At 74.2% G+C, this 56,766-nt stretch carries 18 protein-coding genes (1 of these 18 only partly in view); 4 read left to right on the top strand and 14 right to left on the bottom strand.

The annotated features are described in order from the left end of the window. Together HFV08_RS32395 and HFV08_RS22005 are read right to left on the bottom strand one after the other, a co-directional pair. Window positions 1–273: the 5' end (the start) of a helix-turn-helix transcriptional regulator gene (locus tag HFV08_RS32395; RefSeq protein ID WP_168541666.1), read on the bottom strand. The gene continues 2,451 nt to the left of window position 1, outside the view; only the first 273 of its 2,724 coding nucleotides appear in the window; the start codon lies at window positions 271–273; its stop codon lies off the left edge, out of view. 531 nt (window positions 274–804) lie between these two features. Next, on the bottom strand, window positions 805–2,226 hold the full coding sequence (locus tag HFV08_RS22005) for an NAD(P)/FAD-dependent oxidoreductase (protein ID WP_168541668.1): 1,422 nt from the start codon (window positions 2,224–2,226) through the stop codon (window positions 805–807). Window positions 2,227–2,438: 212 nt separating this feature from the next. Here HFV08_RS22005 and HFV08_RS22010 point away from each other — a divergent pair, with 212 nt between their 5' ends. Together HFV08_RS22010 and HFV08_RS22015 are read left to right on the top strand one after the other, a co-directional pair. Then, a complete protein-coding gene (locus HFV08_RS22010; protein WP_040246039.1) occupies window positions 2,439–2,900 on the top strand; it encodes a nuclear transport factor 2 family protein in 462 nt (153 codons plus the stop codon). After that, on the top strand, window positions 2,893–3,342 hold the full coding sequence (locus HFV08_RS22015) for a nuclear transport factor 2 family protein (protein WP_040246040.1): 450 nt from the start codon (window positions 2,893–2,895) through the stop codon (window positions 3,340–3,342). The genes HFV08_RS22010 and HFV08_RS22015 overlap by 8 nt, the downstream gene beginning before the upstream one ends. 181 nt (window positions 3,343–3,523) lie before the next feature. Here HFV08_RS22015 and HFV08_RS22020 read toward each other — a convergent pair whose 3' ends face one another. Beyond that, window positions 3,524–5,164, bottom strand: a complete 1,641-nt coding sequence (locus HFV08_RS22020; RefSeq protein WP_168541670.1) for an ABC transporter permease — start codon at window positions 5,162–5,164, stop codon at window positions 3,524–3,526. Next, the gene (locus HFV08_RS22025) at window positions 5,161–6,129 is read right to left on the bottom strand and encodes an ABC transporter ATP-binding protein (protein ID WP_168541672.1); all 969 of its coding nucleotides are present in this window, start codon (window positions 6,127–6,129) and stop codon (window positions 5,161–5,163) included. Before HFV08_RS22025 ends, HFV08_RS22020 begins: the two co-directional genes overlap by 4 nt. Window positions 6,130–6,305: 176 nt before the next feature. Here HFV08_RS22025 and HFV08_RS22030 point away from each other — a divergent pair, with 176 nt between their 5' ends. Then, window positions 6,306–7,529 carry a cytochrome P450 gene (locus tag HFV08_RS22030; RefSeq protein ID WP_168541674.1) on the top strand — a complete coding sequence of 408 codons (1,224 nt, stop codon included), beginning with the start codon at window positions 6,306–6,308 and terminating at the stop codon, window positions 7,527–7,529. Continuing rightward, window positions 7,526–7,807 (top strand): ferredoxin, encoded by a 282-nt coding sequence (locus HFV08_RS22035; RefSeq protein ID WP_312885779.1) that lies wholly within the window; start codon window positions 7,526–7,528, stop codon window positions 7,805–7,807. Before HFV08_RS22030 ends, HFV08_RS22035 begins: the two co-directional genes overlap by 4 nt. A gap of 192 nt (window positions 7,808–7,999) precedes the next feature. Here the strand turns inward: HFV08_RS22035 and HFV08_RS22040 are convergent, their stop codons facing one another. The 10 genes from HFV08_RS22040 to HFV08_RS32150 form a co-directional block, all read right to left on the bottom strand. Then, on the bottom strand, window positions 8,000–8,815 hold the full coding sequence (locus HFV08_RS22040) for a class I SAM-dependent methyltransferase (RefSeq protein WP_168541676.1): 816 nt from the start codon (window positions 8,813–8,815) through the stop codon (window positions 8,000–8,002). A gap of 40 nt (window positions 8,816–8,855) precedes the next feature. Beyond that, the gene (locus HFV08_RS22045; RefSeq protein WP_281373523.1) at window positions 8,856–9,653 is read right to left on the bottom strand and encodes a thioesterase II family protein; all 798 of its coding nucleotides are present in this window, start codon (window positions 9,651–9,653) and stop codon (window positions 8,856–8,858) included. Window positions 9,654–9,694: 41 nt separating this feature from the next. Further along, the gene (locus HFV08_RS22050) at window positions 9,695–10,081 is read right to left on the bottom strand and encodes a nuclear transport factor 2 family protein (RefSeq protein ID WP_168541677.1); all 387 of its coding nucleotides are present in this window, start codon (window positions 10,079–10,081) and stop codon (window positions 9,695–9,697) included. 88 nt (window positions 10,082–10,169) lie between these two features. Further along, window positions 10,170–17,063: a type I polyketide synthase gene (locus tag HFV08_RS22055; RefSeq protein WP_446696845.1), complete on the bottom strand. Its 6,894-nt coding sequence runs from the start codon at window positions 17,061–17,063 to the stop codon at window positions 10,170–10,172. A 69-nt stretch (window positions 17,064–17,132) separates the two neighbouring features. Continuing rightward, on the bottom strand, window positions 17,133–28,307 hold the full coding sequence (locus HFV08_RS22060) for a type I polyketide synthase (RefSeq protein WP_168541679.1): 11,175 nt from the start codon (window positions 28,305–28,307) through the stop codon (window positions 17,133–17,135). A gap of 67 nt (window positions 28,308–28,374) precedes the next feature. Next, entirely contained in the window at window positions 28,375–33,312 is a 4,938-nt protein-coding gene (locus HFV08_RS22065) for a type I polyketide synthase (protein ID WP_168541680.1), read from the bottom strand. 42 nt (window positions 33,313–33,354) lie between these two features. Further along, the gene (locus HFV08_RS22070; protein ID WP_312885781.1) at window positions 33,355–37,707 is read right to left on the bottom strand and encodes an acyltransferase domain-containing protein; all 4,353 of its coding nucleotides are present in this window, start codon (window positions 37,705–37,707) and stop codon (window positions 33,355–33,357) included. 104 nt (window positions 37,708–37,811) lie between these two features. Continuing rightward, the gene (locus HFV08_RS31200) at window positions 37,812–49,064 is read right to left on the bottom strand and encodes a type I polyketide synthase (RefSeq protein WP_210430636.1); all 11,253 of its coding nucleotides are present in this window, start codon (window positions 49,062–49,064) and stop codon (window positions 37,812–37,814) included. Between the two features lie 52 nt (window positions 49,065–49,116). Further along, on the bottom strand, window positions 49,117–54,042 hold the full coding sequence (locus tag HFV08_RS22100) for a type I polyketide synthase (RefSeq protein ID WP_168541682.1): 4,926 nt from the start codon (window positions 54,040–54,042) through the stop codon (window positions 49,117–49,119). A 127-nt stretch (window positions 54,043–54,169) separates the two neighbouring features. Continuing rightward, a partial coding sequence (locus HFV08_RS32150; RefSeq protein ID WP_210430637.1) for an SDR family NAD(P)-dependent oxidoreductase occupies window positions 54,170–56,766 on the bottom strand: 2,597 nt, incomplete at its 5' end.

The following is a 56,766-nucleotide window of genomic DNA, read 5'->3' on the forward strand; positions in this document are numbered from 1 at the left end:
GGTCGGGATGCTCCGCTGCTGTCCGTCGCGCGGGGCCAGCGGGGCGAGCAGCCGCCGCAGCAGTCCGTGCGGGAGTGCCTCACCCTCGGCGCCGCCGCCGTACAGGACGCGGGCCCCGCGCTCCTGGGCGAGGTCGGCGCACTCCTTGAGGAACTCGGTGCGGCCGCAGCCGACCGCCCCCTCCAGAAGGACGATTCCGGCCGTCCCGGAAAAAGTTGAGTCGAGCGCCTTTTCGACGCGTGTGAATTCCTTGTCACGGTCGTAAAGAGTCACGGACCGCCTCCCCCGAAGCCAAAGTTTTCCTACCGGTCAGCCGCGCTCTCATCCTACGAACCGGTGAAGGGGCCCCCGGTGGCCACAAGTTGCGGGACATCTTCTGACGCCGGGCACACAGAGTTCCCACACAGCGGGCATTCCGGGGCCGGGGCCTCGTGATAGTGGCCTGATAATTCTGGTTACGCCTGGCCGAAAAACCGGGGACGGTACACCCGTTGGGCCAGGTAGCGGCACCGCGGCGGCATGAGCGGCCACCGAGGACGACCTGAACGCGAGGTTCCATTCGCGGGTACGGCGTGTGCACCGGGCGCCGGGGGAGGGTCCCGGCCGGATGTCCGACGGCCGGGATAGTGACGAGGCACACATCACCGCTGACTTCTTACTGCCAGCCCCGGCGCGCCGCCTGGCAGTAAGTCCCGCCGACACATACCCCGTTGGCGCCCCGCACACACCGAGGGGCCGCCGGGAACAGTGCGTTCGCTGTTCCCGGCGGCCCCTCGTGCGATGTCCGGTGCGGCCGGCGGACCCTCAGGCGGAGGCCGCCGCGCCCGCGGCGTCCCCGTCCAGTACGGCCAGTTCGGCGTCCTTGAACGGCGGTGCGGTCAGCGGCTCGTGGGACTTGCCCTTGCGCAGGGCGGCCACCAGGTGCGGGGACTCCAGGCTGCTGACGGGGGCGGCGAGCGCGGTCACCTGCATCGCGGCGGCGCTGACCACCGGGTCGTGCAGGGCGGCGGTGCTGAGCAGGTCGGCGAACTGCTGCTCCTGGTCGCCGCGCGGGGCGATCCGCGGGTCCTGGGCGGTGACCTTGGTGCCCGGATAGCAGATGTCCTGGGTGGTGGCGAGCAGCCAGGGATCGTCGACGACCTTGGCGACCTTCTGCAGCACGGCCTGGACCATGCCGGGGGCCAGTCCGCTCCGGCCGAGTTCGGCGTTCAGGGCCTTGGCGCTCAGCGCGGAGCAGCTCATGCCGTGCCCGTAGACCGGGTTGAAGGCCGCGAGGGCGTCGCCGAGGACGAGCAGCCCGTCGGGCCAGTTCGCCACCCGGTCGTAGTAGAGGCGGCGGTTGACCGTGGAGCGGGAGCCCTTGACCGGGCCGAGCGGCTCGGCGCGCTCCAGGAGGTCAGCGAGGACGGGGTGCCTGAGGCCGCGGGCGAAGTCCAGGAAGGAGTCGTCGTCCGTGGGCGGCTCGCCGCCGCGGGTACCGGCGAGGGTGACCAGCCACTTGCCGTCCTCGATCGGCACCAGGGCGCCGTTCTGGCCGGGCTTGCCGAGTCCGGGTGCGGCGGCGATGTTGACCATCGGGAAGCCCTGGGCGACCGGCGCCGGGGCCTTGAACACCCGGGTGGCATAGGCGATCCCGGAGTCGACGACGTCCTCCTCCACCTGGTCCAGGCCCAGTTCGGGCAGCCAGCGGCGCAGCGCGGAGGCGCGGCCGCCCGCGTCGACCACCAGGTCGGCGGCGAGCTCGGTGCTCTCCCCGGACCTGTCCCGCAGCCGGACACCGGTGACCTGCCCGGCGCCGCCGAGCAGGCCGAGCACCTCGGTCTCCTGCCGCACGGTGATCTTCGGCTCGGCGAGGGCCTGGCGGCGCACCACCCAGTCGAGCAGGGCGCGGCTGCAGGTGACCATGAACTGGCTGCCGGAGAAGCGGTGCTGCCAGCCGTGCGGGGTCAGCCAGACCACGTCCCGCGGCAGGTAGAGGCGGTGCGCGCCCTCGGCGATGAGCTGCTTGACGGTGCCGGGCAGTACGGAGTCGATGGCGCGGGCGCCGCCGGACCACAGGAGGTGGGCGTGCCGGGCCTGGGGTACGCCCTTGCGCAGTTCGGGGCCTTCGGGCAGCACATCGCGCTCGATGACGGTGACCTTGTCCAGGTGCCGTGCGAGGACGGCGGATGTCAGCATTCCGGTCAGACCGCCGCCGAGAACGACGGCGTGCGTTTCTCCGGTCATGAGATGGGTGACCCTTCCGTCGGCCGCGGGCACGGGGAATTTCTCCCGGACATCACGTGCGGCAATTCCGATCCCGGCGACGCTAGCACCGGCGCCGAAGAGCGCTGAACCCCTAGCCGGAGCGGTCGACCCCTAACACATACCGGTCATCCTGGCGCCCCGTCCGCGCCGTTGCCAGGATGTGGGCACGCCTGCCGGAAGGAGAGAAATTCATGCTGGATGAGGCGGCACTGAAAGAGCTGATCCTCGAACACACCAGGCGGGTCAATGCCGGTGATGTCGAGGGCCTGCTCAAGCTGTACTCCCCCGAGGTCCGTTTCGAGGATCCGGTCGGAGCCGGCGCCCAGCAGGGCCATGAGGCGCTGCGTGCCCATGCCACCGGCGCGGTGACCAGCAACGCCGTGGAGATCGCGGGCAGGCCGGTGGCCGCGCAGGACGGGCTGCACGCCGCGGTCCCGGTCACCGCGACGATGGACTATCTGCCGCTGGGGCCGGTCCTGACCCGGTACGGGGTGCTGCCCACGCCGGCCGATCCCACCGGCCAGCGCATGCAATTCCAATTCCTGATGGTGATCCGGGCGGGCGCCGACGGACTCATCGAGGACATGCGGGCCTATTGGGGTACGAGTGACGTCGCTCTCGTCGACGCGGCACAAGGAGGAGCACATGCTTGACGAGGCGACGCGGAAAGAACTCGCGCTCGAACACTGCCGCCGTATGACGAGTGGCGACGTGGACCACATGCTCGGCCTCTATACGAAGGACGTGCGTTTCGAGGACCCGGTCGGCTCGGTTCCGATGATCGGGCACGACGAATTGCGGCCGCATTTCCAGCGGGCCGCGGAGGCGAAGACGGTCGATGTCGCCGGAATTCCCGTCGCCGCTCAGGACGGAATCCATGTGGCCATCCCGGTCGCCGTCTACATGAATTATCTCCCGCTCGGCCCCACGCTGACGAAACACGGCTATCTGGACAAGCCAACCAACCCGTTTCAGAAGCGCATCAAGTTCGATCTCACGAGCATTTTCCGCACCGGCTCGCACGGCCTCATCGAGGCGGTGTGGGTCTATTGGGGAAAATCGGACCTGAGCCTGCTCGACCCCGGCGAGGAATGAGTCCGCCGGGTTGCCCCCGGAAGAACACTGCGCCGCCCGCTCCGGAACACCCCGGCACGGGCGGCCTCTTCGTTCCTCCCGGCCTTCCCGCCGCGTGGGCATGTCCCGGCTTTCCCGGACACAGCGGTACGGCCCGGACTCCGCGGGAGTCCGGGCCGTACCGCTGTGTTCCCGGCCGAGATCAGGGGGCGAGGTCGCGCCTGCGGAAGAGGGCGGCACCGGCCGCCGCGAGCACTACGGCCACCGCGAGCAGGACGATGAAGGGCAGCGCCTCCGCCTCGGCCGCGGGCAGCGCGGGCAGGTGCGTGAACGGCGAGAGGTCGCGCACCGCCTGCGGCAGCTTCAGCAGTCCGCCGAGCTGTCCGACGACCAGGCACAGGGCGAGTCCGCCCCAGGCGGCGCCCGAGGTGAGGCCCGGCACCGCGCCGAAGACGACGACCACGAACCCGGCGAGGACGAGCGCGGCGGGGGCCTGGGCGAGCGCGGCGCCGGTCAGGTCGCCGAGGGCCTGACCGACATCCGAGGTGGCGGCGCCGTAGGTGAGGCCCGCGGCGAGTCCGGAGACGAGCAGCAGCGCCACCACGCCGAGCACGGCGACCAGGACATGGCCGGCGACCCAGCGGCCCCGGCTCACCGAGGTGGCGAGCACGGCCTCCAGGCGCCCCGAGGTCTCCTCGGCCCGCAGCCTCAGGAGCGCCTGCACGGTGAACCCGGCGGCGACGGCGCCCACCATCACCATCATGGAGGCGAAGAAGACGCCCGCGGGGTCGTCCGTACCCCCGCCGCCGATCTTGCCGAGGGTGTCGGTGAGGTCGGCGTTGTCCTTGAGGGCGTCGGCGGCCGACTTGCCGATCGCGCCGATGGTGGCGCCCAGGACGGCGATGCCGACGAGCCAGCCGAGCAGGGCGCCGCGCTGGAGGCGCCAGGCGAGGCCGAGCGGGCTGAGCAGGGCCCGCGGCGCCTCGGCCGGTCCCGGCCGGTCCGCGAGGAGGCCCGCACCGAGGTCGCGCCCGGCCGAGAGCCGCAGTGCCAGCCCCATGGTGAGCAGCGCGAAGGCGAGCGGCAGGGCGAGCACCCACCAGCGCTCGTCGCCGAAGGGGTGCACCAGGGTGCCCCAGCCGATCGGCGAGAGCCAGGACGGCCAGGCGCTGTGGACGACCGTGCCGTTCTCGGTGACGTCGCCGAGCGCGTCGCCGACGCCGCGGATCAGGAAGGCCGCGCCGATCACCGCCCCGGCAAGGGAGTTGGCGCCGCGCGCGGTACCGGCGAGCTGGGCGGTGACGGCGGCGACACCGGCGAAGGCGAGGCCGACACTGGCGACGGCGGCCGCCGCGGCGAGCGAGCCGCCGATCGGCAGACCGGCCAGCGGCAGCACGATGCCGAGGAAGATGAACAGGCCGATATTGGCCTGGAGGGCGAGCAGCAGGGCGGCCATCAGACCGGCCTGGCGGCCCACCGGCTGGGCGCCGATGAGTTCGGCGCGGCCGGTCTCCTCGTTCTGCCGGGTGTGGCGCACCACGGCCATCGTGCTCATCAGGGCGGCGAGCACGCACAGGTAGGAGAAGACCTGCACCATCGAGACGGCGCCCTGGCTGCTGCCGACGGGCGCGCCGCGGGTCAGCAGGAGCGCCGGGTTGTCCGAAAGCAGCTGGACGGCGTCGACACGCGCCTTCTCGTTCTCATACGTGCTCTTGACGCTGTTGGCCGCGCTGTAGGCGAGGGCGGCCGTGCCGTACATCCACACCGCGAGCTGGATCCGGTCGCGCCGCGTGGCGAGCTTCAGCAGCGCCTGCGTACCGGTGTAGGGGGACTTCTCGCTCATCGGGTGGCCGCCTCCGCCTTCGCGCGGTCCGCGCCGCCCTTGCCGCCGTCGCCGTCGGCGCCGTCCTCGGCGGGGGCGTCGCCGTAGTGGCGCATGAACAGCTCCTCCAGGGTGGGCGGGGCGCTGTTCAGGGAGACCACGCCGAAGCCGAGGACCTTGGCGAGTACGGGCTCCAACTGGGCGTTGTCCACGTCGAGTTTCAGGTGGTTGCCCTCGGCCACCGCGTTGTGGACGCCGGGCAGCTCCGCGAGCCCGGTGGCCGGGCGCTGCGTCTCGACGCTGAGCGAGGTGCGGGTGAGGTGGCGCAGCTCCTGCAGGGAGCCCGATTCCACGGTGCGGCCGCGGCGCACGATGCTGACGCGGTCGCAGAGCGCCTCGACCTCGGCGAGGATGTGGCTGGAGAGCAGGACGGTGCGGCCCTGCGCCTTGACCTCCTTGACGCAGCTCTGGAAGACGGCCTCCATCAGGGGGTCGAGTCCGGAGGTGGGCTCGTCGAGGATGAGCAGCTCGCTGTCGCTGGCGAAGGCGGAGACCAGGGCGACCTTCTGCCGGTTGCCCTTGGAGTAGGCGCGGCACTTCTTGGTCGGGTCGAGCTGGAAGCGCTCGATCAGCTCCGCCTTGCGGGACTTGTCGATGCCGCCGCGCAGCGTCCCGAACAGGTCGATGGCCTCGCCGCCGCTGAGGTTGCGCCACAGGCTGACGTCGCCGGGGACGTAGGCGAGCTTGTGGTGCACCTCGACGGCGTCGGCCCAGGGGTCCTTGCCGAGCAGGGTGGCCTTGCCCGCGGTGGGCTTGAGCAGGCCGAGCAGGGCACGGATGGTGGTGGACTTACCCGCACCGTTGGGGCCGAGGAAGCCGTGGACTTCTCCCGTCCGCACGGACAGGTCCAGGCCGTCCAGCGCACGGAACTTGCCGAAGTCCTTGGTGAGGCCTTCCGCGGTGATTGCGTACTCGTCGGGCGCCAACGCGCACCCCTTTCACGGTGTGGTGTGGTCGAGCATCGGGGCCAGGTTGCCGCGTCGGCAATCGAGCACCATCCGGAACCGGACAGTCAGGGGTGTTTACGGGTGCAAGCTAGGGGTTGACCCGGCGAGAGCCCCCTCGGGAACGTTGCACTAGTCACGAATCTTCGAGGAGTGTCATGCCTGCCTCAAAGTCTTCCTGCCCCGTCGCGCACGGGCCCGTGCGTGATTTCCCCTTCACCCCCGTCGACGGCCTGGTCATCGAGCCGGTCCTGGCCGAGCTGCGCCGCGAGGAGCCGATCAGCCGGATCCGCCTGCCCTACGGCGGCGAGGCCTGGCTCGCCACCCGCTACCAGGACGTACGCAACGCGCTCGCGGACCCGCGGCTCAGCCGCGCGGCGGTGGTGAACGCGGACGTCCCGCGGCGCCAGGAGATGCAAGTGGGTCCCGAGGGGATCATGTACATGGACCCGCCCGACCACTCCCGGCTGCGGCGCCTGCTCACCAAGGCCTTCACCCGGCGGCGAGTGGAGACGCTGCGGCCCCGGGTGGCCGAGATCGCCGCCGAACTCGCCGGGGACCTGGCCGCCCAGGGCAGCGGCGGGGACCTGGTGTCCACCTTCTCCTGGCCGCTGCCCACCCGGGTGATCTGCGAACTGCTCGGGGTGCCCTACGAGGACCGCGAGATCTTCAGCCGCGGCGCGGACGCGCTGATGCAGGGCGACACCCTGCCGCACGCCGAGTTCACCTCCCGTATCAACGAACTCTGCCTGTATCTCGCCAAGTTGATCGCCCAGCGCCGGGCGCAGCCGACCGAGGACATGCTCACCGCGCTGATCCAGGCACGGGACGAGGACGACCGGCTCAGCGAGCAGGAGCTGATCTCGATCTCCGTGGTGCTCCTCGCCGGCGGCCACGAGACCACCGCGAACCAGATCACCAACTTCCTCTACACGCTGCTGCGCCACCCCGGCCAACTCGCCCTGTTACGCGAGAAACCCGAGCTGATGCCGCAGGCCGTGGACGAGCTGATGCGCTACATCCCGCTCGGCACCGGCCACCACGCCGCCATGATCGCGACGGAGGACCTGGAGATCGGCGGGCAGCGGATCGCCGAGGGTGAGTCCGTGTATGTACACATACACTCGGCCAACCGGGACGGCGAGTTCTTCGAGAACCCGGACGAGCTCGACCTCGGCCGCGAGGACAACCACCACATGGGCTTCGGCCACGGGGTCCACTTCTGCGTCGGCGCCCAACTCGCCCGGATGGAACTGTCGGTGGCCGTCGAATCCGTACTGGACCGCTTCCCCACCCTGGAGCTGGACATCGAGGACGAGGCGATCCGCTGGCGCTCCAGCCTGCTGGTCCGCGGGCCGCTCGCGCTGCCGGTGCGCTGGTGAGCGGCGCGGGGACGCCGACCGCGCGGGAGGACACCGGCGGCGGGACGCGGGACGGTGACTGGGAGGTCAGCGTCGACCGGCTGTCCTGCACCGGCACCGGCATGTGCGTCCACGCGGCGCCCGCCTTCTTCGGCCTGGTGGGCGGCCGTTCGCAGGCGCTCGGCTCCCCCGTGGAGCCCGACGAGACGGTGCTGGACGCCGCCGAGAACTGTCCCCTGGAGGCCATCCGCGTCACCGAACGGGCCACCGGACGGGTGCTGGCGCCCGAGGAGTTCTGACCGGGACAGGACGAAACGCCCACCGGAACCGGTTGCACCGCGATTCACGCCAGAGAACACCGGGCCCCCTCGGAGCACTCCGAGGGGGCCGTTCCGCGTTCGGTACGGCCCCCGGCGCACCCGGTACGCGAGCCGCCCGCCCCGCGGTGTGCGCGGGGCGGGCGGCCAGGAGCGGGCTCGGTGGGAGCGGGCTCAGAAGGAGTAGCGCATCACGCGGTTGTAGTGCCGCAGCGCCGGTATCGCGTTCATGATCTTGCAGACCACGCGGGAGGTCCACGGCATGTGCGCGATATAGGGCGAGCCGAAGAAGGTCCAGGCGTCGTGGTGCTTGACGCCCGGGTGCCACTGCTCCAGGGAGGCGGGCTCGGCCAGGCCCCAGACGAAGCGCTTGCCGGAGGCCTTGACCGTCCAGTGCTTGTTCATCGCCTTCACCGAGAAGGGCGTGTACGCGTCGAAGATCAGCTGACCGCTCGGGAACACCGAGAAGAGCTTGCGGATCAGCCCCTTGACCTCCTCCTCGGTGAAGTACACGAGCAGGCCCTCGGCCACGATGACGGTGGGCCGGTCGGTGGGCACCTGCTCCAGCCACTTGAGGTCCATCACCGAGGAGCCGATGACGTGGTGGTGCTCCCGCTCGGGGAAGAGCTGCGCGTACAGCGCGGCGATCTCCGGCAGGTCCAGGTCGTACCACTCCACGGAGGCGGGCGGGTCCATCCGGTGGACGCGGCCGTCGAGACCGGTGCCCAGGTGGAGCACGACCGCGTCCGGGTGGGTGTCCAGGAAGCTCCGGATCCAGCCGTCGATCAGCTCACCGCGGATGGCGAGGCTGATGGCGTCGTCGTCGCGGATCTTCAGCTTGGCGTAGTCGTACTCGATCGACTCGCTGACCGTGATCGCCATCCGGTCGTTGAGGATGGGCTTGGCCGACTTGGCGTCGTGGGCGCGGGAGTAGAGCGCGATGAGGAGGTTCTCGGTCTCGGCGGTGAACTGCGCCGGCTTCGTCTCCATGGATTACCGTTTTCCGTTTCGTGAGGTCGGTACGGCGCCGTCAGTTCGCCGGGACCCGGGCGAAGGCGGCCAGGTCCTCGGCCACCGCGCGGGTCACCTCCGCCTGGCGCGGCGTCAGATAGAAGTGGCCGCCGGGGAAGCTGCGGAAGGTGAACTTCCCGCTGCTGAGCTCCTGCCAGGCCTGCGCCTCGGGGATGCTGACCCGCGGGTCGGACTCCCCGGTGAGCACGCTGACCGGCGAGGTCAGCGGCGGCTGGGTCCCGTCCGGCCGGTAGCGGTAGGTCTCGATGGCCTTGTAGTCGCTGCGGATCGCGGGCAGCACCATCCGCAGCAGCTCCTCGTCGGCGAGCAGACCGGTGTCCGTGCCGCTCAGCGCGCGGATCTCCGCGATCAGCGCGTCGTCGCCGCGCTGGTGCACGTTCTCCTCGCGGTGCACCGTGGGCGCCCGGCGCCCGGAGGCGATGAGCCCCTGCACGGGGGCGCCCTCGCGCTCGAAGCGGCGGGCCAGCTCGAAGGAGAGCACCGCGCCCATGCTGTGGCCGAAGAACACCAGCGGCCGGTCGTGCCAGGGCCGCAGCGCCTCGAACACGGCGTCGGTCAGCTCCTGGACGGTGCCGAGCAGCGGCTCGCCCCGCCGGTCCTGGCGGCCCGGGTACTGGATCGCCAGGACGTCGGCGTGAGGGGCGAGCGCTGCCGAGAACGGGAAGAAGAAGGACGCGGAGCCACCGGCGTGCGGCAGGCACACCAGGCGTACCGGCTTCTCGGGTGCGGGGTGGAAGCGCCGTACCCACAGCTCGTCGTCGGCGTCCTGACTGCCCTGTGTGCGCTGCGTGCTCATCGGGGAGCGTTCTCCTTCGTCCGGTTTGTCGTGCGGTGTGCTCAGACGCCGATGTCGGTCATGCCCCAGAACACGCGCATGCTGTCGATCTTGCCCTCGGGGGTGAGGGTGAAGACGTCGACGGCGTTGATCTTCACACGGGTGCGGTTGGGGTCGAGGATGTTGGTCATCTCCGCGGCCAGGGCGACGGCGACGGACTTGCCGTCCTGACCCGCCGACAGGTGTCCCGGCTCGATGGTGACCTCGGCGGTGACATTGCTGTTGAAGTACTCGCGCTGCGCCGCGCGGCCCTCGCGGACATCCTTGCCGACCGGGTCCTCGATGGTGGCGTCCTCGGTGAACATCTCGACGATGGCGTCGACATCGCCCTCGTTCACCTTGCGGAAGTATTCCGCGACGATCTCCTTGCGCTTCTGCTCGTCCTGCATGAAGTCCTCCTGTGGTGAAGGTGGTTGACGTACGGCCCGGGCGGACCGCACGCGTCGTACGGGTGCCGGGACACCGGCTGACGTGCTGTCAGATCCGGTGCGGCTCCCGCTGGAACGGGTAGGTCGGCAGGTCCACCCGGCGCGCTCCCGAGCCGGTGAACACCGCGGTCCAGTCGATACGGGCACCGCCCGCGTAGCGCTCCCCCGCGAGGCCGAGGACCTCGCGGGCGCCGGCGGCTCCCGCCTCGAACGCGGCCGGGTCCGCGGGCGCCGCGTCGGGCTCGGCCCAGGCCGCCGCCCAGAACTCCGGGTCGCCGAGCCGCTCCGCGGTGAGCGCCTCGCCCCCGGCGGTCAGCAGCCGGTGCGCGGGCTCGGCGATCTCCGCGGCCCGCAGCACCCGTGGTACGGACTGCTCCCCCACCGCGAGGGCGGCGAGCAGGGCCACGGCAGCGTCGAGCCCGAGGGCCCCGGCGGCGTGCGCGGCGGCGAGGGTGCCCCGGCCGTGGCCGCGCAGCACCGAGGGCGCGATGCCCCAGGCGTCCAGGAGCCGGTGCAGCGCGACCTCCGCGGCGAAGGCCTCGGCCGCCTCGGGCAGCGGGGCGGGCAGGGTCACGTCCAGGTGGGCGTGCACCTCCTCCCAGGCCTCCGCGAACACCGGGAAGGCCGCCCGCAGTTCGGCGCTCTCCGCCGCCCGGCCGGTGAACAGCAGCGCGGTACGCGGCACTTCGGCCGGGGCCGCGACCAGGCCGGGACGCTCCTCGCCCGCGGCCAGGGCCCCGAGTCCGTCGAGGAGTTCGGCGCGGTCGGCGGCGACGACCACCGCGCGGTGCCGGAACAGGGCGCGGCCGGTCGCCATCGAGTACGCGTAGTCGGCGGGGTCCCGCTCGGGGTTGCTCCGCACCTGCTCGTCCAGCTGCCGGGCCTGGGCCCGCAGCGCCTCGGGGGTGTGGCCGGAGAGCGGCAGCGCCACGGCGCGGGCCCCGGTGCTCGCCGGGTGCTCCGGGGCCGCGGGTGCCTCCTCGATGATCAGGTGCACCTCGGTGCCGCTGGCGCCGAGGGAGGAGACGCCCGCCCGGCGCGGTCCGCCGGTCTCGGGCCACGGGGTGGCCTCGGTGACGAGTTCGACGGCGCCCGCCGACCAGTCCACACGGCTCGCGGGCTCCTTGATGTTGAGGGTGCCCGGCAGCAGCCGGTGGCGCATCGACAGGACGGCCTTGATGACCCCGGTGACGCCCGAAGCGGCCTGCGGATGGCCGATGTTGGACTTCACGGTGCCGAGCTTCAGCGGACGGTCCGCGGGCCGCTCCCGCCCGTACGTGGCGAGCAGCGCCTCCGCCTCGACCGCGTCGCCGAGCGGGGTGCCGGTGCCGTGCGCCTCGACCGCGTCGATCTCGGCCGCGCCGAGCCCGGCGTCGGCCAGCGCCTCGCGGATCAGTCGCTGCTGGGAAGCGCCGTTGGGCGCGGACAGGCCGTTGCTCGCGCCGTGGTGGCCGACCGCGGAACCGCGCACCACGGCCAGCACCTCGTGGCCCAACTCCTGTGCCCGGGAGAGGCGTTCGACGAGGATCATCGCCGCGCCCTCGCCCCAGCCGGTGCCGTCCGCGTCCTCCGAGAAGGGCTTGCAGCGGCCGTCGGCGGCAGCGCCGCCCATGTGGTGCCAGGCCACCGGGCTGGACAGTACGGTGACGCCGCCCGCCAGGGCCATCGCGCTCTCGCCCCGGCGCACCGACTGCACCGCCAGGTGCAGGGCCACCGCGGAGGAGGAGCAGCCGGTGTCCACGGTGAGGGCGGGGCCGTTGAGGTTGAGGGCGTAGGCCAGCCGCCCGGAGGCGAAGGCGGGGCCGATGCCGCTGCCCAGGTGCGGTTCGCTCTCGGCGGGGATACGCGCGCCGGGCATGAAGCCCTGGTAGCCGAGCCCCGCGAAGACGCCGACCTTCTCCTCGGCCAGCTCCCCGGGGTCGACGCCCGCGCGTTCGAAGGCCTCCCAGGCGATCTCCAGGAGGATCCGCTGCTGCGGGTCCATGACCAGGGCCTCCTCGGGCGAGATGCCGAAGAAGGCGGGGTCGAAGTCGTGGATGCCGCTGAGCAGTCCGGCCTGGTCGAGAAGGCGTACGGCCTGCGGGTCGCCGTCCGCGGAGAGGGCCGCCGCGGCGGTGTTCCAGCCGCGGTCCGCCGGCAGGTCGCCGACCAGGTCCTCGCCCGCGGCGACGGCGCGCCACAGCTCCTCGGGGCTGGTGACGCCGCCGGGCAGCCGGCAGCTCATGCCGACGATGACGACCGGGTCCTCGTGGTGCGCGCCCGCGGCGACCGGGGCGGCACCCGCGGGCGCCGACTCCTCCTCGGTGCCGAGGAGTTCGCCGCCGAGGAAGCGGGCGAGCGCCAGCGGGCTCGGGTGGTCGAAGACGAGGGTGGTGGGCAGCTTCAGGCCGGTGGCGGCGCTGAGCCGGTTGCGCAGTTCGACGACGGTGAGCGAGTCGAAGCCGATCTCGCGGAAGGCGCGGCCGGGTTCGACGTCCTCGGCGCCCGCGTGCCCGAGCACCGAGGCGGCCTCGGTGCGCACCAGGCCGAGCAGCTGTGCCTCGCGTTCGGCGGGCGTGCCCGCGCGCAGGCTGCGTACCAGGTCGGATGCGGACTCCTCGGCCTGCTCGGGGGCGGCGACCGCGGCCGGGGCGAGGGCCCTGCGGACCTCGGGCAGCCCGGTGAGCAGGGCGCTCGGCCGCTCCGAGGTGAAGCCGGGCGCGAACTTCTCCCAGTCGACGTCGGCGACCGCGACGAAGGTCTCGTCGTGCTCGACGGCCTGCCGCAGCGCGGCCAGCGCCCGCTCGGGCGCCATCTCGCCGACTCCGCGCCGGCGCATGTACTCGCCCGCGCCCTCCAGCGCCATCATGCCGCCGCTCCAGCCGCCCCAGGCCACCGAGGTCGCGGTGAGCCCGCGGGCCCGGCGCTGCTCGGCGAGCGCGTCGAGCCAGGCGTTGGCCGCCCCGTAGGCGGTGTGCCGACCGGCGCCCCAGACGCCGGAGCTGGAGGAGAAGAGCACGAAGGCGTCGAGCTCGCGGTCCCCGAGCAGGGCGTCGAGGTGGCGTGCGCCCTCCACCTTGCCCGCGGTGAGCTGCACGAAGTCCTCGTACGAGGTGTCCGTGGCGAGGGTGGACTGCGGCAGCCCCGCCGCGTGCACCACCGCGGTCAGCGGCGCGGACTCCGGGACGGCGGCCAGCACCGCGGCGAGTGCTTCGCGGTCCGCGGCGTCGCAGGCGGCGAGGGTGACCTCGGTGCCCGACTCCCGTATTTCGGCAGCGAGTTCGGTGGCGCCGGGGGCGTCGGCCCCGCGGCGGCCGGTGAGGACGAGGTGGGCGACGCCGTTGTCCGCGAGCCAGCGGGCCAGGTGGGCGCCCACTCCCCCGGTGCCGCCGGTGACGAGCACCGTGCCGCGCGGCTGCCAGACCCGCTCGGGCACGGCGTCGTGCAGCGGGCGGCGGGCGAGGCGGCGGCCGAAGGTGCCGGTGGCGCGGATCGCGACCTGGTCCTCCTGCTCGATTCCGGCGAGCACCCGGGCGACCCGGCCGAGCGCGCGCTCGTCGAGGGTCTCCGGCAGGTCGATCAACCCGCCCCAGACGGCGGGCTGTTCGAGGGCGACGGCCCGGCCGAGGCCCCAGAGCGCGGCCTGATCGGGCTCCGCCGGGGCGTCGCCCTGACCGACGGAGACGGCACCGCGGGTGGCGCACCACAGCGGGAGGTCCACCGAGGCGTCGGCGAGTGCCTGCACCAGAAGGAGAGTCGAGGCGGCGCCGTTCGCGGCCCCGGTGCCCACCAGCGAGAGGATGCCGCGCAGTTCGGGCAGGGTGGCGACGGCCTCGGCGAGCTGCCCGGAGAGCGCGGTGCGGCCGAGGGCGAGCGGATCGGTCTCCAGGACCACGGTCTCGGCACCGTGCGCGGCGAGGCCCGCGGCGAGCAGCGCGGCCCGGCCGTCGCTCTCCTCCTGCCCGGTGACCAGGAGCCAACTGCCCTCAAGGCGGGCGGCGGGCGCGGTGAGCGGCTTCCAGGTGATGCCGTAGCGCCAGGAGTCCAGGGTGGAGCGCTCCCGGTGCCCGCGGCGCCAGGAGGCGAGGGCGGGCAGCAGTTCGCCCAGGGCGGTACGGGCTTCCTCGGTGGCCAGGCTCGGCACGGTCCCGGTGAGCGCGGCGAGATCCTCGCTCTCGACGGCCGCCCAGAAGGCCTCCTCCACCTCGTCGGCGGCGCTGGCGGCCGGGGCCTCCGCCGCCGCCGGGCTCCCGGACTCCAGCCAGTAGCTCTGCCGCTGGAAGGCGTACGTCGGCAGGTCCACCGCCTTGGCCCCACGCCCCGCGAAGACCGCGGTCCAGTCGAGGGCCACACCACGGGTCCAGGCCTCCGCGAAGGAGGTCAACACCCGGCGTGCGCCGCCCTCTTGACGCCGCAGCGTCCCCTGCGCGAGGACCTCCACACCCACATCGTCAGAGGTCTCACTGATGCCGTACGTCAGCACCGGATGCGCACTCGACTCCACGAACACATCGAAACCGTCGGCGATCAGGGCACGTACGACCGGCTCGAAGCTCACCGGGCGACGGCAGTTCTCGAACCAGTACGAAGCATCCAACTCGGCACCGGACAGCACCTCGCCGTTGACCGTCGAGTAGAGCGGGACGGAGCCCTCGCGCGGCTCGACGAACGACAGCAGCTCCAGGATCCGCTCGCGCAGCGGGTCCACCTGCGCACAGTGCGAGGCGACCGTCGAACCGATCACCTTCGCCCGGACACCCTCCGCCTCCAACTCCGCCACCAGCTCTTCCAGAGCGGCGACTTGACCCGCGACCGTCACCGAACGCGGACCGTTGTTCCCCGCGATCGAGAGCGCCTCACCCTCACCGTTGAACCGCGCGATACGCGACTCGACCTCGGCGGCGGGAAGAGACACAGAGGCCACCGCGCCCTTGCCCACCAGCTCGTCCGCGAACAACTGCGAACGCAGCACGACCACTTGGGCCGCATCTTCAAGCGACAGAGCGCCGGAGACGGCAGCAGCGGCGATCTCGCCCTGGGAGTGGCCGACCACCGCGTCCGGGGTGACCCCGACCGACTGCCAGACGGCGGCCAGCGACACCATCACGGTGAACAGCACCGGCTGAAGGATCTCGATCCGGTCGAGCGACGGGGCCTCGTCCGCACCCCGGACCACCGACTCCACCGACCAGTCCACGAACGCCTCGACAGCGCCCGCCACTTCGGCAAACCGGGCCGCGAACACCGGCGAGGAATCGAGGAGTTCGACCGCCATCCCCGCCCACTGCGAACCCTGCCCCGGGAAGACGAACACCGTCTTGCCGGAGACGGAGGAGACGCCCGCCACGTCCGGTGCCTCAAGTCCCGTACGCAGGTGCTCGGTTGTGGTGCCGAGGACGACCGCGCGGTGTTCGAAGGCGGCGCGGGTGGCGGCGAGGGAGTAGCCGAGGTCGGTCGCGCCGAGCGCGTCGCGGCCGCTCACGTAGCGGCCGAGGCGGGCGCGCTGGGCCTCCAGCCCACCGGCGCTCTTGGCCGAGACGATCCAGGGCACCAGCGGGTCGCCGGAGAAGAGGGCGGGCCGCGGCTCGTCGGTGTCCTCGGCGGCCGGGTCGGGGGCCTCGGGGGCCTGTTCGAGGATGGCGTGGGCGTTGGTGCCGCTGAGTCCGAAGGAGGAGACGGCGGCGCGGCGGGGCCGGTCGCTGCGGGGCCAGTCCCGGGGTTCGAGGAGGAGTTCGACGGCCCCGGCGGACCAGTCGATGTGCGGGGACTTCTCCTCGATGTGCAGGGACTTGGGCAGCTTGGCGTGCTGGAGGGCCAGCACGGTCTTGATGACACCGCCGACGCCCGCGGCGGCCTGCGCGTGGCCGATGTTGGACTTGATGGAGCCGAGCAGCAGCGGCGGGTTCTCGCCGCGCTCCTTGCCGTACGTGGCCATCAGGGCGTGCGCCTCGATCGGGTCGCCGAGGCGGGTGCCGGTGCCGTGCGCCTCGACGGCGTCCACGTCCTGGGGGCTGAGCCGGGCGTTGGCGAGCGCCTGGCGGATCACGCGCTGCTGGGCGCGGCCGCTGGGGGCGGTGAGGCCGTTGCTGGCGCCGTCCTGGTTGACGGCGGTGCCGCGGATGACGGCGAGCACGGGGTGGTTCCTGCGCCGGGCCTCGGAGAGGCGCTCCAGGAGGAGCAGGCCGACGCCCTCGGACCAGCCGGTGCCGTCGGCTCCGGCGGCGAAGGCCTTGCAGCGGCCGTTGAAGGCCATGACCTGCTGCTCGCTGAAGCCGACGAAGAGGCCGGGGGTCGCCATCACGGTGACGCCGCCGGTGAGCGCCATGGAGCACTCGCCCTGGCGCAGCGCCTGCACCGCCTGGTGGAGGGCGACCAGGGAGGAGGAGCAGGCGGTGTCGAGGGTGACCGCCGGGCCTTCGAGGCCGAAGGTGTAGGAGAGGCGTCCGGCGATGACGCTGGCGACGCCGCCGGTGACCAGGTGCCCGGCGACGCCCTCGGGGACGTCGGTGAGGTTCTGGCCGTAGGCGGGCTGGGTGGCGCCGACGAAGACGCCGGTCGGGCTGCCCTTGAGGGTGCCCGGGTCGATGCCGGCCCGTTCGAAGGTCTCCCAGGCCGATTCGAGCAGCAGCCGCTGCTGCGGGTCCATGGCGAGGGCCTCGCGCGGGGAGATCCCGAAGAAGGCGGGGTCGAACTCGTCGGCGTTGTGCACGAAGCAGGCCTCGGTGGCGACGCTGCCGCCCGCCTCGGGGCCGTGCAGCTCGTCGAGGTCCCAGCCCCGGTTGACCGGGAACTCGGTGACGGCGTCGCCGCCGCCGAGGACGAACTCCCAGAGTTCTTCCGGGGATTCGAGGCCGCCGGGGTAGCGGCAGCTCATGGCGACGACCGCGATGGGCTCATGCGGCGCGTCGGCGAGACGGCGGTTCTGCTCGCGCAGGTTCGCGGTCTCGGTCAGGGATGCCCGCAGCGCTTCGACGAGCTTGTCCGAAGAGGTACTTGGGGTACTCATGGCTTGGTTCTCCGCTCCACGGGCGCGTCAGGAGTTGCTGTTGTCGAGGGCCAGCGAGACGAGGGCGTCGACGTCCATCTCGGCGATCGCCGCGGCCTGCTGCGGTTGCTGCGCGGCGCTCTCGCCGTCCGGGGCGGCGCCCAGCTTGAGGAGCGCGTCGAGGAGTCCGGCCTCCCGCAGCCGCCGCACCGGGACGCTCGACAGGACGCGCCGGATCTGCTGCTCGTCGGCCTCCTCGGAGCCGGTGCCCGTGTCCTGGGCGCCGGCGGCCTCGGGGGCCAGTTCGGTGCGCAGGTGGTCGACGAGTTCGCCCGGGGAGGGGAAGTCGAAGATCAGGGTGGCCGGCAGCCGGAGCCCGGTGGCGCTGTTCAGGCGGTTGCGCAGTTCGACCGCGGTCAGCGAGTCGAAGCCGATGTCCTTGAAGGCGCGGTCGGCCTCCACGGTACGGGGGTCGGTGATGCCGAGCACCGCGCAGACGTGGGTGCGGACCAGGTCGAGGAGGATCTCGGCGGCCTGGGCGGCGGTGCGCCCGGCGAGGCGGCCGAGCAGTTCCTCGGGCTCGGAGGCCGCGGCGGCGGCCTGGGCGCTGCGCCGCACCGGGGTGCGGACCAGGGCCCGGTAGAGCGCGGGTACCGCGCCGCCGCTCTGGCCGCCGAGCGAGGCCGGGTCGAGCCGTACGGGCACGTACAGGGCCTCGTCGAGCCGGGCGGCGGCGTCGAAGAGGGCGAGGCCGGTCTCCGGGGTGAGCGGGGTGACGCCGCCACGGGTCATCCGCGCCACGTCGGTCTCGGCGAGGTCGGCGGTCATACCGCCCGCCGGTTCCCACATGCCCCAGGCCAGCGAGCGGGCGGGCAGCCCCTGGGCGCGGCGGTGGTGGGCCAGGGCGTCCAGGAAGGCGTTGGCGGCGGCGTAGTTGGCCTGGCCGGAGTTGCCGGAGACGCCCGCGGCGGAGGAGTAGAGGACGAAGTCGGTCAGCTCCAGGTCGCGGGTCAGCTCGTGCAGGTTGAGGGCGGCGTCCGCCTTGGGCCGCAGTACGGCGGCGAGGCGTTCGGCGTCCAGGGAGCCGAGGACGCCGTCGTCGACGATGCCCGCGGTGTGCACGACGGCGCGCAGCGGGCGCTCGGCGGGGATGCCGGCCAGCACCGCGGCCAGCCGCTCCCGGTCCGCCGCGTCGCAGGCGACGACCTGGGCCGTGGCGCCCGACTCGGCGATCTCGGCGACCAGTTCGGCCGCGCCGGGGGCCTCGGGTCCGCGCCGCCCGGCGAGCACCAGGTGGCGTACGCCGTGTGCGGTGACCAGGTGGCGGGCGAGCAGGGCGCCGAGGGTGCCGGTGCCGCCGGTGATCAGGACGGTGCCCTCGGGGTCCCAGCGCTGCGGGACGGTGAGCACGATCTTGCCGATGTGCTGGGCGCGGCTCATCAGGCGGAAGGCCTCGGGGGCGCGCCGGATGTCCCAGCTGCGGACCGGCAGCGGGGTGAGGTCGCCGGAGTCGAAGAGCGCGACGAGTTCGGCGAGCATCTCGCCGGTGCGCTCGGGTCCGGCCTCGGCGAGGTCGAAGGCCCGGTAGCGGGCGCCGCCGTGGTCGCGGGCGATCTGCTCCGGGTCGCGGATGTCGGTCTTGCCCATCTCGACGAAGCGGCCGCCCTCGGCCAGCAGGCGCAGCGAGGCGTCGACGAGTTCGCCGCTGAGCGAGTCGAGGACGACGTCCATGCCCTTGCCGTCGGAGGAGGCGTAGAAGTACTCCTCGAAGTCGGCGTCGCGGGAGGAGGCGATGTGCGCCTCGTCGAGTCCGGCGGCGCGCAGCGCGTCCCACTTGCCCTTGCTGGCGGTGGCGAAGACCTCGGCGCCGAGGTGCCGGGCCAGTTGCACGGCGGCCGTGCCGACTCCGCCCGCGGCGGCGTGGATGAGCACCTTCTCGCCCCGCTTGAGGTCCGCGAGGTCGCGCAGCGCGTAGGCGGCGGTGAGGAAGGCGGCCGGTACCGAGGCGGCGCGCTCGAAGGTCCAGCCCGCCGGGATCCGGGCGACCATGCGGTGGTCGGCGACGGCGAGCGGCCCGAAGGCGTGCGGGATCATGCCCATGACGCGGTCGCCGACGGCGAGCGAGGTGACGCCGGGGCCGGTCTCGGTGACCACGCCCGCGGCCTCGCTGCCGAGGAAGGCCTCCCCCGGGTACATGCCGAGGGCGATCATCACATCGCGGAAGTTGAGCCCGGCGGCGTGCACGGCGATCCGTACGGTGTTCTCGGCGAGCGGGGCCTCCGCCTCGGGGCGGGGCAGCAGGCCGAGGTTGTCCAGGGTGCCGCGGGCCCGGGTGTCCAGGGTCCAGGCGGCCTCCTCGGGCAGCGCCAGGGAGCCCGATCCGGCGGTGGTCACCAGGCGCGGGACGAGCAGGGTCTCGCCGCGCAGCGCGGCCCCGGGCTCGTCCGCCTCGGCGGTCGCGGCGAGGGCGCCGGGCAGTGCGGCGGCGGGGGCCTCGGCCTCCGGGTCGAGGTCGAGCAGGACCAGGCGGCCGGGGTTCTCGGTCTGCGCGGAGCGGACCAGGCCCCAGGCGGGGGCGTGCGCGAGGTCGGTGACGTCCTCGCCGGTGCGGGTGGCGACGGCGCCGCGGGTGAGGACCGCGAGCCGGACGTCCTCCAGGGAGCTGTCGGCGAACCAGTCCTTGAGGTGGCCGAGGAGCCGGGCGGTGGACTCCCGTACGGCGTCCGGGCCGGTCTCGTGCGCTGCGGCCGCCGGGCCGAGCGGGAGGAGCACGGTGTCCGGCAGCGGGTCGCCCGCGGTGAGCGCGGCCTTCATGGCGGCCACATCGGGGTACGAGGCGGCCGCGCCCGCGGTGCGCAGGGTGTCCGCGAGGCCGGCGGTGTCGGCGCCGAGTACCGCCCAGGTGCCCGCGGCGGCCGTGGTGGGGGCCGGTGCGGGGACCCAGTCGAGGCGGAACAGGCCCTCGGCCTCGCCTGCGGACTGCTGGAGCGAGGCGGTGGCGACCGGGCGCAGGACCAGCGAGTCGAGGGTGGCGACGGGGTGGCCCGCGGTGTCGGTGGCGGTCACCGCGATGGTGTCCGTACCGGCCTTGGCGATGCGCACCCGCAGCGCCGAGGCGCCCGCGGCATGCAGGTGGACCCCGTTGAAGAGGAAGGGCAACCGTGCCTCACCGGTCTGCTCGACGAAGTCGCCGAGGCGCATGCCGTGCAGGGCGGCGTCGAGCAGGGCGGGGTGCAGACCGTACTTGCCCGCCTGGGCCTGCTGCGGTTCGGGCAGCACGACCTCGGCGAAGACCTCGCCGCTCTCCGGGTGCTTCCAGGCCGCGGTCAGGCCCTGGAAGGAGGGGCCGAAGCCGTAGCCGACCTCGGCGGCACCGGCGTAGAAGTCGCCGACGTCCAGGGCCTCGGCGCCGGGCGGCGGCCAGGCGCCGAGCCCGGGGGCCGACTCCCCTGCCGCGGGGGCGAGTTCACCGCTGGCGTGCCGGGTCCAGGGGCGTCCGGCGGCGTTCTCCGGCCGGGAGTGGACGGCCACCGGGCGGCGGCCCGCGCTGTCGGCCTCGCCGACGCGCACCTGGATCTGGACGCCGCCGCGCTCGGGCAGCGGCAGCGGGGCCTCCAGGGTGAGTTCCTCCAGGCGGCCGGTCCCCGCCTCGTCACCGGCCCGTACGGCGAGTTCGACGAAGGCGGTGCCGGGCAGGATGACGGTGCCGGCGACCGCGTGGTCGGCGAGCCAGGGCTGGGTCTCCGGCGAGAGCCTGCCGGTGAACAACAGGCCCGCGCCGTCGGCGAGTTCGGTGGCGGCGCCGAGCAGGGGGTGCCCGGCGTCGGCGAGTCCGAGGCCGCTCGCGTCGGCGGCGCCCGCGGTGCGCGGCTCGGGCCAGAAGCGCTCGTGCTGGAAGGCGTAGGTGGGCAGGTCGACGCGGCGGGCGGCGCGGCCCTCGTACAGTCCGCTCCAGTCGACGTCGACGCCGTGCGCCCAGGCCTGGGCGAGGGCGCCGAGGAAGGCCTGGGGCTCGGGGCGGTCCTTGCGCAGGGCGGGCACGAGCAGCGGGGCGGGGCCGCCGTCCTCGACGCACTCCTGAGCCATGGCGGTGAGCACGCCGCCGGGGCCCAGCTCGATCAGGGTGTTGGCGCCGAGCCCGAAGACGCTGCGGACGCCGTCGGCGAAGCGGACCGCCTCGCGTACGTGCCGGACCCAGTAGTCGGCGCCGAACTCGGTGAGCTGCTCGCCGGTGAGGTTGGAGACCACCGGCAGGCTGGGCGTCCGGTAGGTCAACTGCTCGGCCACGCGCCGGAATTCGGCGAGCATCGGCTCCATGAGCGGCGAGTGGAAGGCGTGCGAGACGGTCAGTTCGCGAGTCTTGCGGCCCTGCTCGGCGAGCTGGGCGGCGACCTCGCGGGCGGCCTCGGCCTCGCCGGAGATCACCACGGAGGCGGGCCCGTTGACGGCGGCGACCGAGACGCGGTCGGCCACCTCGGCGAGCAGCGGCAGGACCTCCTCCTCCGTGGCGCGCAGCGAGATCATCACGCCGCCCGCCGGGAGTTCCTGCATCAGGCGGGCGCGGGCGGCGACCAGGGCGCAGGCGTCGGCCGGGGAGAGCACCCCGGCGACATGGGCGGCCGCGATCTCGCCGATGGAGTGGCCGACCAGGACTCCGGGCCGTACGCCGAGGGCGGTCAGCTGGCGGAAGAGGGCCACTTCGAGGGCGAAGAGCGCGGGCTGGGTGTAGCGGGTGGCGTCCAGGAGCGCGGCGTCCTCGGTGCCCTCCTCGGCGAAGAGGAGGGTGCGCAGCGGACGGTCGAGGTGGCGGTCGAACTCCGCGCAGAGTTCGTCGAGGGCCTCGGCGAACACCGGGAAGGCGGTGTGCAGTTGGCGTCCCGCGCCGGGGCGCTGGCTGCCCTGCCCGGAGAAGAGGAAGGCGGTCTTCGCGGGCTTCGCGGTGCCGGAGACGACGCCCGGTGCGGGGCTGCCCTCGGCGAGCGCGGTCAGCGCGGTGAGCAGGCCCTCGCGGTCCTCGGCGAGCACCGCGCCGCGGGTCTCCAGGGCCGCGCGGGTGGTGGTGAGCGAGTACGCGAGGTCGGTGGCGTCCAGGTTTCCGTCGGCGGCGAAGAAGTCGCGCAGACGGGCGGCCTGGGCGCGCAGTCCCGGGGTGCCGCGGCCGGAGAGCAGCCAGGGCAGCGGCAGCCGGGGCGCCTCGGCCGCGGGCCGGGGCTCGGCGGCGGCCGGGGCGGGGGCCTGCTCCAGGACGAGGTGGGCGTTGGTGCCGCTGCCGCCGAAGGAGGAGACGGCGGCGCGGCGGGGGCGGCCGGTCTCGGGCCAGTCGCGGGACTCGGCGAGGAGTTCCACCGCCCCGGAGTTCCAGTCGACCTCGGTGCTGGGGTTGTCGATGTGCAGGGTGCGCGGGACGGTGCCGTGCCGCATCGCCATGACCATCTTGATGACGCCCGCGACGCCCGAAGCGGCTTGCGCGTGGCCCATGTTGGACTTGACCGAGCCGAGCAGCAGCGGGGTGTCCGCGCTGTGGTCCTGCCCGTAGGTGGCGAGGAGCGCCTGCGCCTCGATGGGGTCGCCGAGGGTGGTGCCGGTGCCGTGCGCCTCGACCACGTCGACCTGGTCGCCGGTGAGGCCCGCGTTGGCGAGGGCCTGGCGGATGACGCGCTGCTGGGCGGGGCCGTTGGGGGCGGTGAGGCCGTTGCTCGCGCCGTCCTGGTTGGTGGCGGAGCCGCGGATCACGGCGAGTACCTGGTGGCCGTTGCGCTCGGCGTCCGAGAGGCGTTCCAGGAGCAGCACGCCGACGCCCTCGGACCAGCCGGTGCCGTCCGCCTCCTCGGCGAAGGACTTGCAGCGTCCGTCCGGGGAGAGTCCGCGCTGCTGGCTGAAGCCGATGAAGACGCCGGGCGAGCACATCACCATCGCGCCGCCCGCGAGGGCCATCGAGCACTCCCCGCTGCGCAGCGCCTGCGCGGCGAGGTGCAGCGCGACCAGGGAGGAGGAGCACATGGTGTCGACGGTGACCGCGGGGCCTTCGAGGCCGAAGGTGTAGGCGACACGGCCGGAGACGACGGCGGCGGAGGCGCCGAAGAGCATGTGCCCCTCGGAGCCCTCGGGCATCTCCATGCCCTCGCCGTAGCCCGGGTATCCGGCGCCGATGAACACGCCGGTACTGCTGCCCTTGAGGGTCTCCGGGTCGATCCCGGCGCGCTCGAAGGTCTCCCAGGAGGTCTCCAGGAGGAGCCGCTGCTGCGGGTCCATGGTGAGCGCCTCGCGCGGCGAGATCCCGAAGAAGCCGGGGTCGAAGCGGGTGGCGCTGTCGACGAATCCGCCCTCGCGCACATAGCTGGTGCCGAGTGCGTCCGGGTCCGGGTCGTAGAGCGAGCCCAGGTCCCAGCCGCGGTCGGTGGGGAAGCCGGAGATGGCGTCGCGGCCCTCGGCGACCAGCTGCCACAGGTCCTCGGGCGAGAGCACCCCGCCCGGGTAGCGGCAGCTCATGGCGACGATGGCGAGGGGTTCGTCGGTGGCGGTGGCGGAGGTCCCGGCCCGCTCGGCGGACCGGTCGGGGGTGCCGAGGACCTCCGCGCGGACGAAGCGGGCCAGCGCGGTCGGCGTCGGGTGGTCGAAGACCAGGGTGGCCGGGAGGGTGAGGCCGGTGGCCGTGGTCAGGCGGTTGCGCAGGTCGACGGCGGTCAGCGAGTCGAAGCCGAAGTCCTTGAAGGCGCGGTCGGGGGCGACGGCGTCCAGGGTGGTATGCCCGAGGACCGCGGCGGCCTCGGTGCGCACCAGCTCCAGGGTGATCTCCTCGCGTTCGGCCTCGGTGGCACCGGCCAGGCGCTCGGCGAACTCGGAGGCGTAGGTGCCCTCCTGGCCCTCGCCGGGCTGTGCGGCGCGCAGTGCCTCGCGGGCCTCGGGGACGCCGTCGAGCAGGGGGCTCGGGCGGCCGGAGGTGAAGCCCGGGGCGAAGCGGGCCCAGTCGACGTCGGCGACGGCGAGGAAGGTCTCCTCGTGGTCGACGGCGCGCAGCAGGGCGGTCAGCGCGGTCGCGGGCTCCATCTCCAGGACGCCGCGCTTGGCCATGTAGGCACGGGCGCCCTCGGTGTCCATGATCCCGCCGCCGCCCCAGGCGCCCCAGGCCAGCGAGGTGGCCCGCAGTCCGCGGGCGCGGCGCTGCTCGGCGAGGGCGTCGAGGTGGGCGTTGGCGGCGGCGTAGGCGGTGTGGCCCGCGGCGCCCCAGACCCCGGAGTTGGAGGAGAAGAGCACGAAGGCGTCGAGCGGGGTGTCGCCGAGGAGGGCGTCGAGGTGCTCGGCGCCGCGCACCTTGCCCGCGGTGATCTCGGCGAACTCCTCGGGGGTGAGCGCGTCGAAGGGGGTGGACTGGGGGACGCCCGCGGCGTGCAGGACGGCGGTCAGCGGGGCGTCCTCGGGCACCGAGGCGAGCGCGGCGGCCAGCGCCTCGCGGTCGGCGGCGTCGCAGGCGACGACCGTGGCGCGGGCGCCCAACTCGCCGAGTTCGCGGATGAGTTCGGCGGCGCCGGGCGCCTGGGGGCCGCGGCGGCTGGTGAGCAGCAGGTGGGGGGCGCCGAGCGAGGCGAGCCTGCGGGCGGCGTGGGCGCCCACTCCCCCGGTGCCGCCGGTGATCAGGACGGTGCCGCGCGGCCGCCACTCGTGGCCGCTCTCGCGGTCGGCGAGCCGGGCGCGGACCAGCCTGCGTCCGTAGAGCCCGGTGTCGCGTACCGCGATCTGGTCCTCCTCGCCGCTCGCGGCGAGGGCCTGGACGAAGCGGGTGAGGGCCCGCTCGTCGGGTGCGGCGGGCAGGTCGATCAGGCCGCCCCAGGTGCGGGGCGCCTCCAGGGCGAGGACCCGGCCGAGGCCCCAGACCTGGGCCTGGGCGGGGGTGGCGGGCGCGTCGCCGCGGACGGCGGAGACGGCGCCCCGGGTGGCGCACCACAGGGGGGCGGTGAGTCCCGCGTCGGCGAGGGCCTGGGCCAGGGTGAGGGTGAGCAGGGCCGGGTCCTCGGCGGCGAGGCCGGTGAGGGAGAGCACGCCCGCCAGGGGGGTGCCGGCCAGGGCGCCCAGGGTCTCGGCGAGGGCGGTGCGGTCGGCGGCCTCCGCGGGCAGCGTCAGGGTGTCGGCACCGTGCCGCTCCAGGGCCCCGGCGCAGGAGGCGGCGAGGGTGTCCGCGCCCTCGGGGACGACGAGCAGCCAGGTGCCGTCGAGCCGGGCCTGGCCCGGGTCGCCGAGCCGGGTGAACTCGACGCGGTAGCGCCAGCGGTCGATCTCGGCGCCCTCGCGGCGGCGCCGGCGCCAGGAGGCGAGGGCGGGAAGCAGCCTGCTCAGGCCGTGGTCGCCGTCCTCGTCGACGTCCAGGGTCCCGGCGAGTTCCTCCAGGTCCTCGCGCTCGACGGCGTCCCAGAAGCGGGCCTCGATCTCGTCGGCGGGCAGCCCGCCCGCGCTCTCGGCGGCGGGGTCGGACTCCAGCCAGTAACGCTCCTGCTGGAAGGCGTAGGTGGGGAGTTCGACGGTACGGGCGCCGGGGCCGCCGAGGAGGCGGGGCCAGTCGACCGGGGCGCCGCGGGTCCAGGCCTCGGCGAGCGAGGTGAGGAAGCGCCCGGGGCCGCCCTCCTCGCGGCGCAGGCTGCCGAGGGTCGCGGCGGGCTGCCCGGCGTCGTCGAGGGTCTCCTGGACGCCCACGGTCAGCACCGGGTGGGCGCTCGCCTCGATGAAGAGCCCGTGGCCCTCGGCGAGCAGGGTGCGTACGGCGTCCTCGAAGCGGACGGTGTTGCGCAGGTTGGTGTACCAGTACGCGGCGTCTAGCTCGGTGCCGGTGACGAACTCGCCGGTGACGGTGGAGAGGAAGGGCACGCCGGTACGGACCGGCCGGATCCCGTCGAGGGCGGTGAGGACCTGCTCGCGGATGGTCTCGACCTGGGGGCCGTGCGAGGCGTAGTCGACGTTGATGCGGCGGGCGCGCACCCCGTCCTGCTCGCAGGCGGCAAGAAGCTCGTCCAGGGCACCCGGTTCACCGGAGACCACAGTGGACTGCGGGCCGTTGACGGAGGCGACGGCGAGGCGTTCGCCCCAGGCCGCGATGCGGGTGGTGACCTCGGCGGCGGGGGCCGCGACCGAGACCATGCCGCCCTTGCCCGCGAGCGCCAGCAGCGCCTTGGCCCGCAGCGCCGAGACCTTCGCGGCATCGTCGAGCGACAGCGCACCCGAGACGGCCGCCGCGGCGATCTCGCCCTGCGAGTGCCCGATGACCGCGGCGGGGCGCACCCCCGAGGCACGCCAGAGTTCGGCGAGCGAGACCATGACCGCCCACAGCGCGGGCTGCACGACGTCCACCCGGTCGAAGCCCGGAGCACCGTCCGCCTGCCGCAGGACGTCGAGCAGCGACCAGTCGACATATGGGGCCAGCGCTTCGGCACACTCCTGCAGCCGGGCCGCGAACACCGGGGAGGAGTCCAGGAGTTCGACCGCCATACCCGGCCACTGCGAACCCTGGCCGGGGAAGACGAAGACGACTCCGGCGCCGGGCAGGGTGGTGCCCTGGACCACGGCCGGGCTGGAGGTGCCGTCGGCGAGGGCGGTCAGGCCGGAGGTGAGGGTGGCGCGGTCGGCGGCGACCACGGCGCCGCGCTGCTCCAGGGCGGCGCGGGTGGTGGCCAGCGAGAGCGCGATGTCGGCGGGCGCGGCCTCGGAGGAGGTGGCGAAGCCGTGCAGCCGGTCGGCCTGGGCGCGCAGGGCGCCGGGGTTCTTGCCGGAGACCAGCCAGGGAAGCAGCCGGGTGTCCAGGACGCGCGGGGCGGGCTCGGCGGCCGGGGCCTCGGGGGCGGGCTCGGCGGGGGTGTCCTGTTCGAGGATGACGTGGGCGTTGGTGCCGCCGACGCCGAAGGCGGAGACGCCCGCGCGGCGGGGGGCGTCCTCGCGCCGCTCCCAGGGGGTGTCCTGCTGGAGCAGCCGGACGGTGCCCGCGGACCAGTCGATCTTGGTGCTGGGGCTGTCGGCGTGCAGGGTCCTGGGCAGGACGCCGTGACGCATGGCCATGATCATCTTCATCACCCCGGCCATGCCCGCGGCGGCCTGGGTGTGGCCGATGTTCGACTTCACCGAGCCGAGCCAGAGCGGGCGTTCGGGCGCGCGGCCCTTGCCGTAGGTGGCGATGAGGGCCTGGGCCTCGATGGGGTCGCCGAGGGTGGTGCCGGTGCCGTGCGCCTCGACCGCGTCGATCTCGGCGGCCTCCAGGCGGGCGTTGGCAAGCGCCTGCTTGATGACGCGGCGCTGGGAGGGGCCGTTGGGCGCGGTGAGGCCGTTGCTCGCGCCGTCCTGGTTGACGGCGGAGCCGCGGATCACGGCCAGGACCTCGTGCCCGTTGCGGCGGGCGTCGGAGAGCCGCTCCAGGAGGAGCACGCCGACGCCCTCCGCGAAGCCGGTGCCGTCCGCGGTGTCCCCGAAGGCCTTGCAGCGGCCGTCGGAGGCGAGCCCGCGCTGGCGGCTGAACTCGACGAAGAGCCCCGGCGTGGACATCACGGTGACGCCTGCGGCCAGGGCGAGCCCGCACTCGTTCTGCCGCAGCGCCTGCACCGCGAGGTGCAGGGCCACGAGCGAGGAGGAGCAGGCGGTGTCGACGGTGACCGCCGGGCCTTCGAGTCCGAAGGTGTAGGCGAGGCGGCCGGAGACCACGGCCGCCGCGCTGCCGGTGCCGAGGTAGCCCTCGACGCCCTCCGGCACCTCCTCCAGGTCGCCGCCGTAGCTGGAGGAGGAGGCGCCGACGAAGACGCCGGTGCTGCTGCCCTTCAGCGAGTGCGGGTCGATACCGGCCCGCTCCAGGACCTCCCAGGCGGTCTCCAGGAGCAGCCGCTGCTGCGGGTCCATGGCCAGCGCCTCACGCGGCGAGATCCCGAACAGCTGGGCGTCGAACTGCGGGACCTCCTGCAGGAATCCGCCCCGCTGGGTGTACGAGGTCCCGGCCCGGTCCGGGTCCGGGTCGTACAGCGCCTCCAGGTCCCAGCCGCGGTCCTCGGGGAAGCCGGAGATGCCCTCCCGGCCCTCGGCGACCAGGTCCCACAGCTCTTCCGGGCTCGCGACCTCGCCGGGGAAGCGGCAGGCCATGCGCACCACGGCGACCGGCTCCGGCTCTTCCAGCTCCCGTACCCGCCTGCGCGCGTTGCGCAGGTCGGTGGTGGCCCGCTTCAGATATTCGCGGAGCTTGTCTTCATTGGTGTTGCTCAACTCAGTCACCTACCGGAAACAGGACCGGGCACGGGAAGCGGAAGGCCGAAGCGGCGCCGTTCATGGGTTATTTCGTTTCGAGTTCGTCGTCGAGCAGGCCGAACAGCTCGTCGTCGGAGGCCGCGTCCACATCGCTCTCGCCCTGGTTCCCGCCGCCCTTGCCGGTCCAGGTGGACAGCAGGGCCTGGAGGCGGCCGGTGATGGCCGCGCGGGCCTCCGGGTCCTCCGGGGCGGAGCCCAGTAGGGCTTCCAGGCGCCCGATCTCGTCGAGCACCGGCTCCACCCCGCCGCTCTCGCCGAGGAGTTCGGTGCGCAGCTCGGCGGCGAGTTCGGCGGGTGTCGGGTGGTCGAAGACGAGGGTGGAGGGCAGGCTGAGGCCGGTGGCGGCGCCGAGCCGGTTGCGCAGTTCGACGGCGCTCAGCGAGTCGAAGCCGAGTTCCCGGAAGGGCCGGTCGGGTCCGACGGCGGCGAGCGCGCCCTCGCCCGTGCTGCCGTGGCCGAGGACGGAGGCGGCCTGCTTGCGGACCAGTTCGAGCAGGATGCGCTCCTGCTCGGACGGCGGCTGCGCCTGGAGCCGGGCGAGCAGTGCCTCGGGGGCGCCGGCGCTCTCCTCGGCGGCGGACTCGGCCTCGGCCTGCGCGGCGGCCACCTTGGCGGCGGCCTCCGGCACCATCTCGAACAGCGGGCTGTTCCGCTCGGTGTTGGTGCCGAGCGAGAAGCTGTCCCAGCGGATGTCGATGAGGACCGGGTTGGTCTCCTCGTGGTCCAGGGCCTGCTGGAGCGCGGCGGTGGCCTGCTCGGGCGGCAGCTCCCAGACGCCCTGGGTGCGGGCCCGCTCGCCGACGCCGTTGTCGGCCATGCCGCTGCCCTCCCAGGTGCCCCAGACCACCGAGGTGGCGGGCAGCCCCTGGGCGCGCCGCTGCTCGGCGAGGGCGTCCAGGAAGGTGTTGCCGGGCGTGTAGTTGCCGAGGCCCGCGGAGCCGTAGGAGGCGCCGAAGGAGGAGAAGAGCACGAAGGCGGTCAGCCCGGCGTCGGCGGTGAGTTCGGCCAGGTGCTGGGCGCCGCGCGCCTTGACCTGGAAGGTGCGCTCCAGGCGGTCCGGGGTGAGGGTGTCGACCATGCCGTCGTCGAGGACGGCGGCGGTGTGGAAGACGGAGGTCAGCGGGGTCTCGGCGGGGATCGCCGCGAGCACCCCGGCGAGCGCCTCGCGGTCCGAGACGTCGGCGGCGGCGAGGGTCACCCGGGCGCCCAGCTCTTCGAGTTCGGCGGTGAGTGCGGCGGCGCCGGGGGCGTCCGCGCCGCTGCGGCTGACCAGGACCAGGTGCTCGGCGCCGCTGCGGGCCAGCCAGCGGGCGGTGTGGGCGCCGAGGCCGCCGGTGCCGCCGGTGACCAGGGCGGTGCCCTCGGGCTTCCACTCGCGGGCCGGGGCGGTGTCGCCGAGGGGCGCGCGGACCAGCCTGCGGACCAGGATGTCCCAGGAGCGGATGGCGAGTTGGTCCTCGTCACCGGGTTCGGTGAGCACCCGGGCGAGCCGGGTCCAGGCCTGCTCGTCCACCTGCTGCGGCAGGTCGACGATGCCGCCCCACAGCCGCGGGTGCTCCTGCACCAGGACGCGGGCCAGGCCCCAGACAGCGGCCTGCACCGGGCTGGTGACGGCGTCCGTGTCGCCGATCGAGACGGCGCCCTGGGTCAGCGACCACACCGGCGCGTCGAACTCGGCGAGTTCGCGGACCTGGAGGACCGCCTGCACCAGGGTGACCGTACCCGCGAGGCCGAGCGGCAGCGCCTCGTACTCGGGGTGCGGGCGCTCGTCGAGGGAGAGCAGCGAGAGCACGCCGGTGATCTCGGTGCCCTCGGTCAGCGTCTCGTGGATCTGCTGGGCCAGGGTGTAGCGGTCCGCGGCGTCGATCTCGACCGGGATGCGGATGCTCTGCGCGCCGTGCTCCTTGAGCTGCTGCGCCGCGGCCTCGGCGAGGTCGTCGGCCCGGCCCTCGGGTTCGATGATCAGCCAGGTGCCGGTGAGGGCGGGCTCGGCGGTCTCGGCGACCGTCCACACAGCGCGGTAGCGCCAGGAGTCCATGACGGACTTTTCCCTTCGGGTACGCCGCCAGTCGGTCAGGGCGGGCAGTACGGAACCGATCGGCTGGTCGGCGGCGAGGTCGAGGCCGTCGAGCGCGGAGAGGTCGCCCCTCTCGACGGCGGCCCAGAAGGCGGCGTCCACCTCGTCCACGGGACCGCCGGGGGCGGTGCCGCTCGCGGCGGCCGCGCTCTCGTCCTCCAGCCAGTAACTGCGGTGCTGGAAGGCGTAGGTGGGCAGCGGGACGCGGCGCACCGGGCGGTCGCGGTAGACGGCCGCCCAGTCGGGGGTGGCGCCGTGCGCCCAGGCCTCGCCGAGCGAGCTGAGGAAGCGCAGCGGGCCGCCCTCCTCGCGGCGCAGGGTGCCGAGGGTGACCGCCGAGGAGCCGAGCTCGTCGATGGTCTCCTGCACCCCGATGGTGAGCACCGGGTGGGCGCTGGACTCCACGAAAAGGCCGTGCCCGGAGGCGAGCAGGGCGCGGACGCCCTCCTCGAAGCGGACGGTGGTGCGCAGGTTGGTGAACCAGTACTCGGCGTCCAGCTCGGTGCCCGTCACCGGCAGGGCGGTGACCGTGGAGAAGAAGGGCACCTCGGCCGCCCGCGGGGTGATCCCGGCGAGGGCGCCGAGCACCTCCTCGCGGATGGACTCCACCTGGGCCGAGTGCGAGGCGTAGTCGACGTTGATGCGGCGGGCGCGCACCCCGTCCCGCTCGCAGGCGGCAAGAAGCTCGTCCAGGGCGCCCGGTTCACCGGAGACCACGGTCGAGCGGGGGCCGTTGACCGAGGCGAGCGAGAGGCGTTCGCCCCAGGCCTCGATACGGGTGGTGACCTCGGCGGCGGGGGCCGCGACCGAGACCATGCCGCCCTTGCCCGCGAGCGCCAGCAGCGCCTTGGCCCGCAGCGCCGAGACCTTCGCGGCGTCGCCGAGCGACAGCGCACCCGAGACGGCCGCCGCGGCGATCTCGCCCTGCGAGTGCCCGAGCACCGCCGCCGGGCGGATGCCGTTGGCGCGCCACAGTTCGGCGAGCGAGACCATCACGGCCCACAGCGCGGGCTGCACGACGTCCACCCGGTCGAAGCCCGGAGCACCGTCCGCCTGCCGCAGCACATCCAGCAGCGACCAGTCCACGTACGGGGCCAGCGCCTCAGCGCACTCCGCCAGCCGCGCCGCGAACACCGGCGAGGAGTCCAGGAGTTCGACCGCCATACCCGGCCACTGCGAACCCTGGCCGGGGAAGACGAAGACGGGGCGGTCGGCGCCGGGGACGGCCTGGCTGCCGAGGTCGTCGCCGTCGGCGAGGGCCTTCAGACCGGAGAGGAAGGAGGCGTGGTCCGGCGCCGCGACCGCGGCCCTGACCGGGTGCGCGGTACGGGTGGTGGCCAGCGACCAGCCGGTGGAGGCGGGGTCGGCGCCCTCGCTGACGTGGGCGAGCAGCCGGGCGGCCTGGGCGCGCAGCGCGGCCTCGGTGCGCCCGGAGAGGGTCCACAGGGCGGGGCCGCCCGCGTCCTCGGCCGGGGTGTCCGCCGGCTCCTCGGCGGCCGGGGCCTCTTCGAGGATGACATGGGCGTTGGTGCCGCTGACGCCGAAGGAGGAGACACCGGCCCGGCGCGGATCGGCGCCCGGGGCCCAGTCCCGCGCCTCGGTGAGCAGCTTGACCGCGCCGCTGGACCAGTCGATGTGCGGGGAGCTCTCCTCGGCGTGCAGGGTGCGCGGCAGCTGTCCGTGCCGCAGCGCCTGCACCATCTTGATGACCCCGGCGATGCCCGCGACCGGTCCGCCGTGGCCGATGTTCGACTTCACCGAGCCGAGCCACAGCGGCGCCTCGGCGCTCTTCTCCTTGCCGTACGTGGCGAGCAGGGCCTGCGCCTCGATGGGGTCGCCGAGGGTGGTGCCGGTGCCGTGCGCCTCGACCGCGTCGACCTGGGCCGCGGTGAGCCGGGCGTTGGCGAGGGCCCGGCGGATGACCTCCTGCTGGGCGGGCTCGCTGGGGGCGGTGAGCCCGTTGGAGGCGCCGTCCTGGTTGAGGGCGGAGCCGCGGATCACGGCGAGGACCTGGTGCCCGTTGCGCTGCGCGTCGGAGAGGCGCTCCACGAGGAGGACGCCCGCGCCCTCGGACCAGGTGGTGCCGTCGGCGCCCGCGCCGAAGGCCTTGCAGCGGCCGTCGGGGGCCAGCGCCCGCTGGCGGCTGAACTCGACGAAGGCGGCGGGGCTCGCCATCACGGCGACCCCGGCCGCGAGCGCCAGGTCGCACTCGCCCTGGCGCAGCGCCTGGATCGCCAGGTGCAGGGCGACCAGACCGGAGGAGCAGGCGGTGTCCACGGTGACGGCGGGACCGGCCAGGCCGAAGGTGTAGGCGATGCGGCCGGACAGCACGGAGGACATGGTGCCGGTGCCGATGTAGCCCTCGGTGCCCTCCGGGAGCGCGTCCAGGCGGGAGGCGTAGTCGGAGGCGACGGCGCCCACGAAAACCCCGGTCGGCGTCGACTTCAGCGACAGGGGGTCGAAGCCGCCGCGCTCCAGGGTCTCCCAGGCGGTCTCCAGGAAGAGCCGCTGCTGCGGGTCCATCGCGGCGGCCTCGCGGGGCGAGATGCCGAACAGCTCGGGGTCGAAGAGGGTGGCGTCGTCGAGGAAGCCGCCCTCGCGGACGTAGGTGGTGCCCGGCTTGTCGGGGTCCGGGTCGTAGAGGTTCTCCACGTCCCAGCCGCGGTCGGTGGGGAAGGTGCTGATCGCGTCGGTGCCGGAGGCGATCAGCTGCCAGAAGCCCTCGGGGTCGGTGACGCCGCCGGGGAAGCGGCAGGCCATCGAGACGATGGCGAGCGGCTCGTGGCCGGCGTTCTCCGCCTCGCGAAGCTGCTGGCGGGTCTGGCTGAGGTCGGTGGTGACGCGCTTGAGGTACTCGCGGAGCTTCGCTTCGTTGCTCGTCGACATGCTGTCGAGTTCTCCTTGTGGATACGGGGCTGGAGGAGCAGGTCAGGAAGCTCCCAGTTCCTTGTCGATCAGGTCGAAGATCTCGTCGTCGGACACCGAGTCGAGGGCGCCGGACTCGATCACACCGCCGGAACCGGATCCCGAGCGCTCGCGCCACCGCCACAGCAGGGCCTCCAGGCGGCCGACGACCGCCTCGCGGTCCTCGCCCTCGGGGGCCTCGGCCGACAGGGCCGCTTCGAGGGCGGCGAACTCGCGGGCCACCGGGCCCTCGGCCGCGCCCACGGTGCCGAGCTGGTCGAGCAGGTGCTGGGCGAGGGCCAGCGGGGTGGGGTGGCTGAAGACCAGCGTCGCGGGCAGGCTCAGGCCGGTCGCGGCGGTGAGCCGGTTGCGCAGCTCGACCGCGGTGAGCGAGTCGAAGCCGAGGTCGCGGAAGGCGCGTTCGGCCTCCACGGTCTCGCTCTCGCCGTGCCCGAGCACCGCGGCGACCCGGCTGCGCACCAGGTCGGTCAGCGCGCGCTCCTGCTCCTCGGGGCCCATCGCGGCGAGCCGGGCGGTGAAGGACTCGGCCTCGGCGTCGTCCTGCCCGGCCGCCGCGCGGCGCAGCGGGGTGCCCGGCAGGACGGCCGCGGCGGTGCCTCCGGCCACGGCGTCCGCGAGGGCGGTCAGCTCGGCGCCGGAGACCAGCCGGGAGGCGAAGGAGTCGACGGTGGCGACCGGACGCCCGGTCACATCGGCGACCACGAGGGCCACTTCCTCGGGGCCGACCGGCTTGAGGTGCACGCGCACCCGGGTGGCACCGGCCGCGTACAGACGCAGCCCCGTGAAGGCGTACGGCAGCCAGGCCGTGCCCTCCTCCGCCTCCGGCCCGCTGACCGCGAGCGCGTGGAGCGCCGAGTCGAGCAGGGCCGGGTGGAGGCCGAACCGGCCTGCGTCTTCCTGCTGCTCCGCTGGCAGCGTCACCTCGGCGAACACACCGCCACCGTCGCCCGCGAGCCAGACGTCGGCCAACCCCTGAAAGACCGGGCCGTACCCGTACCCCTGCTGGTGCAGCCCCTCATAGAAGCCGTCGAGGTCGACCCGCTCGGCGCCGCTCGGCGGCCAGGCGGTGAGTTCGGTGCCGCCCTCGGGGCTGTCCGAGCGCTCCAGGCGGCCGTGGGCGTGCCGGGTCCACTCGCCCGCGTCCCCGGCGCTCTCGGGCCGCCCGTAGACGGTGACGGCGCGCCCCGTGTCGCTCTCCGGACCGACCACCACCTGCACCTGGACGGCGCCCTCGGCGGGGATCACCATCGGGGTCTCCAGGGCGAGTTCGGTGAGCCGGTCGCAGCCGGCCTCGTCGCCCGCGCGCACCGCGAGCTCGACGAAGGCGCCGCCCGGCAGCACCCGCACCCCGGCGACCACGTGGTCGCCGAGCCAGGGGTGGGTACGCAGCGAGAGCCGCCCGGTCAGCACGGTCTGGTTGCCCTCGGCGAGCCGGACCGCGGCGCCGAGCAGGGGGTGGTCGGTGGCGCCGAGCCCGGCCGCGGTGACATCGGCGGCGGCCGCGGCGGCGACATCCAGCCAGTACCGCTGCCGCTGGAAGGCGTAGGTGGGCAGGTCGGCGCCGGAGGCCTCGTGCCCGGCGTAGACCAGGCGCCAGTCGACCGCGGCACCGTGCGCCCAGGCCTCCGCGAGGGAGGCGAGCAGCCGGTCGGGGCCGCCCTCCTCGCGGCGCAGGGTGCCCTGGGAGGTGGCGGCGGCACCGGCGGCGTCGATGCTCTCCTGCACGCCCACGGTGAGCACCGGGTGCGCGCTGGACTCCAGGAACAGGCTGTGCCCCGAGGCCAGCAACTGCCGTACGGCGTCCTCGAAGCGGACCGTGTTGCGCAGATTGCGGTACCAGTACTCGGCGTCCAGCTCGGTGCCGGTCACGAACTCACCGGTCACCGTGGACAGGAACGGCACCTCGGCAGCGCGTGGCTGAATACCGTCCAGGAGTCCGAGCACCTCCTCGCGGATCTGCTCGACCTGGGGGCCGTGCGAGGCGTAGTCCACATTGATCCGCCGCGCCCGTACCCCGTCCGCCTCACAGGCCGCCATCAGCTCGTCCAGCGCCTCCGGATCACCCGAAACCACCGTCGACTGCGGGCCGTTGACGGAGGCGAGGGCCAGCCGCTCACCCCAGGCCGAAATACGCTCCCGTACGGAATCGGCCGCATCCGCGACCGAGACCATCCCGCCCTTGCCCGCCAGCGCGAGAAGCGCCTTCGCGCGCAGGGCCGAGACCTTCGCCGCATCCGACAGCGACAGTGCACCGGACACCGCAGCAGCCGCGATCTCACCCTGGGAGTGACCGATCACCGCGGCCGGAGCGACACCCGCCGCACGCCACACCTCGGCAAGCGACACCATCACCGCCCACAGCGCGGGCTGCACCACATCGACGCGATCGAAACCGGGAGCGCCGTCCGCCTGCCGCAGCACATCCACCAGCGACCAGTCCACGAACGGGTCCAGCGCCTCCGCGCACTCCCCCAGACGAGCCGCGAACACCGGCGAGGAATCGAGGAGTTCGACCGCCATCCCCGCCCACTGCGAACCCTGACCCGGGAAGACGAAGACGGACTTGCCGCCCTGGTCGCGGCCCTGGAGCGCTCCGGCGGCGAGGTCGCCCTCGGCGAGGGCCGCCAGGCCGCGGAGGGTGTCCTCCTGGCCGGGGGCGGCCACGGCGGCGCGGTGGTCGAAGGCGGACCGCGCGGTGGCGAGGGCGACGCCGGTGGCGGTGGTGTCGAGGTCGCCGGTGGCCGCGTACCGGCGGAGCCGTTCGGCCTGCCCGCGCAGGGCCTTGGCGGTCCGTCCGGAGAGCAGCCAGGGCACCGTGGTGCCGAGCCGGGACAGGAGCGCCGGGGCCGCCTCGCCGGTGGCGGGGTCCGCGGCGGGGTCGGTCGCCTCGGCGCCCTCGGCCGAGGCGGCGGCTGCGGGGGCCCCGCTCCCCGTGACCGGGGCCTCGGGGGCCGGGGCCTCTTCGAGGATGACGTGGGCGTTGGTGCCGCTGATGCCGAAGGCGGAGACACCGGCGCGGCGGGGGCGGCCGGTGCGGGGCCAGTCGCGGGCCTCGGTGAGGAGTTCGACGGCGCCGGAGTCCCAGTCGATCTTCGGCGAGGGCGCGTCCACGTGCAGGGTCTGCGGGAGCAGGCCGTTGCGCATGGCCATGACCATCTTCATGACGCTGGCCACACCCGAGGCGGCCGAGGTGTGGCCGATATTCGACTTCAGCGAGCCGAGCCAGAGCGGCTGCCCCTCCGGCCGGTTCTGGCCGTAGGTGGCGAGCAGGGCCTGCGCCTCGATGGGGTCGCCGAGGGTGGTGCCGGTGCCGTGGCCCTCGACCGCGTCGACCTCGGCGGCGGGCACCCGGGCGTTGGCGAGGGCCTGCCGGATGACGCGCACCTGGGAGGGGCCGTTGGGGGCGGTGAGGCCGTTGCTCGCGCCGTCCTGGTTGACGGCGGAGCCGCGCAGCACGGCGAGGATCCGGCGACCCGCGCGCCGGGCGTCGGAGAGGCGTTCCATGACGACGATCCCGGCGCCCTCCGAGGGCCCGAAGCCGTCGGCCGCGGCGGCGAAGGCCTTGCAGCGGCCGTCCGGGGCGAGCGCCCGCTGACGGCTGAACTCGATGAACCCGGCCTGGTTGGACATCACGGTGACGCCGCCCGCCAGGGCCATCGAGCACTCCCCCGCCCGCAGCGCCTGCGCGGCCATGTGCATGGCGACGAGCGAGGAGGAGCAGGCGGTGTCGATGGTGACCGCCGGGCCTTCGAGACCGAGGGAGTACGAGAGCCGGCCCGACATGACGCTGGCGAGGTTGCCGGTGCCGATGTAGCCCTCGACCTCCTCGGGCACCTCGGTCATGCCCGAGGTGTAGTCCATGGCGCTGAAGCCGACAAAGGTGCCGGTGGCGCTGCCGGTCAGGCTCAGCGGGTCGATGCCCGCGCGCTCCACGGCCTCCCAGCCGGTCTCCAGGAGCAGCCGCTGCTGCGGGTCCATGGCGAGCGCCTCACGCGGGTTGATCCCGAAGAAGTCCGCGTCGAACTCGTCCACGTCGTAGAGGAAGGCGCCCTCCCGTACGTAGTTGCTGCCGGGGACGTCGGGGTCCGCGCTGTAGCGGGACTCGATGTCCCAGCCGCGGTTGCCGGGGAAGGCGCCCACCGCGTCCTGTCCCTTGGCCACCAGGTCCCACAGCGCCTCGGGAGAGTCGGCGTCGCCGGGGTAGCGGCAGGCCATGCCGACGAGGGCGATGGGCTCGTGCTCCGCCGCCTGGACGGCCTGCAGGCGCTTGCGGGTCTGCTGCAGATCGGCCGTGGCCCGCTTGAGGTATTCGAGCAGTTTCTCTTCGTTGTTCGCGTGGTTCGCCATGGTCGAGATCTCCGTGAGGCCGCGTGCGGCGGAGGGCCGGGCCCGTCCGGCCGGTGCCCCGGGTTCGGGGCACCGGCCGGACGGACTCCGGCCGGGGACTGGTGTGGTCGGGGTCAGGAGGTGCCGAGCTCTTTGTCGAGCAGGGCGAACATGTCGTCGGCGGAGGCCGACTCCAGGTCGCCTTCTTCGGCGTCCGCTGCGGTGTCGGCGGGGTTCTGGCCCCAGGTCCACAGCAGTGCTTCGAGCCGCTTCTTCAGCTTGGTGCGGGTGTCGCTGTCCGGCTCGGAGGCGGCCAACGCCCCTTCCAGGCGGTCGAGTTCGTCGAGTACGGAGCCGACGGGCTGCGCCGAGTCGGGCAGTACGGCGGCCCGCAGGTGCTGGGCGAGGGCAGTCGGGTTGGGGTAGTCGAAGACGATGGTGGCCGGGAGCTTGTGGCCGGTGGCGGAGCCGAGGCGGTCCCGCAGCTCGACCGCGGTGAGCGAGTCGAAGCCGAGGTTCTTGAAGGCGCGCCCGGGCTCGATGTCCTCCCCGGAGGCGTGCCCGAGGACGGCGGCGACCTGTCCGCGTACCAGGTCGAGCAGGATGGCGTCCCGCTCGGCCGGGGTCGCGGCGGCCAGCCGCTCGGCGAGCTTCGCGGCGGCCCCGCTCGCGGCACCGGTCTCCGCGCCGTCCTCCTCGGTGGCCTTCAGTGCCCGCACGGCCTCCGGGATACCGGTGATCAGCGGGCTCGGGCGGCCGGAGGTGAAGCCGGGCACGAAGCGCTCCCACTCCACGTCGGCGATGGCCCGGAAGACCTCCTCGTGCTCCACGGCCTGGACCATGGCGGCGAGGGCGAGTTCCGGCGCCATCTCCAGGACACCGCGCTTGCGCATGTACTCCTCGACGCCCTCGCCCTCCATCATGCCGCCGCCGCCCCAGGCACCCCAGGCCAGCGAGGTGGCGGGCAGGCCGCGGGCCCGGCGCCGCTGGGCGAAGGCGTCCAGGTAGGCGTTGCCGGGGGCGTAGCCGCTGTGCCGGCCGCTGCCCCAGACACCGGAGTTGGAGGAGAAGAGCACGAAGGCGTCGAGCGGGGTGTCCCCGAGCAGGGCGTCCAGGTGCTCGGCGCCGCGGATCTTGCCCGCGTTGATGCGCCGGTAGTCCTCGACCGTGGTGTCCCCGATGAGGGTGGTCTGCACGATGCCGACCGCGTGCACCACGGCCCGCAGCGGCTGCTCCGCGGGGATGTCCGCGAGGACTGCGGCCAGCTGCTCCCGGTCGGCGACATCGCAGGCGGCGAGGGTGACCTCGGCGCCCGACTCCCGCAGTTCCGCGGCGAGTTCGGCCGCGCCGGGGGCCTCGGCCCCGCGGCGGCTGGTCAGCACCAGGTGGGCGGCGCCGTTGCGGGCCAGCCAGCGGGCGACATGGGCGCCCACACCGCCGGTGCCGCCGGTGACCAGGGCGGTCCCGGAGGGCTTCCACCGGCGTACCGGCTCGGCACCGGCCAGCGGGGCGCGGGCCAGACGGCGGCCGAAGGCGCCGGTCTCGCGCAGCGCCACCTGGTCCTCGTCGCCGAGACCGGCGAGCACCCGGGCGAGCCGGTCGGCGGCCCGCTCGTCGAACTCCGCCGGCAGATCGACCAGGCCGCCCCAGTCGCGGGGCTGTTCGAGGGCGGCGACCCGCCCGAAGCCCCACAGCTGCGCCTGCACCGGGTCGGCGGGCCCGTCGCCCGGGGTGGCGACCGCGCCCCGGGTGAGCGCCCACAGCGGGGCGCCCAGACCGGAGTCGGTGAGCGCCTGGAAGAGCACCAGGGTGCCGGTGGCCGCCGCATCCCGCTCCTCGGCGAGACCGAGCAGCGAGAGCAGTCCGGCCGGTTCCTCCGCCGCCGCCTCGGTCAGCTCCCGGACCCAGGCCTCGCGGTCGGGCGCGGCCGGGTCCAGCGTCACGGTACGCAGCCGGGCGCCGCGTGCGGCGAGCGCGTCGAGGACGGACTTGGTCTCGCTCTCGGCCCCGGCGGGCAGTACGGCCAGCCAGTCCCCGTCGAGCTTCGCCTCCGAAGTGTCGGCGAGCGGCGCCCAGTTGACCTCGTAGCGCCAGGAGTCGACGGTGGTCTGCTCGTGGCGGCCGCGGCGCCAGGAGGACAGTGCCGGGAGCAGTTCGCGCAGCGGCAGCTCCGCGTCGATGCCGACGGTGCCGGAGAGGGCGTCCAGGTCCTCGTTCTCCACCGCGGTCCAGAACCCGGCGGTCATCTCGTCCGCGAGCGGTGAGGCCGCGGCGGCGGTGCCGGACTCCAGCCAGTAGCGCTGGTGCTGGAAGGCGTAGGTCGGCAGGTCGACCACCCGGGCCCCGCGCCCGGCGAAGGCCCCGGCCCAGTCGACGTCCACGCCCCGGGTCCAGGCCCCCGCGAGGGAGCTGTAGAACCGGGCGAGCCCGCCCTCCTCGCGCCGCAGGGTGCCCTGCGCGAGGACGTCCCGGCCCGCGGCCTCGGCGGTCTCACTGATGCCGTAGGTCAGCACCGGGTGGGCGCTCGACTCCACGAAGACGTCGAAGCCGTCGGCGAACAGCGCGCGTACGACGGGCTCGAAGCTCACCGGGCGACGGCAGTTCTCGAACCAGTACGAAGCATCCAACTCGGCACCGGACAGCACCTCGCCGTTGACCGTCGAGTACAGCGGGACGGAGCCCTCACGCGGCTCGACGAACGACAACAGGTCCAGGATCCGCTCGTGCAGCGGATCCACCTGAGCGCAGTGCGAGGCGACCGTCGAACCGATCACCTTCGCCCGGACACCCTCCGCCTCCAACTCCGCCACCAGCTCCTCCAGAGCGGCGACTTGACCCGCGACCGTCACCGAACGCGGACCATTGTTCCCCGCGATCGACAGCAACTCAGCCTCACCGTTGAAGCGAGCGATACGAGCCTCGACCTCGGCGGCGGGGAGAGACACAGACGCCACCGCACCCTTGCCCACCAGCTCATCAGCGAACAACTGCGAACGCAGCACCACCACTTGAGCCGCATCCTCAAGCGACAACGCACCGGAGACGGCAGCAGCGGCGATCTCACCCTGCGAGTGGCCGACCACCGCGTCCGGCACCACACCGGCGGCGCGCCACAGCGCGGCCAGCGACACCATCACCGTGAACAGCACCGGCTGAAGGATCTCGATGCGGTCGAGCGACGGGGCCTCGTCCGCACCCCGGACCACCGACTCCACCGACCAGTCCACGTACTCCTCGACAGCGCCCGCCACTTCGGCGAACCGGGCCGCGAACACCGGCGAGGAGTCCAGGAGTTCGACCGCCATCCCCGCCCACTGCGAACCCTGACCCGGGAAGACGAACACCGTCTTGCCGGAGAGGTCCGCGGCGCCGGTGACGACATTGCCCGCGGGCATCTGCTCGCCCAGGGCGCCGAGGCCGCCAAGGGCTTCCTCGCGGCTGCCGAGGACGACGACCGCGCGGTGTTCGAGCTGGGCGCGGGTGGCGGCGAGGGAGAGGCCGAGGTCGGAGAGGGAGAGGTCGTGGTCCTCGGCCAGGTGCGCGGCGAGCCGGGCGGCCTGGCCCTGGAGGGCGCCGGGGTTCTTGCCGGACAGCGGCCAGGGGACGGTCGGGGCGAGCACCTCCGCGAGGGCGGGGGCGTCCTGGCGGGCGGGCGCGCGGTCCGTGCCGTCCGGCCCGGCTTCGGCGGGCTGCTCCAGGATGAGGTGGGCGTTGGTGCCGCTGATGCCGAAGGAGGAGATGCCGACGCGGCGGGCGCGGCCGGTCTCGGGCCAGGCCCGCTCCTCGGTGAGCAGTTCCACCGCACCCTGGTCCCACTCGATGTGCGGGGAGGGCGCGTCCACGTGCAGGGTCCTCGGCAGTACGCCGTGCCGGAGCGCCATCACGGACTTGATGACGCCCGCGATGCCGGAGACGGCCTGGGTGTGGCCGATGTTGGACTTCAACGAGCCGAGCAGCAGCGGGCGTTCCTCCTCGCGGCCCTGGCCGTAGGTGGCGAGCAGGGCGTGCGCCTCGATGGGGTCGCCCAGCTTCGTACCGGTGCCGTGCGCCTCGACCGCGTCCACGTCGAGCGCGGAGAGGCGGGCGTTGGCGAGGGCCTGGCGGATGACGCGCTGCTGGGAGGGGCCGCTCGGGGCGGTGAGGCCGTTGGAGGCGCCGTCCTGGTTGGTGGCCGAGCCGCGGATCACGGCGAGGACCTGGTGGCCCTTGCGGCGGGCGTCGGAGAGGCGTTCCAGGAGGAGCACGCCGAGCCCCTCGGAGAAGCTGGTGCCGTCGGCGGAGGCGGCGAAGGCCTTGCAGCGGGCGTCCGGGGCGAGCGCGCGCTGGCGGCCGAACTCCATGAACTCCACCGGGGTGGACATCACGGCCACACCCCCGGCGACGGCCATGCTGCACTCGCCCTGGCGCAGCGCGTTGGCGGCGAGGTGCAGGGCGACCAGGCCCGAGGAGCAGGCGGTGTCGACGGTGACCGCGGGGCCTTCGAGTCCGAAGGTGTAGGCGACGCGGCCGGTGATGACGCTGTTGGACAGGCCGGTGCCGAAGTAGCCCTCGACGCCGTCCGGGATCTCGGCGAGTTCGGTGGCGTAGCCGGAGGGCACCGCGCCGACGAAGACGCCGGTGCGGCTGCCCTTGAGCGCGGCGGGGTCGATGCCCGCGCGCTCGAAGACCTGCCAGGTGCCCTCCAGGACGAGCCGCTGCTGCGGGTCCATCGCCAGGGCCTCACGCGGGGAGATCCCGAACAGCTCGGGGTCGAACTGGCCCGCCTCGTGCAGGAATCCGCCCTCGCGCACATAGCTCTTGCCGGGGATGCCGGGCTCGGGGTCGTAGATTCCGGCGAGGTCCCAGCCGCGGTCGGTGGGGAAGGGGCCGATGGCGTCGCGGCCCTCGGTGACCAGCTGCCACAGCGCCTCCGGCGAGTCCACGCCGTCCGGGAAGCGGCAGGACATGCCGACGATGACCACCGGGTCGCTGTCGTCGGCGACCGCGGTGCGGGTCTCCTCGACGCTCTCCTCCGGTGCGGCGCCGAGGAGTTCGGAGCCGATCTGCCGGGCGAGCGCGGCGGGGGTGGGGTGGTCGAAGACGACGGTCGCGGGAAGCCGCAGTCCGGTGGCGGCGCCGAGCCGGTTGCGCAGTTCGACCGCGGTGAGCGAGTCGAAGCCGAGGTCCTTGAAGGCGCGTTCGGCGCCGACGGCGGCGCTGCCGCTGTGGCCGAGGACGGCGGCGGCGTGGGTGCGGACCAGGTCGAGCAGGGTGCGCTGCCGGTCGTCGGCGCCGAGGGCGGCGATCTGGCGGGCGAAGGCGGAGCCGCCCTCGGCCGCGGACTGGGCGATCCGGCGGCCCGGCACCCGGACAAGACCGCGGGCGAGCGCGGGCAGGGCGCCGGAGGCGGCCATCGCGCGCAGGGCGGCGCTGTCCATGCGGACCGGGGCGAGCAGGGGTTCGCCGCTGGCGAGGGCCGCGTCGAAGAGCCGCATGCCCTCCTCGGCGGAGAAGGCGACCATGCCGGAGCGGGCCATCCGGGCGACGTCCTCCTCGTCGAGGTGCCCGGTCATGCCGCTGGCCTCGCCCCACAGGCCCCAGGCCATCGAGGAGGCGGGCAGCCCCTTGGCCACCCGGTGCTGGGCGAGGGCGTCCAGGAAGGCGTTGGCCGCCGCGTAGTTGCCCTGGGCGGGGCCGCCGAGGACACCGGCCGCCGAGGAGAAGAGGACGAAGGCGGTGAGGTCCAGATCGGCGGTCAGCTCGTGCAGATGGGCCGCCGCCGTGGACTTGGGCCGCATGACGTGGTCGAGGCGCTCGGGGGTGAGCGAGGCGATCACGCCGTCGTCGAGGACACCGGCGGCGTGCACCACGCCGCGCAGCGGGTGGGCCGCGTCGATGCCGTCGAGGGCCGCGGCGAGCTGTCCGCGGTCGGCGGCGTCGCAGGCCACCGCCCGGGCCGTGGCGCCCAAGTCGGCCAGTTCGGCGAGGAGTTCGGCGGCGCCGGGAGCATCGGGCCCGCGGCGGCTGGTCAGCAGCACGTGCCGTACGCCCTGCTCCCGTACGAGGTGCTTGGCGAGCAGTCCGCCGAGGGTGCCGGTGCCGCCGGTGATCAGGACGGTGCCCTCGGGGTCCCAGCCCTGCGGGAGGGTAAGGACGAGCTTGCCGGTGTGCCGGGCGGCGGCCATGAAGCGGAAGGCCTCGCCCGCCCGCCGGATGTCCCAGCCGCGTACCGGCAGCGGGGCGAGCGCACCGGAGGTGAACAGCGGCAGCAGTTCGGCGAGGATCTCCGCGATCCGGTCCGGGCCGGCCTCCAGGAGGTCGAAGGCGCGGTAGCGGACGCCCGGGTGGGCCTCGGCCACGGCCTCCGGCTCGCGGATGTCGGTCTTGCCCATGTCGACGAAGCGTCCGCCGTTGGGCAGCAACCCCAGGGAGGCGTCGGTGAGTTCGCCGCTGAGCGAGTTCAGTACGACGTCCAGGGGGCCGGCCGCCGTGAAGTGCTCGGCGAAGGAGGCGTCCCGGGAGGAGCCGAGGTGGGCCTCGTCGAGTCCGGCCGCGCGCAGTGCCGCCCACTTGCCCTTGCTGGCGGTGCCGAAGACCTCGGCGCCGAGGTGGCGGGCGAGCTGCACGGCGGCGGTGCCGACGCCGCCCGCCGCGGCGTGCACGAGGACCTTCTCGCCCGCGCGCAGACCGGCGAGGTCGACCAGGGCGTAGTAGGCGGTGAGGTAGGCGGTGGTGGCGGAGGCGGCCTGCTCGAAGCTCCAGCCGTCCGGGACGCGGGCCAGCAGGCGCTGGTCGGCGGTGGTGCGGGGTCCGAACGCGCCGGGCACCGGGCCCATCACGCGGTCGCCGACGCGCAGTCCGGAGACGCCGGGGCCGGTCTCGACGACGACGCCGGCGGCCTCGTTGCCCATGGTGGCCTCGCCCGGGTACATGCCGAGCGCGATCATCACATCGCGGAAGTTGAGGCCCGCGGCGCGGACCGCGATCCGTACCTCGCCCTCGCCGAGCGGGAGTTCGGCCACCGGTTCCAGGGCGAGATCGTCGGGGGTGCCCGAACGCCCGGGAAGCAGCTGCCAGTCGGTGTCCTTGGGCGGCACCAGGGAGGCGGATCCGCGCAGCAGGCGCGGGACGAGCACCGCGCCCGCGCGGACGGCGGCCTGCGGTTCGGTGTGCTCGGCGGCGAGGGCGACGGCGCGCGGCAGCAGAGCGGCCGCGTCCGGGTCGGCGGCGTCCAGGTCGACCAGGAGGATGCGGCCCGGGTTCTCCGCCTGCGCGGAGCGGAGCAGGCCCCAGGCGGTGGCGTGGGCGAGGTCGGTGACGTCCTCGCCGGAACGTACCGAGACAGCGCCGCGGGTGGCCACCACCAGGCGGGAGTCCTCCAGGCGGCTGTCGGCCAGCCACTCCTGGAGCACGGCGAGGAGCTGCGCCGTGGCCCGGCCCGGCGCCTCGGCGAGGGAGCCGCCGGGGGTCTGGCCGCCGAGCGGCAGCACGACGACCCCGGGGGCGGGCAGTCCGGCGTCGACGCTCTCGCCGAGCACGGCGACCTCGTCGAAGATCTGCGGGAAGTGGCCGAGCTGCTCGAAGGCGGCGAGCAGGTCGAGGCGGTCCTCGCCGAGGAGCGCCCAGTCGGCCGGGTCGGGCACCTCGCCGTCGAATCCGGCCTCGTTCCACTCCAGGCGGAACAGCGAGTCGTCCTGCGGGCCGGGGCGGCTGCTCAGCCGGGCGGTCTCCACCGGCCGGGAGACGAGCGAGGCCACCGAGGCGACCGGCTGTCCGGCGGCGTCCGCGATCTCCAGGGCGACGCCCTCGTCCCCGGCCGGGGTGATCCGCACCCGCAGCGAGGTGGCGCCCTGGGCGTGCAGGGTGACACCGTTCCAGGCGAAGGGCAGCCGGACGCCCTCGCCGCCGGAGGCCGCGGAGACGAGACCGGCGTGCAGGGCGGCGTCGAGCAGGGCGGGGTGCAGGCCGAAGCGGGCGGCCTCGTCCTGGTGGTCGTGGTCGAGGGCGACCTCGGCGTAGACCTCCTCGCCGCCGGGGACGCGCCAGACCGAGGTCAGTCCGCGGAAGGCCGGGCCGTACTCGTATCCGGCGCCCGCGAGCCGCTCGTAGAAGTCCTCCAGGGCGACGGATTCGGCGCCCGCCGGGGGCCAGGCGGTCAGCGCGGTGCCGGTGGCGCGGCCCGCGGTGCCGAGGAGTCCGGTGGCGTGCCGGGTCCAGGCGGTGTCCTCCTCGGCGCTCTCGGGCGCCGAGTACAGGCTCACCGGCCTGCGCGCGTCGGCCTCCGCGGGGCCGACCACGAGCTGGAGCCGCACCGCCCCGTCCTCGGGCAGCAACAGGGGTGCTTCCAGGGTGAGTTCGTCGAGGCGGTCGAGGCCGACCTCGTCGCCCGCGCGCACCGCGAGCTCGACGAAGGCGGTGCCGGGGAGCAGCACAGTGCCGCTGACCGCGTGGTCGGCGAGCCAGGGGTGAGTGCGCAGCGAGAGGCGTCCGGTCAGCACGGCCTGGTCGCCGTCGGCGAGGCGGACCGCGGCGCCGAGCAGCGGGTGGTCGGTGGCGCCGAGCCCGGCCGCGGCGACGTCACCGGCTCCGCTCGCGGCGACCTCCAGCCAGTAGCGCTGCCGCTGGAAGGCGTAGGTGGGCAGGTGGACGGCGGTGTCCGGGGCGGGCGCGGGGCGCACGGTGTCCCAGTCGACGGGCACGCCGTGGGTCCAGGCCTCGGCCAGCGAGGTGAGGAAGCGGGCGGCGCCGCCCTCGTCGCGGCGCAGGGTGCCCTGGGTCAGCGCGGGGGCGCCCACCGCGTCGATGGTCTCCTGCACGCCGACGGTCAGCACCGGGTGGGCGCTCGCCTCGACGAAGGCGCCATGGCCCCGGTCGAGCAGGAGGCGTACGGCGTCCTCGAAGCGGACGGTGTTGCGCAGGTTGCGGTACCAGTACTCGGCGTCCAGGTCGGTGCCGATGACGAACTCGCCGGTGACCGTGGACAGGAAGGGCACCTCGGCGGTGCGCGGCTCGATACCGGAGAGCGCGCTCAGCACCTCCGCGCGGATGTGCTCGACCTGGGGGCCGTGCGAGGCGTAGTCCACATTGATCCGGCGGGCCCGCACCCCGTCCCGCTCGCAAGCCGCCATCAGCTCGTCCAGGGCCTCGGGGTCACCCGAGACCACCGTGGACTGGGGGCCGTTGACGGAGGCGAGGGCAAGGCGCTCGCCCCAGGCGGAGATCCGCTCCCGTACGGAGTCGGCCGCCTCGGCGACCGAGACCATCCCGCCCTTGCCCGCGAGCGCGAGCAGCGCCTTGGCGCGCAGGGCCGAGACCTTGGCGGCATCACCGAGGGAGAGCGCGCCCGCGACGGCCGCGGCGGCGATCTCGCCCTGGGAGTGGCCGATCACCGCGGCCGGGGCGACACCCGCCGCACGCCAGACCTCGGCGAGGGAGACCATCACGGCCCACAGCGCGGGCTGCACCACGTCGACGCGGTCGAAGCCGGGGGCGCCCTCGGCCTGCCGCAGGACGTCCGCCAGGGACCAGTCCACGTACGGGGCGAGGGCGTCCGCGCACTCGGCGAGGCGGGCCGCGAACACCGGGGAGGAGTCGAGGAGTTCGACCGCCATCCCGGCCCACTGGGAGCCCTGGCCCGGGAAGACGAAGACGGTGCGGTCGGCGCCCTTGACGGTGCCGCCCTCGATCACTCCGGCGGCGGGTGCCGCCTCGGCGAGGGCGTCCAGGGCGGTGAGGAAGCCCTCGCGGTCCTCGGCGAGGACGACGCCGCGGGACTCCAGGGCGGCGCGGCTGCGGGTGAGGGCCGCCGCGACATCGGCGGGGCGCAGGGCGCTCTCACCGCGGGTGAACTCGGCGAGCCGGGCGGCCTGTCCGCGCAGCGCCTCGGGGAGCTTCGCGGAGACGGTCCACGGGACGAGGGCGCTGACGAGCGCGGCCGGGACGGTCTCGCCGGGTACGGACTCGGTGGCGCCGGCGGGCTCCTTGTCCGGGGCCGCGGGGGCGGTCTCGGGCGCGGCGGCCGGGACGTGCTGTTCGAGGATGACGTGGGCGTTGGTGCCGCTGATGCCGAAGGAGGAGACGGCGGCCCGGCGCGGGCGGTCCTCGGGCGTGCTCCAGGCGGTGGCCTCGGTGAGCAGCGAGACGGCGCCGGAGGTCCAGTCGATGTGCGGGGAGGGCTCGGCGGCGTGCAGGGACTTCGGCAGGACGCCGTGCCGCATCGCCATGACCATCTTCATGACACCGGCGAGGCCCGAAGCGGCCTGGGTGTGGCCGATGTTGGACTTGACCGAGCCGAGGCGCAGCGGCTCGGCGCCGGTGCGGCCCTGGCCGTAGGTGGCGAGCAGGGCGCCCGCCTCGATGGGGTCGCCGAGGGCGGTGCCGGTGCCGTGCGCCTCGACCACGTCCACGTCCTGGGTGGTCAGCCGGGCGTTGGCGAGGGCCTGCTTGATGACGCGCTGCTGGGCGGGGCCGTTGGGGGCGGTGAGGCCGTTGGAGGCGCCGTCCTGGTTGGTGGCCGAGCCGCGGATCACGGCGAGGATCTCGTGGCCCTTGGCCTCGGCGTCGGAGAGCTTCTCGACCAGGAGCATGCCCGCGCCCTCGGCGAGGGCCATGCCGTCGGCCGCGGCGGAGAAGGCCTTGCAGCGGGCGTCGGCGGCCATGCCGCGCTGCTCGCTGTAGCCGATGAACTCCAGCGGCGTCGACATCACCGTCACGCCGCCGACCAGGGCCATGCTGCACTCGTCCTGCCGCAGCGCCTGCGCGGCCATGTGCAGGGCGACCAGACCGGAGGAGCAGGCGGTGTCCACGGAGACCGCGGGGCCTTCGAGCCCGAAGGTGTACGCGATACGGCCGGAGACCACGGCGGAGGCGCTGCCGGTGGTGAGGTGGCCCTCGTAGCCCTCGGGGATCTCCGGCAGGGACCAGCAGTAGTCGAGGTTGTAGCAGCCGACGAAGGTGCCGGTGCGGCTGCCGCGCATCGCGTGCGGGTCGATCCCGGCGCGCTCGAAGGCCTCCCAGGCGGCCTCCAGGACGAGCCGCTGCTGCGGGTCCATGGCCATCGCCTCACGCGGCGAGATCCCGAAGACGGAGGGGTCGAACTCGCCCGCCTCGTAGAGGAATCCGCCCTCGCGCACATAGGTGCGGCCGGAGCGCTCGGGGTCCGGGTCGTAGATGGCGTCCAGGTCCCAGCCGCGGTCGGTGGGGAAGGGCCCGATGGCGTCGCCGCCCTCGGAGACCAGCTGCCACAGGTCTTCGGGCGAGGAGACCCCGCCGGGGAAGCGGCAGGCCATGCCGACGATCGCCAGCGGCTCGTGGCCGGCGTCCTCCACCTCCCGCAGGCGGCGGCGCGTGTCGTGCAGATCGGCCGTGACCCACTTCAGGTAATCGCGGAGCGTCTCTTCTTTCGCCATGGGGGACCTCTCGAAAATGGAAGTGGGAAGTGCTGACCGATCCGAGGACGCCCTACTCGGGCCTTCCGAATTCCTCACGGATGAAGGCGAAGATCTCTTCGTCGGAAGCCGAATCGAGCTTTCCGCTCACCGACTCCTCGTCGGCGGCGGCCTGGGCGTCCTTGAAGCGGGACAGAAGTCCTTCGAGGCGCCGGGTGAGGTTCTTGCGTTCGTCCTTGTCCAGGGCGACGGACAGCAGGTCCGCCTCCAGCTGGTCCAGGCCCGACTGCACCCCGGCGGCGGTCGCCTCCTGGCGTGCCCCGGCCAGCAGGTGATCGCGTACGTAACCGGCCATCGCGGCGGGCGTCGGGTAGTCGAAGACGAGGGTGGCGGGCAGGCTGAGGCCGGTGGCGGCGCCCAGGCCGTTGCGCAGGCCCACCGCGGTGAGCGAGTCGAAGCCGAGGTCCTTGAAGGCGCGTTCGGCGTCGACGGCGCCCGCGGAGGAGTGCCCGAGGACGGCGGCGGCGTGGGCGCAGACCAGGTCGGTGAGGGCCCGGTCCTGCTCGGCCGGGGAGAGCCCGGCGAGCCTGGTCCGCAGGGCCTCGGCGGCGCCGGGGTCGGCCGCGGTGCCGGTGTCCTCGGCCTGGCCGCGGCCGAGACCGCGCACCTCGGGCAGGTCCGAGAGCAGCGGGGCGGGTCGCGCGGAGGTGAACAGCGGCCAGAACCGCTCCCAGTCCACGTCCGCGACGGCGATCGCGGTCTCCTGCCTGCCGAGGCTGAGCCGCAGCGCCTGCCAGGCGGTCTCCGGGTCGAGCAGCGGCAGTCCGCGGTCCGCGGAGCGGGCCTGGAGTTCGGCGGCCTCCGCCGGGTTCTGCTCGGCGTCGAAGAGGTCCCAGACGCCCCAGGCCACCGAGGTGGCGGCGAGTCCGCGGGCCCGGCGGCGGGCGGCGAGCGCGTCCAGCTCGGCGCTCGCGGCGGCGAAGGCGGCGTGCTCCCCGCCGCCCCAGTAGGAGGTGACCGAGGAGAACAGCACGAAGGCCTCGGCCTCCTCGCCGAAGGCCTCGTCCAGGGCGCGTGCCGGGACGGTCTTCGCCGCACCGGCGGCGGCGAGGTCGGCGGCGGTGGTCTCGTCGAGCGGGGCGAGGTCGGCCCGGGTGGCGGCGTGGAAGACCCCGCGGACGGGGGCGCCGTCCGCGGCGGCGGCCTCCGCGAGTGCCCGCAGCGCGGCGACGTCCCTGCCGTCCCACTCCGCGAGCGTGACCTGGACCCCGGCCTCCTCCAACTCCCCTACCAGCGCGGCCGGTTGCTCTTCCCCGCCGGGCACGGTGAGCAGCAGGCGCTTGGCGCCGGAGGCGGCGAGCAGCAGGGCGGTACGGGCGCCGACGGGTGCGGTCGCGCCGGTGACGAGCACGGTGTCGGCGGGTTCCCAGGGCCGCACCTCGGAGCCGGGCAGCGGGGCGCGCGCCAGGCGGCGCACATAGGTGCCGGTGGCCCGCAGCGCGAGCTGGTCCTCCTGACCCGCTAGCGCGGCGGCGAGCCGTCCGGGCAGGTTCTCGTCCGGCTCGGCGGGCAGGTCGACGAGGCCGCCCCAGCCGCCGGGCCGCTCCAGCGCGGCGACCAGTCCGAGGCCCCAGGCCCCCGCCTGCGCGGGGTGTACGGGTGCCTCCTCGGGGCCGGTGCCGACGGCGCCGCGGGTGGCGACCCACAGCGGCGCCTCGAACTCCGCGTCCGCCAGGGCCTGGACAAGCGCCAGGGTGGTGGCGGGCCCCCGCTCCGGCTCCGCGGTGGCGAGCAGCGAGAGCACCCCGGCGAAGGGGCCGTGCTCGACCTCGGCGCCCAGCAACTCCCGCGCGAGGGCTGCGCGTTCGCCCTCCCCCGTCAGGGTCAGCTGGTGCACGGCGGCGCCGTGCGCGGTGAGCGCCGACTCCCCCGTCTTCAGGACCTCGGCCTCGACCCCGTCCCCGGTGACCAGCAGCCAGGTCCCCTCCAGGGCGGGCGGCGCGCTCTCGGCCAGCGGCTGCCAGTCGATCCGGTAGCGCCAGCTGTCGACCTCGCCGCGCTCCCGCCTGCGGCGCCGCCAGGAGGAGAGCGCCGGGAGCAGCTCCGCCAGGGGCGCGCTGTCCTCCAGGGCGAGGGAGCCGGAGAGCGAGTCGATGTCCCCGTTCTCCACGGAGTCCCAGAACTCAGCTTCCACGGCGTCCACTTGGGCCTGGATCGAGCCGGTCCGGGCGCCGTGCAGCCAGTAGGTGCGGCGCTGGAAGGCGTAGGTCGGCAGGTCCTCGGCCAGGGGCTCCGAACTGTCCGTGGCAATGGCCCAGTCGACGGGTACGCCACGCGTCCAGGCCTCGGCGAGGGAGGCGAGGAAGCGGGCCGCGTCGCCGTCCTCGCGGCGCAGGGTGCCCTGGACGAAGGCGGGCGCGCCCGCCGCGTCGATGGTCTCCTGCACGCCGACGGTCAGCACCGGATGGGCACTCGCCTCCACGAAGGCACCGTGGCCCCGGTCCAGCAACTGCCGTACGGCGTCCTCGAAGCGGACCGTGTTGCGCAGATTACGGTACCAGTATTCGGCGTCCAGCTCGGTGCCGGTCACGAACTCACCGGTCACCGTGGACAGGAACGGCACCTCGGCGGTGCGCGGCTCGATACCGGAGAGCGCGCCCAGGACCTCGGTCCGGATCTTCTCCACCTGGGGGCCGTGCGAGGCGTAGTCCACATTGATCCGCCGCGCCCGGACCCCGTCCGCCTCACAGGCGGCCATCAGCTCGTCCAGCGCCTCGGGATCACCCGAAACCACCGTGGACTGCGGGCCGTTGACGGAGGCGAGGGCCAGCCGCTCACCCCAGGCCGAAATACGCTCCCGTACGGAATCGGCCGCATCCGCGACCGAGACCATCCCGCCCTTGCCCGCCAGCGCCAGCAACGCCCGCGCCCGCAACGCCGAAACCTTCGCCGCGTCCGACAGCGACAACGCACCGGACACCGCAGCAGCCGCGATCTCACCCTGGGAGTGACCGATCACCGCGGCCGGAGCGACACCCGCCGCACGCCACACCTCGGCAAGCGACACCATCACCGCCCACAGCGCAGGCTGCACCACATCGACCCGGTCGAAACCGGGGGCGCCATCCGCCTGCCGCAGCACATCCACCAGGGACCAGTCCACGAACGGGTCCAGCGCCTCCGCGCACTCCCCCAGACGAGCCGCGAACACCGGCGAGGAATCGAGGAGTTCGACCGCCATCCCCGCCCACTGCGAACCCTGACCCGGGAAGACGAAGACCGGCCGGTCGGCACCGCCGACCGTGGCGCCTTCGAGGATCCCGGCTGCCGGGGTGCCCTCGGCGAGGGCGTCCAGGCCGGTGAGCAGGGCGTCCCTGTCGGGGGCGCCGGGCGTGCCGGGGGTGAGGACCGCGCCGCGGCGTTCCAGGGCGGCGCGGGTGGTGGCGAGGCCGAGGGCCGCTCCGGGGAGTGCGGTGGCGGTGGTGGCGTAGGTGTGCAGGGAGCGGGCCTGGCCGCGCAGTCCCTCGGCGGTGCGGCCGGAGAGGAGCCAGGGCAGCGCGGCGCCGGTGAAGACCGGGGCGGGGGCCTCGGCCGACGGCTCCGGGTCGGGCTCGGGGGCGTACTGCACGAGGACGTGGGCGTTGGTGCCGCTCGCGCCGAAGGAGGAGATCGCGGCGGTGCGCGGCTCCTCACCGGGGACGGACCACTCGCGCTCCTCGGTGAGCAGGGCGACGGCGCCGGAGGACCAGTCGACCTCCGGGGTGGGGGCGTCGATGTGCAGCGACTTGGGGAGCACGCCCTCGCGTACCGCCATGACCGCCTTGATGACACCCGCGACACCCGCTGCGGCGGCGGCGTGGCCGATGTTCGACTTCACCGAGCCGAGCCAGAGCGGGCGCCCCTCGGGGCGGCTGCCGCCGTAGGTGGCGAGCAGGGCCTGCGCCTCGATGGGGTCGCCGAGGGTGGTGCCGGTGCCGTGCGCCTCGATCAGGTCGACCTGGTGCGGGGAGAGCCGGGCGTTGGCGAGGGCCTGCTCGATGACGCGCTGCTGGGAGGGGCCGTTGGGGGCGGTGAGCCCGTTGGAGGCGCCGTCCTGGTTGATCGCGGAGCCGCGGACCACGGCGAGCACCCGGTGGCCGTTGCGCCGGGCGTCGGAGAGCCGCTCCAGGAGCAGCACGCCGACCCCCTCGGACCAGCCGGTGCCGTCGGCGGCGGCGGCGAAGGGCTTGCAGCGGCCGTCCGGGGAGAGACCGCGCTGGCGGCTGAACTCCACGTACACGTCCGGCGTGGACATGATCTGCGAGCCGCCCGCGAGCGCGAGGGTGCACTCCTTCTGCCGCAGCGCCTGGACGGCCAGATGCAGGGCGACCAGGGAGGAGGAGCACATGGTGTCGAGGGAGACGGCGGGGCCCTCGAATCCGTAGGTGTAGGAGAGCCGGCCGGAGGCGACGGCGGTCGCGATACCGGTCATGAGGTGGCCCTCGACGTTCTCCTCGGCGCCCTCCCGGTCACTGCCGTAGCCGGTGTAGGTGGTGCCGACGAAGACGCCGGTGCGGCTGCCGGCGACGGCGGCCGGGTCGACGCCCGCGCGCTCGAAGGCCTCCCAGGAGGTCTCCAGGAGCAGCCGCTGCTGCGGGTCCATGGCGAGGGCCTCGCGCGGGGAGATGCCGAAGAACTCGGCGTCGAAGTCGCCCGCGTCGTGGACGAAGCCGCCCTCGCGTACATAGCTGGTGCCGAGCCGGTCCGGGTCGGCGTCGTAGAGCGAGGCCAGGTCCCAGCCGCGGCCGGTCGGGAAGCCGGTGATGGCGTCCCGGCCCTCGCGGACCAGCTGCCACAGGTCCTCGGGCGAGCGCACACCGCCGGGGTAGCGGCAGGCCATGGAGACGATGGCGATCGGCTCGGGCTCGTCCGCCTCGGCCTCGCGCAGCTTCTGCCGGGCCTGGCGGAGTTCGGCCGTCACCCACTTGAGGTGATCGAGAAGCTTCTTTTCGTTGTCCATCTGGCGGGAGCTCCTTGGGTTCCGGCAGGTGCTGGGTGGTGTCTTCGGGTCCGGTGCGGTGTCCGCGGCGGGCGGTACGGGTGCGTGCCCGGCGCCGCGGACACCGCTTGGGGACGGGAGGAGACCCCTAGGACTTGCCGAGCTCGTCGTGGATGAGCGCGAAGATCTCTTCGGCCGAGGCGGACGCCAGGTCGTCGTGGGCGCCCTCCTCTTCGGTCTGGGCGGTGGCGCCCCACTTGGAGACGAGTACCTGGAGGCGGCCCGCGATGCGGTGCCGCGCGGCCTCGTCGGGGGCGAGCCGGGTCAGGGCGGCGTCCAGGCGGTCCAGGTCGGCGAGGACGGCGGCGTCGGTGCCGGCTTCGTCGACGACCAGGTGGCTCCGCAGGTGCTGGGCGAGGGCGCCGGGGGTCGGGTGGTCGAACAGGAGGGTGGCCGGGAGCCTGAGCCCGGTCTCGGTGGCGATGCGGTTGCGCAGTTCCACCGCGGTGAGCGAGTCGAAGCCGAGGTCCTTGAAGGGCCGCGCCTCCTGGACGGCCTCGGCGGTGCGGTGCCCGAGGACGGCGGCGGCCTGGGCGCGGACGAGTTCCACCAGGAGGTGCTGCTGGTCCGCGGCGGAGGCCCGGCCGAGCTTGTCGAGCAGGGCGGAGGCCGCCGCGGAGTCGGCCGCGGCGGAGGGCTCGTCCTCCTCCAAAGCCGCCTTGACGGCAGGGAGTTCGGCGATCAGCGGGCTGTGCCGCATCGCGGTGAAGGTGGGCGCGAACAGCGACCAGTCGACGTCGGCCACACCGACCGTCGACTCGTCCAGGTCGAGTGCCTGCTGCAGCGCGGCGATGGCGGTCGCGGGGGCGATGCCGATGACGCCGCGGCGGCGCAGATGCTCGTCGATGTCCTCGGAGGCCGCCATGCCCGCCTCGGCCCAGGGGCCCCAGGCGACGGCGGTGGCCGCCAGGCCGAGCGCGCGGCGGCGTTCGGCGAGCGCGTCCAGGTGGGCGTTGGCCGCGGCGTAGGCGGCCTGGCCGCCACTGCCCCACATGCCCGCGCTGGACGCGAAGAGGACGAACGCCTCCAGTTCCAGGCCGAGTTCGAGGGTGACCTCGTGCAGCAGATCGGCGGCGAGGGCCTTGGGCCGCAGTACGTGCGCCAGATGCTCGCCGGTGACCTCGTCCATGAATCCGTTGTCGGAGACACCGGCCGCGTGCACCACCGCGGTCAGCGGCTGCTCCGCAGTGATCTCCTTCAGCAGGCCGGTGAGCTGCTCGCGGTCGGAGACATCGCAGGCCGCGAGGGTGACCGCGGTGCCCTTCTCCTCGATCCGGGCGGCGAGTTCACGTGCGCCGGGTGCCTCGGCGCCGCGGCGGCTGGTCAGCACCAGGCGGGGGGCGCCCCGGTCGGCCAGCCACTCGGCGAGACGGCTGCCGAGGGCGCCGGTGCCGCCGGTGATCAGGACCGTGCCGGTGGGCGTCCAGGGCTCGGGCCTGCGGTCGGCGGGGACCGGGGCGGTCCGCAGCCGCCGGGCCCGTACGCCCGAGGCGCGTACCGCGAGCTGGTCCTCGCCGTCCCCGGCGGCGAGCACCGAGACCAGGCGGGCGAGGGCCCGCTCGTCGGGCGCGGGCGGCAGGTCGACCGAGCCGCCCCAGCGGTCCGGGTATTCGAGGGCGGCGACCCGGCCGAGCGCCCAGACCTGCGCCTGGGTGCCGGTGCTGTCGGCCGCCGGGTCGCCGGGTCCGGTGGAGACACCGCCGCTGGTGAGGTTCCACAGCGGGGCGGTGAGTTCCGCGTCGCCGAGGGCCTGGGCGAGCGCGGCGGTACCCGCGAGGGCGGCGCTGACGCCGGGGTGCGCGGAGTGCGGGCGGGCGTCGAGCGCGAGCAGCGAGAGCACACCGGTGGGCGACTCGCCCTGCCGGGCGGTGAGTTCGGCCGCCCAGCGGGCGCGGTCGGCCCCGGTGGCGTCGAGTTCCACCAGTACCGGGGCGGCGCCGTGCGCGGTGAGCGCGGCGGCGGTCTCCTGGGCCAGGGCCTCGGCGCCGCTCGCGCCCGAGGGCACCACGATCCACCAGGTGCCGTCGAGGCGGGGGGTGTCCCCGGCGGGCAGGGTCTTCCAGGTGATCCGGTAGCGCCAGGAGTCGATGACGGCCTGCTCACGGCTGCCGCGGCGCCAGGAGGAGAGCGCGGGCAGCACGGTGCGCAGCCCGGTGTCACCGCTCGGCAGGCGCAGGGTGTCCGCCAGGGACTCCAGGTCCTCCCGCTCGACGGCGTCCCAGAACTGCCCGTCCACCTCGCTCTGTTCACCCGCCGCGGCGACCGGGGCCTCCAGCCAGTAGCGCTGCCGCTGGAAGGGGTAGGTGGGCAGCTCGGCGGCCGCCCGGGCGGTACCGTCCAGGAGCGGGCTCCAGTCGAGGGCGATGCCGCGGGTCCAGGCGGCCCCGAGGGCGGCGAGGAAGGCCGCGGCCTCCGGGCGGTCCTTGCGCAGCGCCGGGACGAGCAGCCCCTCGAAGGTCTCCGGCAGGCATTCCTGCGCCATGGCGGACAGGACGCCGTCGGGGCCGAGTTCCAGGAAGTGGCGTACGCCGCGTTCGGCGAGGAAGCCGATCGCGTCGGCGAAGCGCACGGCATGGCGCACGTGCTCCACCCAGTACGCGGCATCGAACTCGGTCACCAGCTCACCGGTCAGATTCGACACCACCGGAACCGAAGGCGTGTCGTAGGTCAGCTCCGAAGCGACAC

It is taken from the genome of Streptomyces physcomitrii, from assembly GCF_012273655.1.
Lineage (GTDB): Bacteria > Actinomycetota > Actinomycetes > Streptomycetales > Streptomycetaceae > Streptomyces > Streptomyces physcomitrii.

Bases quoted from the DNA above. Each gene is read 5' to 3' on its own strand.
- HFV08_RS22005 (WP_168541668.1), bottom strand. From the start codon at position 2,226: ATGACCGGAGAAACGCACGCCGTCGTTCTCGGCGGCGGTCTGACCGGA.
- HFV08_RS22010 (WP_040246039.1), top strand. From the start codon at position 2,439: ATGCTGGATGAGGCGGCACTGAAAGAGCTGATCCTCGAACACACCAGG.
- HFV08_RS22015 (WP_040246040.1), top strand. From the start codon at position 2,893: ATGCTTGACGAGGCGACGCGGAAAGAACTCGCGCTCGAACACTGCCGC.
- HFV08_RS22020 (WP_168541670.1), bottom strand. From the start codon at position 5,164: ATGAGCGAGAAGTCCCCCTACACCGGTACGCAGGCGCTGCTGAAGCTC.
- HFV08_RS22030 (WP_168541674.1), top strand. From the start codon at position 6,306: ATGCCTGCCTCAAAGTCTTCCTGCCCCGTCGCGCACGGGCCCGTGCGT.
- HFV08_RS22040 (WP_168541676.1), bottom strand. From the start codon at position 8,815: ATGGAGACGAAGCCGGCGCAGTTCACCGCCGAGACCGAGAACCTCCTC.
- HFV08_RS22045 (WP_281373523.1), bottom strand. From the start codon at position 9,653: ATGAGCACGCAGCGCACACAGGGCAGTCAGGACGCCGACGACGAGCTG.
- HFV08_RS22050 (WP_168541677.1), bottom strand. From the start codon at position 10,081: ATGCAGGACGAGCAGAAGCGCAAGGAGATCGTCGCGGAATACTTCCGC.
- HFV08_RS22065 (WP_168541680.1), bottom strand. From the start codon at position 33,312: ATGTCGACGAGCAACGAAGCGAAGCTCCGCGAGTACCTCAAGCGCGTC.
- HFV08_RS31200 (WP_210430636.1), bottom strand. From the start codon at position 49,064: ATGGCGAAAGAAGAGACGCTCCGCGATTACCTGAAGTGGGTCACGGCC.
- HFV08_RS22100 (WP_168541682.1), bottom strand. From the start codon at position 54,042: ATGGACAACGAAAAGAAGCTTCTCGATCACCTCAAGTGGGTGACGGCC.